This window comes from Ruegeria sp. HKCCD7181 (genome assembly GCF_057221055.1).
Genome location: NZ_JBWVBC010000002.1, coordinates 502184 through 556961, shown reverse-complemented (window position 1 = coordinate 556961; position 54778 = coordinate 502184). Strand labels below are relative to the sequence as shown.

Genomic DNA, 54778 nt, shown 5'->3' with positions numbered 1-54778 from the left:
TATGGACTGGTGCTCTATGCTAAGAACTTTGCCCCGCTGGGCGCAGTTTCGGCGCTCAGGGAAACCTCGGTTGTTTTTGCTGCTCTGATTGGCTTTGTCTTCCTGAAAGAGGGCTATTGGATGCGGCGGCTGGGTTCTGCGGTATTGATGGCAGTCGGAGTCGCTCTGATCGGTATGGCCGTCTGAAACCAGCGTCCGCAACAGGCAACCTTGCTGATCGCGCCCTTCGTCTCGCATATTAGGTGTGACTGACGAGGGAGCGCATTTCATGACCAAAGAGATTGTTCTGATCCACGGCGCTTTTGCCGGGCCGTGGTGCATGGAGCGTTACGCGGGTTTCTTCCGCAACCGGGGTTGGACGGTACACACCCCGGCGCTGCGCTATCACGACGGAGACCCAAAGGCCGAGCCTGATCCCGGTCTGACCAATACCAGCGTCCTGGACTATGCCAATGATATTGCGGATTTCGTTCAGGGACTCGACAGCAAGCCGGTCATTCTGGGCCACGCCATTGCGGGTGTGGTGGCGCAGCAGGTGGCTTCCCGTGGGTTGGCTAGCGCTATCGTTCTGATCAACCCCAACGCGCCGTGGGGCACGCTGCCGGAAACCGATGACGAGCGCGCCGTGCCGCGCGCACTGATGGAGGGCGGAGCGTTCTGGAAACAGCCCATGCGGGTCGAGTTCGATCTGATGGCCCCCTTTGCGCTCAATAAAATGCCCGAGGCGCAACAGCATGGGGTATTCGACCGTCTGGGCGCCGAAAGCGGGCGGGTGATGTTCGAGATGTTCTTTTGGATGTTCGACGACCACCACGCGATGAAGGTCGATATCGACAAGGTCGACTGCCCTGTTCTGATCGTCTCGGGGTCGGAAGATCGGGCCGTGAACCCCAACACCTGCCGCGCGCTGGCCAAGCTGTACGGAGACCGCGCGACCTTCATGGCCGCCGAAGATCACGCGCATTTCCTGTTCATGGAACCCGGCTGGGAAAAACCTGCCGGGCAGATTGCCGTTTGGCTGGACGAGAAGGTAGGCTAGGGCGCCCACCTGCCCATCCTCTCAGTTATTGGTCGAGAAGGTGCTCTGCGGTTTCCATTTCAGAGTGCCGTCGCTTTCGCGATGACAGCGCAGCAGACGTTCCTGGATCGTGCGGACCGTTTCGGTGACAGTGTTATCGCCGGTCAACAGGACAAAGGAGTCTTGTGAATAGGCCATGCCGTCGTAATAGCAGAACCGCGTCTCGGCGCCGTCCGGAATGGGAGAGGCAGTGGTCAGTGTCTGTTGCGCGGTTGCTTGGCTGGCCAGCAGGGCAAAAGCCAGCCCGAGGGTTAGTGTTTTCATGTCGTCCTCCCGTTCGAATATCTGTTCGTCTCATTGGGTCTTGGACGCTCGGAACCTCAAATTTCGTTCTTGGATGACGGGTTGAGGGTAAGTGTGAACGAGATCAACGGGTTAGGCAAGAGGTGTGTTTGCGTGCGGCTTGTAGAGATGTTCCTCACCTACTACCACAGGCGTGATGCTAGGCGTCATGCACGTGCCCCACTCGCCCCCAATAGGCTGATAGATTATTTGAATAATCCTCGAGGTTATGGTCGTTCTTCATCGCGCAGGGTCGTAATAGCAGATAAGGGGTACCCATCGAATACATCCCGAGCGGTCATATCATACCGTTCCCAAGTGGCGTTAATTACAGTGTCCAAAATAGCCTCTTGTTTCAGAACATAGTTCTGTAGCTATCCCTCGCTGAATTAGGTCTTGGGAGAGGTATTTGAGGTGCCGAGAAGCAAAGCTGGGGCCGCTAAAAGCGCACAAAATGGTTTTTGATGTATGCGAACTTCTACTGTCTCGGACGGTCAAGGCACCAACAGACACACAAGCAAGATACTTACCGACAATGTATTCCTTCAGTGGGTCGGGATTTGGATGCAGCCCCCACAGACGAAAAGCTTGCCCATCATCAAAAAAGACCTCACCGTAGGAAGATACTCCAATCACATTTTTTCGGAAATCCGGGCTTGGGAAGTACATTTCTGCAAATCCTTGAGATCCAAAACTGAAGGATAATAGCAATGAAACCATCGGTAGAAGCCCCTGTCTCGCAAGCGGTGCTTTGTATCTCATTATCTTGTGACCTCTTTTGGAAATGGAACAAGCGTACGGCAATCTTCAGGAAATCCGAGGCGAGCTCTCCAGATGGTAGGGTTTGATCTGGCAAGAACGCATGAAGTTATTCCACGCTATTAAATACGCATCCAGATCGACTCACCCTGAATCCGATCCACCAAATTCCGGCGCTGAAGACCTAGGCGGTTAAACATCCAACTCCTCAACAAACCGCGCGTTCTCCTGAATGTACTGGAACCGCAGTTCGGGTTTTTTGCCCATCAGGCGCTCGACTAGATCGCCGGTCTCGCCGGGTTCGTCCTCGTCGATGGTGACGCGGATCAGTTTGCGCGAGGCCGGGTCCATCGTGGTCTCTTTCAGGTCTTTGGCGTCCATTTCGCCCAGACCCTTGAAGCGCGAGACGTCGATCTTGCCCTTGCCGCCCAGACCTTTCTCAAGCCACTCGTCGCGCTCGGTCTCGTCCAGACAATAGACGCGCTTGGCGCCTTGGGTCAGGCGATAGAGAGGCGGGCAGGCGAGGTACAGGTGGCCCGCGTCGATCATCGGGCGCATCTGGGTAAAGAAGAACGTCATCAGCAGCGAGGCGATATGCGCCCCGTCCACATCTGCATCCGTCATGATGATGATCTTGTCATAGCGCAGGTCGTCGACGTTGAACTTGGTGCCAAGCCCTACACCCAGCGCCTGAGTCAAATCGCTGATCTCGGCATTGGTGCCCAGCTTGGAACTGGCCGCGCCCAACACGTTCAGAATCTTGCCGCGCAGGGGCAGCAGGGCCTGTGTCTTACGATTGCGACCCATTTTTGCGGAACCACCCGCAGAATCGCCCTCGACGATGAATAATTCCGTGCCGTCCCGTGTTGAACTAGAGCAGTCCACCAGCTTGCCGGGAAGACGAAGTTTCTTAGTGGCGGATTTGCGTTGTGTTTCCTTCTCGGCCCGTCTGCGCAGACGTTCCTCGGACCTCAGGATGAGGAAGTCGAGAATGGCGCCGGCGGACTTCGTGTCTGCGGCCAGCCAGTTGTCGAAATGGTCGCGGACCGAGTTTTCGACCAGCCGTTGTGCTTCGACCGTGGCAAGGCGGTCCTTGGTCTGGCCGACAAACTCGGGCTCACTGATAAAGCACGACACCAGCGCGCAGCCGCCGGTGATCAGATCTTCACGTGTAATCTGCGCGGCCTTCTTGTTGTTGATCAACTCGCCATAGGCTTTGATCCCCTTAAGGACAGCGGCCCAGAAACCTGCGACATGCGTCCCGCCTTCGGGCGTAGGGACGGTGTTACAGTAGGACTGGATGAACCCGTCGCGCGAGGGCGTCCAATTGATCGCCCATTCGACCTTGCCGGGGGTGCGGAATTTCTCCTGAAAGTCCACGGTGCCAGCGAAGGGCTGATCGGCATAGGTAGACGAGCCGTTCATCGTTTCCTTTAGGTAATCCGACAGACCGCCAGGGAAGTGGAAGCTGGCCTCGGTCGGGGTCTCACCGTCATCGATGGCGGACTTCCAGCGGATTTCCACGCCCGAGAACAGGTAGGCTTTGGAACGGATCGATTTGAACAGACGGGCCGGTTTGAACTTGTGATGACCGAAGATTTCAGCATCGGCATGGAAAGTTACGGTTGTGCCTCGCCGGTTCGGCGCTGCGCCCACTTTTTCGACCGGGCCTTGTGGAATTCCACGCGAGAACCGCTGTTCGAAAAGCAGTTTGTCGCGGGCCACCTGCACGACCATCGAATCCGACAGCGCGTTGACGACCGAGGCGCCCACGCCGTGCAGGCCGCCCGAGGTCTGATAGGCTTTGCCCGAGAACTTGCCGCCCGCGTGCAGGGTACACAGGATCACCTCAAGCGCGGATTTGTCCGGGAACTTTGGATGCGGGTCGATCGGAATACCGCGGCCGTTGTCACGCACGGTCAGGGCATAGTCTTCGTGCAATTCCACCTCGATCCGATTGGCGTGACCGGCGACGGCCTCATCCATCGAGTTATCGAGGATTTCGGCCACCATATGATGCAGTGCACGCTCATCGGTGCCGCCGATATACATGCCGGGGCGTTTGCGGACCGGTTCCAGCCCTTCAAGCACCTCAATAGAAGAGGCGTCATAGGCGGCGGTGGCGCTAGGCGTCAACAGATCGTCGGGCATGGGTGCTGCTCTTGTTTTTGAGTTTCCCCTATTATGGCAGGTGATGTGGTCCGGGGGAAGAGGGGCGCGAGGTGTTGTGGAGAACCAGCAGCGAAATGCTTTGCCGCGTGAAAGACCTTGCTGTCAAAGAGTATTTAGTCCCCCAGCTCCTTGATCAGAAGCTTCGCACCGCAGATGCCAATTATTGTACAGTGAATTTTCCGGCTCAAGCCATTCTGATTGGATTCTCAGCCTTGTGAAACAGGTCTTAAGTGATTTGGAAACGTGAGACAGCATGTACCTGGAAATTGTGCCCGTAAGTTCCAAGTATGTCGCAGGAATTCGAAAGAAAGGTCAGCCGCACAACCTAGTCAGGATGCGCGGTGAACTGGTTTAGTGCGACTCCACCGGGCCGTTGTTAACAGAGGAGGCTCGCGACCGGTCAACTGTTGGGCTAGGCTCTGTTTCCACACCGGCGTCCTGGGGTTTTTTGAACGGATACACGAGCTGCCCCACATAGTTTTCTGGAATCTCTTCGTCGACGCCGTAACGCTCTGGCATATGTTCAGGCATGTGGGCCGTTCCGAAAACGATGTCCCAAAAGGAAAGCTGACCAGCAAAATTCTTGTCATAGGCTTCGCGGTGGTTCGAGTGATGCCAGTGATGAAACTGAGGCGATGCGAAAAACCACTTCAGCGGCCCAAAATGCACCCGGATGTTGGAATGCAGCAGAAGTGCATGCCATTGGTAGATCACTCCCGAAACTATTATTGCAGCTTCCGAGAACCCAAGCACAAAGATCGGAACAAGGGATGTCCCTTTAACTATGACCTGATCGACCGGGTGAACCCGATAGGCGGCCAGCCAATCCAGTTCTTCGCTGCTGTGGTGTACGGCGTGAAACCGCCAAAGAATAGGGACCGTGTGCATAAGACGATGGGACAAATAGAATCCGAGGTCGGCGATGATAATGACCGCAGGGATTTGCACCAACAAGGGAAGACCGCGAACGGATTCCTGCCAAGAGTTGGGAAGCGCTGCGGTCCCGAACAGAAATGCGGCATAGATAACGCCAAAAAGGCCGATCCGTATTACTATGCCAGAGAAGAAGAAGTGCAGAACATCCGTGGACCAACCGCGTCTGAAGAACTTGGCCTTTTCGTGGATGGGCAGCACATGTTCCAGCGGTACGAACACCAGAAGGAACAGAAGGAATGAGCGGATATCAAACCATTCGAGGATCATGTCAGGCCTCTAGTAGATTCCAGGAAGAAGTCTGTGTCGGGCGAGTTCCGAATATGCCGGATCAGTTCCCAGGAGCCGCTCTTCGGCACGAATGCGCCAAAAGAAGAGGCCCCAGCACAGGCCAAGCACGATCGCGTTGTTGACAGTCGGCCCTGCCAGCAAAAGCCCCGCTTGTGAGATCATGTAACCCGTATACATTGGATGCCTGACTAGCTTATAAACTCCGGACGCTTTGACGCCGCGATTGGCGGCGACGACGCCGAAACTACGCCTCAGCGTTAGTTTCGCGGTGACGTGGATAGCTAGGCCAACAATCAATAGTCCTGTGACTACGGTCGGATCCACGATTGGATTGCCGCTCGTGGGGCCAAAAAGCAAGGCAAGAAACGTTCCGGCAAAACCTATCAACCAATCATCCACGCGCGTACTGATTGCTTCGGTGCTTCTTCTCAAAAGGATGAACATCATCACGATGAGTTGGTCTGCAAGGTAGAACAGCGTGACAGTAGAGCCCGTCTCGAGGTATCCGTTAACCATTCTGTAGGCAAAAAATGAGAATACGACGCACAACAGATATTTCTCAAACGTATCCAGGAACGTTGGTCGTTGACGAAGAAATTCTGTAAACATTTGTGTGCTTTCGCTCAAAAAGTGCCGTTGGCTCGTTACCTGCCGCAGAAATTTGTTCGATTTATGGCGCTGGATTATGGTGCAATTTGTTTCTCGGCATTGTTGCGATTGAAGCCCGATTTTCGTTTCGCGCCATGAAAAGAGACGTTCTGGGATGCGATTGCACAGCGCGCGAGGCGCCAATTTCCCTGCGCCGGTATCATATTGATTGACAGGGTTTAATTGTGCGAATTGGATCGTATCCAACACAGCTTCTGCAGCGACATGCCTTCGCTTCGAGGGTTCGGTAAACTCCGTCCCGGCCTGAAGCCGGTGAAGTGTTGATAGAAGCTGGAAGAAGACCCAGGTCACCTTTGACCTGACAAAAATGTCTTTCAGAGGCAAAGGAAGGAGACCCGATGAGCTGGATCAAGACCATTCCGTTTGAAGAGGCAACGGGCAAGCTAAGAAAACTCTATGACCGGGTCACAGGCCCGGGCGGCAATGTGGACAACATCATGATGGTGCATTCTCTGCGCCCACATTCGATGGAAGGCCATATGGGGATGTATAAAAACGTCTTACATCATTCTGCCAATCAGGTCCCAAAGTGGTTTCTCGAGGTTTTGGGCGTTTGGGTCAGCGCGCTGAACCGGTGCGAGTACTGTGTCGAACACCATTTCAACGGGCTGCAACGATTGCTGGGCGACAAGGAGCGCGGTAACGCCATTCGAACAGCGATTGAGCACCGTGAACCGTGCGAGGCGCCATTGGATACGGCGCAAATTGCTGCGATGGAATATGCACGAAAGTTGACAGAAGCACCGGCGGATCTGACTGAATCGGACGTTCAGGCTCTTCGTGATGCGGGTTGGGATGACGGTGAGATCCTCGAGATCAATCAAGTGTGTTCCTATTTTTCTTACGCAAACCGTACCGTGTTGGGATTGGGGTGTTCAACCAAAGGGGACATATTGGGCTTGTCTCCCAACAATTCGGATAACCCCGAAGATTGGGGGCATCGCTGAAGGCAGAAAACTGGCCGGTCGAGGCGGAAGCATGGTGTGTGACTGGTGAGCGAGTTTCCCTTCTGAAGTACGCTTGAAGCTGGATGAATGGTGCGCGCTGTTTTCGCATGGCACCGGATCGCGTGGATTGTCGGTTCGTGTTGTGAGATGGAACTCGGCATATATTGGCTCTCCGATGGCATAAGTCTCACTTTGAAATAAATCAGATCTTCTCTTGTCTCGGGCAATTGGCGGCCCTAAGGCTGGCGGGATGAACAAGGTGATGACATATCCGGCTCATTTTCGAGCCATAGCTGTGCTGGGGCTGCCGCTAATCGGTGGGCATCTCGCGCAGTTTGCGATCGGGTTGACCGATACCATCATGCTGGGTTGGTACGGTGTCGAGGCGCTGGCCGCCGTGACGCTTGCCAGCAGCTATTTCTTTGTTTTGTTTCTATTCGGCGCAGGTTTCGGATTGGCCGTCATGCCAATGGTCGCCACCTCTGCCGCGGAAGAAGATGAGACCAGCATTCGACGCTCGACACGAATGGGGCTGTGGCTGTCCTTGCTTTATGCGACTGTGATGATGCCACTGCTGTGGTGGTCCTACCCGATTCTGATCGGGTTGAAGCAAGAGCCGCAAGTTGCTGAAACTGCATCGGAATATCTGAGGATCGCCGGATGGGGGTTGTTTCCAGCATTGCTGGTGATGGTGCTGAAGTCTTATCTGGCAGCGCTGGAGCGGACGCAGATTGTCTTATGGATCACTGTGCTGGCCGCGCTGGTTAATGGGGTTACCAATTACGCTCTGATCTTTGGTAACTGGGGTGCGCCCGAATTAGGGGCCGCCGGTGCGGCTATTGCTTCAGTCGTGACGCAGGTTGTCTCGCTGATATGTGTGGTGATCTACGCGGTTCGCGCATTGCCCGAGCACAGTCTGTTCCAACGTTTCTGGCGCCCGGACTGGGAAATGTTTTTCAGCGTATTGCGGCTGGGTATTCCGATCGGTCTGACGACTTTGGCCGAAGTGTCGTTGTTCGCGACCTCCGCCGTGATGATGGGCTGGCTGGGGCAAGTGCCACTGGCAGCACACGGAATTGCGATGACCCTTGCGTCTGCGACGTTCATGGTACATCTCGGCCTTTCCAATGTGGCAACGATCCGGGCGGGCAATGCTCTGGGCCGGCGTGACCGAGCGCATCTGGAAAAAGGGGCGATCGCTGTTACAGGTATGTCTTTGGTGATGTCCTTTATGGCGATCGTGTTGTTCCTGACTTGCGCCGAGCCGCTGATTTCGCTGTTTATCGAGTCAGATAATCCACAGCGTCCACTGATCTTGGCGATCGGGACCGGCCTTCTGGCAATGGCTGCTCTGTTTCAGTTGGTAGACGGCGCACAGGTCATTGCACTGGGTCTGTTGCGCGGCCTGCAGGACGCAAAGATACCATTGGTCATGGCTGCGCTCAGCTATTGGGGCGTAGGAATTACAGCTTCTTATTTCTTTGGATTTGTCCAGGAAATGGGCGGGATCGGTGTCTGGTTGGGCCTTGTCCTTGGCCTCGCCTTTGCGGCGGTATTGCTCATGGCTCGTTTCTGGTTGAGGTCCGTTCGCGGAATTCCCGTTCCTGCGGAATAACTCGATCCCGTCTCAGTCTTTATTCAAACGATCAGCCTTTTTGCGAACCAACACAGTGCGTAGGTCGTGCATTGCCATCAACAGCCGGTCAGTGACGTCCTCCAGTTGATTGTCCGAAGCCTTGGACTGTGCCCATTGAGTTGTCCGGTTCAGGTGATCCACCGCGCGATGAATGTCATCGATGTCCCGCATTTCCAACAGGGTTCTGCGCTCGTCCATCCAACGGGCGATCTCTGCGGATTCGGCCGACGTCAGAACATGTTGTCCGTGAGGTTTGACCTCTCCATTGCGGATGTTGAGAACGGCAATCTGGTTCAATTCGATCCGCTGCTGACGGTTTTCTGTATCGACCCTGAACACGGCTGCACCATTCTCGCGCACGCGAAAGTAAAACTCAGGCAGTTCTGCAGTCATGTGTTCCTCCGTGGTCAGGTCAATTCGGCGCAAAACCGTTGGATACGGGTGCAAGCCTCTTTCAACGCCTCATCGGAAGTTGCATAGCTGACCCGGAAATTGGGCGACAGACCAAAGGCCGCGCCAAAGACTATAGCCACATCTGCCTCTTCCAGAAGTGCGTTGGCGAAGGTTTCATCCGAATCGATGATGGTTCCAGCGGGCGTCGTCTTGCCGATCAGGCCAGCGATGGAGGGATAGACATAAAAAGCGCCTTCTGGTGTAGCGCAGGTAATGCCTTCAATCCGGTTTAGCATTTCGACAACCAGGTCGCGACGGCGTTTGAAAATGTCCGCGTTGGGGGCCAGAAACGCCTGCGTGCCATTCAGCGCCTCGACCGCGGCCCATTGGCTAACCGAGCAGGGGTTCGACGTCGATTGCGACTGGATCTTGCGCATCGCCGCGATGATCTCGACCGGGCCGGCTGCATATCCAATGCGCCAGCCGGTCATGGCATATGCTTTGGACACGCCATTGCAGGTGAGCGTCCGGTCATAGAGCCGGGGTTCGACCTCGGCGGGCGTGCAGAATTCAAATCCGTCATAGGCCAGATGCTCGTACATATCATCAGACATTATCCAGACATGTGGATGACGTATCAGGACCTCGGTAAGCGCCTTCAGTTCGTCTCGGCTGTATCCGGCTCCTGTCGGGTTGGAGGGCGAATTGAAAATGAACCACTTGGTTTTGGGCGTGATCGCCGCCTCTAATTGCTCAGGTGTCAGCTTGAAATTGTTTTCCAGAGTGGTTTCAACCACGACCGGAGTCCCCCCGGCCAGCAATACCATATCTGGATAGCTGACCCAGTAGGGCGCAGGGATGACGACTTCGTCACCGTCATTCATCGTTGCCATCAGGGCATTGTACAACGTCTGCTTGCCACCCGTTCCGACGGAAATCTGGGCAGGTGTGTAATCCAACCCGTGATCACGCTTCATCTTGGCGCAAGCCGCCTGTTTCAGCTCGGGAATGCCGTCGGGTGCAGTGTACTTCGTTTTGCCAGCCGCGATTGCCGCTACGGCGGCGTCCTTGATGTTCTGGGGAGTGTCGAAATCCGGCTCACCTGCGCTCAGACCGATAACATCGCGCCCTGCCGCTTTCAACTCGGCTGCTTTCGCGGTCATGGCAATCGTCGGAGAGGGTTTGACGCGCGACAGTGTCGCAGACAGGAAGGTCATGGCGGCCTCGGTTTGTAAGTTGGTCCGGACTGTCATAGGGTGCGCCAGAAATACGATCAAGTCATACAGGCTACATGTGCAGGAGACCCCAATGAACGACGAAACGGACTGGTTCGGGCCGAACGCGGCGACATTCGGGGATCGTGTAGCGGGCGCGCGTGAGGCCACAGGAATGACGCAGACACAGTTGGCCCGTCGCCTGGGCGTCAAGAAAGCAACCGTCGTCGGATGGGAAGATGATGTGTCTGAACCCCGGGCAAACAAGCTTTCGATGATGGCCGGTATGCTCAACGTCTCGATCATGTGGTTGCTCACAGGCGAGGGTGAGGGCACGGATGCCCCGAATGCGATCAGTGACGGAAATACTGACCTGGCGCCTCTGGTTGCCGAGATGCGTTCCATTCGGGGGGAAATGCGTGCCAGCTCCGAACGGTTGGCGCGCGTTGAAAAAGCTTTACGCCAAAAACTGGAAGAAAGCGAATGACCGAGCCGCGCGAAACGCGGATTAAACGCATGAAAATGCGTTCAATGCGGCGTGGGATCAAGGAAATGGATCTGATCCTGTCTGCTTATGCCGATCGCAATCTGAACACGATGGATCTGGCCCAGTTGGATACTTACGACGCGCTGTTGCACGAAAACGATCAGGACCTTTATCAATGGGTTACAGGTCAGGCTGCTGCACCAGAGCCCTTTGCAGAGCTGATCGCTGAAATCGCGGAAACCTTTCAAAAATAGACTAAAATTCGGCTTAACCGATTTTTCGGGAATTCGCGTCATCTTGTCTGCAACGGCGCGATGAATCGGAGGATCGTATGAGTTTGGAAATGCAGGTCTCCGCGCAGGGGATAAAGGGGTACATGTCCAGCTACCTAGAGGCTTTGGCGCTGGTCGAGCGCCTGCACAGGTTGCTGCTGGACGTCATAAAGGACGAGTTCGAACGCGTTGGTGTTCTGGAAATCAACGCGGTGCAGGCTCTGCTGCTGTTCAATATCGGTGATCATGAAGTCACCGCAGGAGAGTTGAAAAGCCGCGGATACTATCAGGGCAGCAACGTCAGCTACAATCTCAAGAAGCTGGTCGAGATGGGGTACATGCACCATCAGCGTTGTGAGATCGACAGGCGTTCGGTTCGCGTCCGGCTTACACCGCGCGGGCGGGAAATCCGGGATATCGTATCCGATCTGTTTGCCCGCCACGCAGAGGGCCTGCAAAGCCGGGGCGTTCTGGGCATCGAAGGGATTGAGGATATCACTGGATCGCTGCGTCGCGTGGAAAGATATTGGACCGACCAGATCAGGTATATTTATTGAGTTTCATCGCGCCTTCGGGCTGAGTTCCGATAGGACTAGCCCTTCCAACTCTTTAATCAGCTTGCGCGTCATTGCGTCTTCATACGCTTCAAAACCCAAGGCGACCTCGACAAAGGCTCCTGGACCCAAAATGACCCATGCATTGTAATAGGCAGACAATTCACCGACCTGGACGTATCGTTTATCGCCGTGTGACGGGTCATCGGCACCGATCACCAACCCGTTGATCGTGATGCCAGATCGGTTCAAGGTCTTTTTGACGTCGCGTGGATGGGGCCCAAGATTGTGCTTGCCGTCGCCGGACAGATCCAACGTGCGCTTCCAGCAATCGGATTGTCCGGCCAAAAGCTCAGCCCCAAACACCATCGCAGAGCCAACAGCAGTGCCCTGTGGGGCTGCAGACCGCGTTACCGAGTTCAGATGTTGGGCGACCCCCTGCAACTCCGACGCAGAAACGATTTCTGTCCAGTTTACAAGGATGCGCTGATGTCCAGTTTCGCTCCACTCAAAAACTGCGAGACGAACGGGTGCGTCGGATCCAGATACGATCAATTGCTGAACCTCAGGGCGGCGTAAAGCGGCCGCTAACCCATCGAGTTGCAGGCGGTATTCCTGACTGTCGACCGATCCAGACACATCCAGTCCCAAGGCCAGTGCCTGTCGGCATTCGGCCCAAACCGGACAAACCATCAGACTGAAAAAAAGAAGGGCGAGAAACCGTATCAATTTGGATGACCTGGCGGTATTGCACTCAATTCAATCGCGTTTAGTTCCCGTTCCAGTTTCCTGCGCATGGCGCGCTCGAATTCATCGAACCCATCTGCGATTTCCAGAAACGCACCGGGGCCGCGCAACACATTGTTTTCGAAGAACGGGATCAAATACAGCTCGCCCTCAAAATCGGCAGCATTGATGACCAGGCCGTTCACGACAATGTCGTCAAATGGAAAGTGCTTGTAGGCTATGCGTGGTCCATAACCATCGTTGTTCGATCCATCCCCAGACAGATCTATGGTTTGAAAAAGGCAATTGGGTGCCTGCTGCATCAGGGTGGCGCCAAATGCCAGAGCATATCCCATTGCCGTAGCTGAACCGCTGTCCGAGCGGACGGATTGCGAAATGAGTGAAGATGCATGGATCAGGTCGTAGTCGTCGTCAATCATCTTCCAGTCGAGAATAGTCCGCTGGACTTCGCGTCCACTCCATTCATAGACCGCCAGAGCAACAGGCGACGGGGATGAAAAAAATGCCTCTCGAACCTCAGGCGCGATCAGTGCTGCCGCAAGACCCTGCCGCTGTAACATATCCTCATTAGCGTCGACCGAGGTTGAAATGTCTATTGCTAGAGCGAGAGCGAGACGACAGGTTTCAGCCTGAATAGGGCCGGCCATTACGGCCAGCCCAAAGGATGCCAGCCAGCGGATCACCAGGTGCCGGTGCTTTCCATGCTGGCCCATGGTTCGGCCGGTTCCAGGGCCGCGCCGTTTTGCAGCAGTTCGACCGAGATATTGTCCGGTGACCGGACAAAAGCCATGCGTCCGTCGCGCGGCGGGCGGTTGATGACAACACCATTGTCCTGAAGGTGCTGGCAGGTGTCGTAGATATTGTCGACGCCGTAGGCGAGGTGCCCGAAATGACGGCTGTCGCTGGGCAATTCGTCGTCACCATCCCAGTTGTATGTCAACTCGATCGGCGCATCTTCCTGACCTGGAGGGGCCAGAAACACCAGGGTAAAGCGCGCGGCCTCACTGTCGTACCGCCGGGTTTCCTTCAGGCCCAGCAGTTCGTAGAACGCTATGGATTTCTCCAGATCCTTCACGCGGACCATGGTGTGAAGATATGTCAGCCCCATCGCGACTTTCCTTGCATTGATTGTGATGTTCAGCAGCTTAGCGCGCAGGCTTGCCATGTCGAGAGGGCAGGTAGGACACAATTCGGAAATTGCGCGCTACGCCGCACATCTCGCGGTTCCGGTGGGGTGTTCAACGAGATATAGTGGCGGGCGACTCATTTCTGGAAAGGATAATTTCATGCCGCTGTCTGCCGACCAACTGGCCGAGATCGAAGCGCAACGTGCGCAGTCCAACTCGACCCGCCGTGTTGTTGCTAAAGGTATGGAAGATCACCTTTATACGGCGCATCAGGTCCTGGACCACGGCTTTGTCCGGGTGATCGACTATATGGGTGATGATGCCGCGATCTGCCAGGCGGCGCGCGTGTCTTACGGCAAGGGCACCAAGTCGGTGCAGAATGACGAAGGGTTGATCCGCTACCTGATGCGGCATTGGCATTCGACACCGTTCGAGATGTGCGAAGTCAAATTGCACGTTAAGTTGCCCGTCTTTGTGGCGCGTCAGTGGATACGCCATCGGACGGCAAATGTGAACGAATACTCGGCCCGCTATTCGATCCTGGATCGCGAATTCTATATTCCCGCGCCCGAGCATGTGGCCGCCCAGTCCGAGGTCAACAACCAAGGTCGTGGTGACGCTCTGCAGGGAGAAGAGGCGGCTCGCGTTCTCGATATTCTTAAGGCTGACAGTGCGCGGTGCTATGACAATTACGAGGCGATGATTGATCAGGACGGACAGCAGGGACTGGCCCGGGAACTGGCGCGTATGAACCTGCCGGCAAATATCTACACGCAATGGTATTGGAAAGTGGATTTGCACAACCTGTTCCACTTCCTGCGTCTGCGTGCCGACCCGCATGCCCAATATGAAATCCGGGTGTATGCCGAAACCATGTGCAAGATCGTGGCTGATTGGCTTCCCTTCGCCTATCGCGCGTTCGAAGATTACCGGCTGGGCGCAGTCAATTTGTCCGCACAAATGGTAAGCTGTATGCGTCGGATGCTGGCCGGAGAAGCGGTTACGCAAGAGACCTCTGGCCTCACCGCTCGAGAGTGGCGCGAGTTTCAGGACGTGATCCGCGAGGGCTGAATTCGCATATCAATTGTCTATACGTCCCGTCATGGATCTGTTACATTTGATGCATGACGGTGGCTGTCTATATCCGGTTTTTTGCACTGGTTCTGATGCTGGTTAATCCCGCACAGGCCAAATCTCCTATCGCTGAAGTGATCTGCGAACCTACCAGCAGAATGCATGACAAGCTGCTGCGTCAGTTTGGGTCCACGCAAGTTGCGTCAGGCATGCGCGGACCAGAGCAGATCATGGAAGTCTGGGCCAGCAAATCCGGCGATTGGACTCTGGTCATCACATACGCCACTGGCACGTCGTGCATCGTAGCCATGGGCGAAAACTGGTTTACTCACACCGAACAAACTCCGACGCGAGGATAACTTTGGATAGAGCGGTCAACGGCCGGAAATTGGCCGCTAACCTATTTTTAGATGTCCCACCTGTGGCGAGAGCAGACTTATAATGGCTTCAAATCAGACGCCATTTGACGACCGTCACGTCCATCCTGCAGCTCGTACGCGACTTTCTGATTATCGGCGAGCCCGGTCAGACCGGATCGTTCAACGGCCGAGATATGAACAAACACGTCTTTGCCGCCTTCGTCGGGGGCGATAAACCCATAGCCTTTGGTTGTATTAAACCATTTCACGGTGCCGGTAGGCATTTCCCGTGTCTCCTTCCTACTTACACGTTGTCCCACAAAATTGGTGGGGGCAGTCGTTGACTCACCCGCAACACATCACCGTTTCGCGCAAACGATATGGCCCGAATTGCGTGTTTCGTCTTTTTCAACATTGCACGGTGAAGTAAAAAATCAAGAATAACTGGGGTAAGCAATTCATTTTGCCTAACTTTGCGTCAACAACAGGAACAGCCCAATCATGCGCCTTTATGGCTTGAAAACTTGCGATACGTGCCGCAAGGCCTTGAAATTACTGCAAAATGTTGAATTTGTGGATGTCCGGGTGCAAGGAGTGCCCGACTCTGTAATGACAATGGCTTACGAACGTTTCGGCAAAGCCTTGCTCAATACGCGGTCGACAACCTGGCGTGAATTGGATGAATCTCAGCGTGATCGTCCTGCTCTGGACCTGATGGCGGAATACCCCGCCTTGATGAAGCGCCCGCTGATCGAGTCAAACGGGGAGCTGTATCTGGGCTGGACCGAAGATACGCGCCGAGGTCTTGGTGTCGCCTAAGAAACCACATATCTGACATCTGAAACTATGGAGACGGAAGAATGCGAAACGCTGCAATGATCTTGGGCGTCATCGCCGGCCTTGTTGGAATGATTGTCGGCTTCTTTGGGTATGGGTTTGTTGAACTCGTCGACCAGTTTGGTGAGATCGAAGGATTTGCTGAGCAGGTCGAGAATCCCGAACTGGTGCAGGCTGCCTCAATTCTGGCGCCGCTTCTGGCCATTGCCGGTGGCGCTATGGCTCATGCGCGTGCACTGATTGCCGGAGTTTTGCTGCTGCTTTCGGCGGCTGGCATGTATTACGCCTTTGGTTTTGGCGTGTTCACCATGTTCCCGATTGCCTTTGCCGGCGTGGCCGGAATCCTTGGGCTGGCCGCGGGAAAACCGGACGAGCCCAAGGCGCATTTCTAGATTATTTCAGGCGCAGAACCCGGTCTATCGAGATCGGGCCCGCTCCATTGATCACAATCACAAGCAGCAGGAATGTCCACATCACCCGCTGATCCATCAGTGTTATTGCGTTGTCGAACAGGCTGCCGAGTTTGACGTTGTGACCTACGACGTCAGTCAGAGTCTGAACCCAAACAAAGCCGATCATACCTAGCGCGGCGAGGCGGGTCAGCAGGCCCACAGCCAGTAAGACGGGCAGGGCAAATTCGGCCACCGTGCCAAAAAAGATGACGATGCGCTGAAAAAAGGTCATCTGGCTTACGTCATACAATACGGCCTCAGCGGCCTTGGGAAAAATCTGCCCGAATGCGCCAGCCGAGGGTGAAAAGATCGAGCCGTCAATCTTCAGCGTGGCCGAGTTCCAATAGTAGAAAAACAAGACAGCGATAAAGACCACCCGCGCCAGCGTGGGCGTCAACCAGCCCGAAGCGTGATCCACCTTTGCCATAGAGTTGTTGTACGTTGAAATTAGGGCAGTCATGTATCCAGCCTTTCGATAGTCACGGAAGTTATCGCTCCGCCCTGCAAGAGCAGTGCCAGAGTAGTCCCCAGGTCAAAGTCGGGGGTTTCTGCAGTGGTTGCCTCGAAAGCGCCGCCGACGGTTTGCCCGTTCTGTAGCTGCGCGATCCAGTCGGCACCGCCGGGCGGCAACAGATGCGGGGCAGGGTCATAGTCCGGGCGGGTAATCAGAACGTCCTGTGCGCCTGCCTCGGGTTTGGGAGCATCCGGCTGTGTGTTGAATTGCCAGATTGCATGAATCGGCCAATCCGAGCGTACAATCTGCATAGCTGGAGCCAAGGCGAGTTTCGCCTGCATCAAGTCTTCTGGCGGCACAGCCAATGCCTCCGGTTTGATCGGTTGGCTGTCGGTGGCGTGATAGGATTGCCGTATGGCAAGCTCCAGTCGGGCGACATCCGGTAAGTAACCCAGATGAGACAGTTGCTCCATCCCAGCCAGAAAATCAGGGAACTCTTCGCCGTAAAACATCATCATCGGTGAAGATGGGGGATGTCGGCGCAGGAAAATTCCCGCCAACCCATCCATGTTCTGAGACCCCAGGAGTTTGGTGATCACGGGGAAGGCTAGATGCATCGCTTCGGTCAGTGAAACGGCGACGTTATTGCGGTAAACACTGAATCGCCGTCCCGCCGGATGATCGGCGGCGTCCAGCAAACCGTCCGGAACCGGTTGGTTGGCATCCAAGAGAGCCGAGTGGAAATCGGTTTGCGATACACTCATGCCGGAACCCGGTCCAACGCCGCTTGCGCGCGTTCCGCTTCGGCCCGCAGGATCGGCCAGTCGGGAACATCGGTGTCCCATTCGATCAGAATTGGCTTGGACCCGGACCGGTCCAAAACATAGTCCAGCAGGGCCCAAACCGGATCGACGACTTCGCGCCCGTGACTGTCGATTAACAGAGGGCGGCCATGATCGTCCTCGTCCTCGTCGTGACCACCAAGGTGTATTTCGCCTACCTGCTCCAGCGGGTAGGCATCGACATAGCCTTGGGGCGAAAACTCGAGATTGGTGGCGGATACGAAAACATTGTTTACGTCCAACAACAAGCCACAGCCAGTGCGCCGTGCAATTTCTCGCAAGAAATCAGGCTCGGTCCAGGTGCTTTCCTCGAACGCCAGATAGCTCGAGGGATTTTCCAGCAGCATCTTTCGCCCGACCGCCTCTTGCACCTGATCAATGTGATTGCAGACGCGTTCCAGCGTGGAGTCGGTATAGGGCAGGGGAAGCAGATCGTTCAGGAAATGGCTGTCATGGGTAGACCAGGCCAAATGCTCGGAAAAACTGGCCGGGTTCAGCCAGCCGACCAGATGTTTCAAACGAGCCAAGTGATCTGGGTCCAGGGGAGCCTCTCCGCCGATGGACAGGCCGACACCATGAACGGAAATGGGGAACTGTTCGGACAGATGCCGAAGCTGCGCCAGCGGACGGCCACCGTCGCCCATGTAGTTCTCGGCGTGAATTTCAAGCCAGGTCACTGGCTTTGCCTGTTCAAGGATCTGAGAAAAGTGCTGCGGTTTGTATCCCACGCCTGGTGCGGCAGGCAGTCGATTTGATCGGAGTGCGTTATCCAACATCAGCGTGTTCCCTGACTACGACGAAAAGGGCGAGCGATATTGCCCGCCCCCAAAATCTTCGTTTGCGTGGCCTTATGCCGGCAGGTCACGCTCCAGCGGTTCGAGCGAACCATTGCGCGCTGCACCGTCCGCCGATTTCGGCAGTTCGATATCGGCGCAAGTACCAGCGTCAACCAGTGTCCATGCGTTGCCCTGATAATCGACGGTCGAGGTGCCCGCGCAAGTGGTGCCGGGGCCAGCGGCACAGTCGTTCTGACCGGCCAGCGAAACGCCATAGCACTTTTCTTTGGCTTGTGCGGATGCTGTTGTGGCTGCGCCAGATACAGCGGCTGCGACTGCGGTCGCGATGACCAGGGACTTAGCGGTGTTCGACATCTCGGAAATCCTCTTGATGACTGGGTATGTCTGCTTATGACAATGATAAAGGTAATGGCTTGGCGGCCAGAGTTGAATTCACGAGCCCGTGTCTCACGAGCGCGTCAAAGGTAGTCATGTCACCTTGAGCGTTAACAATTTGTTTTTAAAGTGGAAAAATGGAAATGTTTCAATCCGGCCCCAAAGCTTGGGCCGGATTCAGTGCAATTTGCTGCCGAATGTTACAACAGGTCTGGTGGGGTCGCGGCCTGGCCCAGCTCAATTGTTACAGCTTCAAGTGATTCAACCTTTGTCTGTTTCTCACCCAGTCGGCGGACGCTGACCGTGCGCTCGTCGACCTCTCGGTGACCGACGGCCAAAATGACCGGAACCTTGCCGACCGAATGCTCGCGGACTTTGTAGTTGATCTTCTCGTTTCGGACATCAGCCTCGGCGCGAACACCGGCTGCCTTGAGCGTTTCAACCACTTCCATCACGTAGTCATCTGCATCCGAGGTGATCGAAGCGACTACGACCTGACGTGGCGCCAGCCAGAAAGGCAGCTTACCCGCGTGTTCCTCGATCAGGATACCGATGAACCGTTCGAAGGAGCCAAGGCAGGCGCGGTGCAGCATGACCGGTCGGTGCTTGGCGCCGTCCGCGCCAATATAGGTGGCGTCCAGCCGTTCAGGCAGAACAAAGTCCACTTGGAATGTGCCACACTGCCAGTCCCGGCCAATTGCATCGGTCAGAACAAATTCCAGTTTCGGCCCGTAAAACGCGCCTTCGCCCGGGTTCAGCTCTGGTTCGACGCCAGCGGCCCGTGTCGATGCCAGCAGCGCTTTTTCGGCTTTGTCCCAAACCTCGTCCGATCCCGCACGTTGATCTGGTCGGTCCGAGAATTTGATCTTAAAGCTTTCAAACCCAAGGTCCTTATAGACGTCCGTCAGGAAGCCGATAAAGCGCGCGCACTCGTCGCCGATCTGATCTTCGGTCGAAAAGATGTGCGCGTCATCCTGCGCGAAACCACGGACGCGCATAATACCGTGTAACGCACCCGATGGTTCGTATCGTGCACACGATCCAAACTCGGCCATACGCAGTGGCAGATCGCGATATGACTTCAGTCCCTGCTTGAAGATTTCAACGTGGCAGGGGCAGTTCATCGGCTTAAGCGCGTTGACCGACTTCTCGCGTGCGTGTTCCTCGTCCACTTCGACGATGAACATATGCTCTTGATATTTGTCCCAGTGCCCGGACTTTTCCCACAGCTTTCGATCAACGACCTGAGGCGTGTTTACCTCAACATAACCGCCACGTTGCTGGGCACGACGCATGTAATCCTGCAATGAGGTGTAGATGGTCCAGCCATTAGGGTGCCAGAAGATCTGGCCCGGGGCCTCTTCCTGCATGTGAAACAAATCCATCTCGCGGCCCAGCTTGCGGTGGTCACGTTTGGCAGCCTCTTCCAGCATGTGCAGGTGTGCTTTGAGCTTTTCCTTGCCGGTGAAGGCAACGCCGTAGATACGTTGCAACATTGCGCGACTGCTGTCGCCGCGCCAATAGGCGCCAGCAATGCTCATCAGCTTGAAGGCGTCGCCCGGAACCTGTCCGGTGTGCTGCAGGTGCGGGCCGCGGCACAGGTCCTGCCAGTCGCCGTGCCAGTACATGCGCAGTGGCTCGTCGCCCGGAATGGCTTCGATAAGTTCAACCTTATAGGGCTCGTTATTCTGAGTGTAGAAATCGATCGCACGCTGACGGTCCCAGACTTCGGTGGTCACGGGGTCGCGCTTGTTGATGATTTCCTTCATCTTTTTCTCGATCAGGCCGAGGTCTTCGGGCGTGAAAGGCTCGGCGCGGTCAAAGTCATAGTACCAACCGTTTTCGATGACTGGGCCGATTGTGACTTTGGTGTCCGGCCAGATCTCCTGCACGGCACGCGCCATGATGTGGGCCAGGTCGTGGCGGATCAGTTCGTTCGCCTGAACTTCGTCCTTCATGGTGTGGATAGCGATGTCGGCATCCGCTTCGATGGGCCATTGCAGGTCCCAATGCTGGCCATTCACCGTGGCCGAGATGGCTTTTTTTGCCAGCGAGGTTGAGATGTCGGCAGCGATTTGCGCCGGCGTAACGCCTGCGTCAAAGGATCGAGCATTGCCATCAGGAAAGGTGAGAGAGACGGATTTTGAATCCAGGGCCATATCGGCTCTCCTCGTCGGTTTGGCGCCCACAGAACGCCCGGTTGCGGGTTATGGTGTTCGGCTCATGTGGCAGGTGCAGCATGAGCTGTCAAGAGTGGTGAAAGATCGGGTGTAACACTACCGGGGAACGGAATTCGGGAATTGCGGCCCAATGTCTGCCGTGCATGATGAGCCAAAAGCGAAAGAGAGTTTCATGGCTGCTACGAATTTTCTGGATACCGCACAGGGGCGGCAACTTGCGTATCACAAAAGTGAAGGTGAGGGGCCGACTGTTGTTTTTCTTGGCGGGCTGAAGTCGGACATGGAAGGCACCAAAGCGGTGCATCTGGAAGCCTGGGCGCAAGCGCGCGGCCAAAGCTACCTGCGGTTTGATTATTCAGGTCACGGTGAGAGCTCGGGAACGTTCACCGAAGGGTGCATTGGTGATTGGCACAAAGATACGCTGGCTGCAGTTTCGGTGCTGACAGAGGGGCCTCTGATTGTCGTTGGTTCGTCCATGGGGGGCTGGCAGGCTCTGCTGTTGGCTCGCGAAATTCCTGACCGGATCGCGGGGATGGTCACCATTGCCGCCGCGCCGGATTTTACAGAGGATGGGTACTGGGCGTCTTTCACCGAGGAGCAGAAGGCAGCACTGGACATCGTGGGGCAGGTCGAGCTGCCCTCTGACTATATGGAGCCTTACGTCATCACCAAGCGCATGATAGAGGACGGCCGCAATCACTTGGTTCTGCGCGGGCCATTGGAATTGCCGTTTCCCGTGAGATTCCTGCAAGGGACAGCGGATACAGCGGTCTCCACGGAAACTGCAGTTCGGTTGCTGGAGCACGCCACCGGGCCAGATATGCGTCTGACTCTGGTCAAGGATGCCGACCACCGGTTTTCGGACGAACTGTGTCTGGAGATGATCGAACAGGCAGTTCTGAGTGTCATGGTGAACAGCTGATGCGGCGCTTTGGACGTACCCTGGGGCGTGTCCTTCTGGCGGTTATTGCAATTGGTGCACTTGTCTATTGGTTTGGGCCCCGGGAGATGGTGAACCTGAACCCGAGTTTTGACTCGCGGAAGTTTGGCGAAGGTGTGCAGGTCTATTTTGAAAGCACGGAATCCGTATTTGATGACATCAAGCCCGGCGTCGAAAAGCGGGTGATCTGGCAGGATGGTTTCAAAGAGCAACGCACACCTGTCTCAGTTCTTTACATCCATGGGTTCTCGGCCACTTCCGAAGAAATCCGTCCTGTGCCTGACCTGGTGGCGGACGCGTTAGGGGCAAATCTGGTCTACACCCGATTGCAAGGGCATGGCCGCAGTGACGATGCAATGGCGGAAGGGACGGCTACGGGCTGGATGCAGGATTTGGCCGAGGGGCTAGCCGCAGCGCGCGCCGTCGGCGAAAATGTCGTCATCATTTCGACGTCGACGGGTGGAACGCTGGCTGCGGCAGCTGCATTGAACCCGGAACTGAGCAAGGATGTCGTCGGGATGGTGTTCGTCTCGCCGAACTTTGGCGTCAATACGATTGGGGCGTGGATACCCGGCTTGCCGTGGGCCAGAATCTGGTTGCCCATCCTGATGGGACAGGAGCGTGATGTTTCGAGCCCCGATCCCGAGAAGAACAAGTATTGGTCTTCAATTTATCCATGGGAAGCGGTTGTTCCGATGACAGTGCTGGTCGAAACGGTTTACGCGCTTGATTTCTCGGAAGTAAAAATCCCGGCCCTCTTCTGGTTCTCGGACGACGATCAGGTTGTTCGGCCTGATCTGACGCACAATGTTGCCGAGGCTTGGGGCGCAACCGCTACTGTAAATTTGGTCAAGATGGGGCCGGGGGATGATCCGTCTTCGCACGTGGTCGCGGGGCGGCTGATGTCGCCGGGACAGACAGATGCAGCCGTGGCGGGTATTCTGTCGTGGCTGAAAGAGCAGGGGATTGAGTGATGGAACAACGTGTCAGCTTAATTACGGTGGGTGTGGAAGATCCTGAAGCAGCCGCAGTGTTCTACGAAAAACTGGGCTGGCAAAGGGTCGATAGCCCGGACGGCGTGATCGCATTTGACCTGATTGGTCAGACACTTGGTCTCTACCCACTCTCGGCACTGGCTGAAGAAATCGGTGTCGATATCAGCACGCTAGGGCAAGGGGCCCTTACCCTAAGCTACAATTGTCGATCTAAGGAAGTCGTGGCAGACGTGCTGACCAAGGCTGATGAAGCGGGTGCGGAGATTCTGAAACCTGCCTCAGATGTATTCTGGGGCGGGCATCATGGCTATTTCCGCGCACCCGAAGGAACGATCTGGGAGGTGGCCTTCAACCCGTTCTCGAAACTGGGTCCGGACGGCTCCTTTCGCTGGAACGGGTACTGACCATGCGCAAGCCAGGAAGTATGTGGAGCCTCGAAACCTTGGGCCGCGTACGCTTATCCCGGCACTTCTTTATGCGCGACTTTTTGTACTCTGAGATCGGCAACTTCCATGGTATGCAGAACATTCCGGAGAACCCTGATCTGGCGATCGAAACCGGGCGGGTATTCTGCGAAACCCTGCTGGACCCGCTTGAGGAAACCTTTGGGCGCATTGCTGTGCGGTCCGGCTATCGCTCACCCTCACTGAATCAGTTCGGAAACGAGAACAAGCTGAACTGCGCACGTAACGATCATCCGCTGGAATGTCATATCTGGGACCGAGGCGAGGGCGACGAACGTATCGCCGGGGCTTCTATCGTGATTCCGTGGTTTGCGGACCGTTACGCCGAGGGGCGCGATTGGCGCGATCTTGCATGGTGGATGCATGACCATCTGGATTATTCCGAGATTTGGTTCTTTCCGAAACTCTGCGCGTTTAACCTTGTCTGGCGTCCAACCCCGATACGACGCATCGACAGCTATATCGCTCCACGCGGTTGTCTGTTGCGACCGGGCGCAACACCGGATGAAGCCCTTGTTGAAAGGCGCAAGAGATACGCGGATTTCCCGGCTTTCCGCGGACTGAATTATCCTTGAGCTTATAGCGACAGGCACGCTTTGCACCCTGTCGTAGACAGTATGCGTACATTTTTGGTCAGGATCGTTGGTGCGACGGTAGATTCACCAGTTTCCGGATTGAAGAAAAGTGAAGACTTCCAAAGGCCTGAAAGACGCGATGCCACCGAGTGTTTTAGAAGCCGAATGACCGAATATCGAAATTTTTCGTGTTTTTGTTTTCCGCTGGGTGTGGAAGCAAAACTCGCGTGTGGTTATTGGCCCCGGTGGTGTCGGGTCGGCGATGCGTTTGATGATTAAACCGCCAAATAGAATTTTCGGCGGTTGAGGGGGTGTGAAAATCAGAACGTTACAGCGCCTTGCGCAGCAGCGCATCATGCTTTTGGGGTTAAGTTGCCTTACAGCCAGTTGCTCGGAATACACCTAAGCTGCCCTGCAATTGCGACAAAAGCATACCGCGTGCATCCCGGGCGCTACGCCATTTGCGGCAAGGCTGCTTCGCATAACGCTGCGAGTGCAGGAAAGGACGAAGTCTCAGGTCACTTTCCTGCTTCTTCCCGTCAGGCAACCTTGTTTCGGTTGGCAGCTTTGGGGCGAGGCTTTCGGCTGTTTTGGTTCATGAAATCAATCACAAGCGGGCGGATGTTATCACGCCAGCTACGCCCGGCGAAGATACCGTAGTGGCCTGCGCCCGGTTCGACATGGCTGGCTTTTTTGCTGTCGGGCAGGCCGGTGCACAGATCCAGCGCGGCGATACACTGGCCCGGCGCCGAGATGTCGTCATTCGCGCCCTCGACGGATTTGACCGCCACATCAGTGATTTTGCCAATATCCACCTTGTGACCTGCTACGACAAACTCGTTGCGCGCAATCTCACGGTTTTTGAAAACCCGCTCAACCGTAGACAAATAGAATTCGGCCGTCATGTCCATGACGGCCAAGTATTCGTCATAGAACCGGTTATGTGCATCGTGATCCGATGCTTCGAAACGCATCACGCGGTGAATCTGGTCTGTGAAGGCTTTGCTGTGGCGTTCGCCATTCATTGACATGAAAGATGCCAGTTGCAAGAGGCCGGGATATACCATGCGACCCACGCCCTTATACTTGAATCCCACACGTTGGATCATCGTCTCTTCCAGCTGACCCATCGTGACACGCCGCCCGAAATCGGTGACTTCGGTTGGGGTTGCGTCCGGATCTACAGGTCCGCCGATCAGGGTCAGAGTGCTGGGTTGCGCCTTGGGCTCGACCTCGGCCAGATATGCGGTAGCGGCCAACGTCAGCGGCGCGGGCTGGCAGACAGCCACAACATGTGTATCCGGGCCCAGTTCCTTCATAAAATCGACAAGGTAGAGCGTGTAATCTTCAACATCGAATTTACCTTCGGACACAGGGATATCGCGCGCATTATGCCAGTCGGTGATATAAACTTCGCAATTGACCAGCAGGCTTTTGACGGTCGAGCGCAACAGCGTCGCATAGTGACCCGACATCGGTGCAACCAACAGCACCTTTCGGGGCTGCTCTGCACGCCCATTGATGCGGAAATGGATCAGGTCGCCGAAAGGGCGCTCGAGGACTGTGGTGATGTCGACCAGATGGTCCTTGCCGTCTTCGCAGGTAAAGGTGCGAATGCCCCAGTCGGGCTTGACGACCATGCGTTGGAAGGTGCGCTCGGTTACTTCGCCCCATGCGGCCATCCAATTGAATGCTGGGTTCGGGATCATCGAAAACTGGGGGTAAGACGCCATCGCGCTTGCGGTGGCACCAAGCCATTGATTGGTGTTGCGCATTGTTTCCATCAGGTCGTATGTCATCATGTAGCGCATGAAATGGGGCCTCCTGAGTGTCATCCTGAGAGTTCGGACCATTCGTCGCTTTGCCCCCCAGCACCCACGACGTTATTCTGCATAGCAGCGAGGTTAGGGGGGAATTGTTAAAATGACAACTAGCGAAGATCAGACGCCCGATATGACCGACGAACATATTGAACGCCTTAAAGAAAATATGGAAAAGGTCGAACATCTGTCGAAACGTTTGATCGAGGTAATGGCCAGTAAAACGCCGCATGCCTCCGCGTTGGACGGCCCGAATCAAGAGCTTTATGCACGGGCAGCAACTGCTTACTGGGCCGAAGCTTGGCAGAATCCTGCCAAGTTATTGGAACAGCAGGTTGAATACTGGAGCAAATCGGTTCTGAATTTTGCCGAGGCGCAAAAAGCGATGACGTCCGGCCAGATAGAGGACACAGGCGAAGGCAAGCCCGACCGCCGGTTTTCAAACCCCATGTGGGACACGAACCCATACTTTCGCTTTATCCGTCAGCAATATCAGACCAACGCAGAAGCCATCGAACAGGCGGTCGCTTCGGTCGAGGATCTGGAGGAAAAGGACAAACGGCGACTCAGCTATTTCTCGCGTCAGATCATCGACATGATGGCGCCGACAAATTTCCTGGCCACCAATCCCGATGCGCTGGAAAAAGCAGTTGAAACCGAAGGTCAGTCGCTGATCCAAGGGTTGGAAAACCTTGTTTCTGACCTTGAAGCGAATGATGGCGAGCTGGTGGTCAAACTGGCAGACGAAAGCGCTTTTGAGATCGGGGGCAATATCGCCACGACTCCCGGTGACATCGTCTATCGCAATCGCATGATGGAGCTGATCCAGTACAAACCGGCGACCGAAACAGTTCATGAAACGCCGATCGTGCTTTTCCCGCCTTGGATCAACAAATTCTACATCCTTGACCTGAAGGCCCAGAACAGCCTGATCAAATGGGTGACCGAACAAGGCTATACCCTGTTTGTTGTCAGCTGGGTGAACGCGGACAGCTCGCATGCCGATATCGGTATGGAGGACTATATTCAGGAAGGTTTCTTAACGGCGATCGAGGAGGCCAAGAAGATCTGCAAGGTCAAGCAGGTCAACGCAGTTGGCTATTGTATCGCTGGGACGACGCTCAGCCTGACTTTGTCATTGCTGAAGCAGCGCGGCGACAAGTCTGTCAAATCGGCCACATTCTTTACGACGCTCACGGATTTTGGCGAGCAGGGGGAATTCACACCTTTCCTGCAGAACGATTTCGTGGACGGTATCGAACAGCAGGTCGACCGGGACGGTGTTTTGAAAGCGTGGATCATCGGCCGGACCATGTCGTTCCTGCGCTCGAAGGATCTGATCTACACACCCGCCATTCGCAGCTACATGATGGGGGAAACTCCACCCGCATTTGATTTGCTGTACTGGAATGGGGATGGCGCCAACCTTCCGGGCCGGATGGCGATGCAGTATCTGCGCGGATTGTGTCAGAGCAACGATTTCGTCACGGATGGGTTTGAGTTGTTGGGGCACAAACTGCGCATATCGGACGTGGACGTGCCCCTGATGGCCATCACCTGCGAGACTGATCACATCGCGGCATGGAAGGATTGTTATCGTGGCGTCCAACAAATGGGCTCGCGATCCAAAACTTTCGTGGTGTCCGAATCCGGGCATATTGCCGGGATCGTTAATCCGCCAAGCAAGAAGAAATACGGCCACTATACTAATCCGGATCTCAAGGCGGATGCCGAGACTTGGCTAAAGGAAGCAGACTTTCACGAAGGCTCTTGGTGGCCAATGTGGGAAGCGTGGCTGAAAAAGCGTTCAGGCAAGCAAGTGCCGGCTCGTGATACTGGCGATTCGAACCATCCACGTTTGTGCCCGGCTCCGGGTACTTATGTATTGGTAAAGGCAAGTCGTTGATTTCATTTTGAAACTTAATTTTTTCTGCGATGCAGCAAGAAAATACTTGAAATGCTGCGTCGCAGAAATCATATTGCCCTCAAGCTGATGAAACCCGGGGTGGGCCCGGACAGGCTAAGAGGATTAGAACAATGGCAAAGACCCAAGACTTTACCGCAGTCATGAAAGACATGATGGGCGCATTCCCGGTTGACACAACAGCTCTGGAAGATGCATTCAAATCGACGGCTTCTCTGAACGAAAAGCTGTCGGGTGTTGCACTGGACGCTGCTACTAAGTCGGCCGAGATCTCGAACAAATGGACCAAGGAAACCCTGGCCAAACTGACCGAGATGTCGAAAGCAAAGGCAGAGCCTGCTGACTACGCCAAAGCTGCAACCGACTTCGCAAGCGCGTCGGCTGAAGTTGCTGCTGAAAACATGGCGGCTTTCGCTGAAATCGCGAAAAAAGTTCAGACTGAAACCGTTGAGCTGCTGATGGCTGCTGGCAAAGACGCTGCCGAAGACGCAACTGCTGCTGTCAAGAAAGCCACCAACGAGGTAACCGCTGCTGCCAAGAAAGCAACGACTGCCAAGTAAGTTAAGACGGCGACACGCACCCATCCCTCCCAATTGGTGCAATCGCTTTGGGCAGGTCTTTCGACCTGCCCTTTCTTTTTGTTCTGCACTCGCATAATCTCTGCTGCAACGCATCATCCTTGGGGAGGGCAAACGGTGCCGGAACAAGAAAAACCGCTTCTGATCAAACGCTACGCCAGCCGGCGGCTGTATAACACCGAGACCAGCGACTATGTCACGCTGGAAGATATCGCGGGATTTATCCGCGATGGGCGTGAAGTTCAGATCATCGATCTGAAAACGGGTGATGACCTGACCCGTCAGTATCTTCTGCAGATCATTGCCGAACATGAAAGCCGGGGTGAGAATGTTCTGCCGGTCAATGTTCTGAACGACCTGGTGCGCAGCTATATGATTCCTGGCGGGGGAATGATGCCGCAGTTTCTGCAAAGCTCATTTGAGATGTTGCGCGAAAGCCAGAGCAAGATGATGGAGAACATGAATGCCATGAACCCCATGTCTCAGATTCCGGGGTTTGACGCGATGCAGGCGCAGCAACAGGCGTTTCTAAAGGCAATGACGGGCGGTCTATCCGGAAACTGGTCGGGCCCAGATGCCGAGCAGGAAGATGCGTCCGAATCCAAGGAAGATTTGGCGGACATCAAGAAACAACTTGCTGAGCTGCAAAAGAAACTATCCAAGCTGAGCTAATCCCATCGTGCGCGTGCTGCCCTTGCTTTTAGCGTTGCTTTGGGCTGGGGACACGCTGGCGCAAGGGAAGTTCACTGAAACCTGGGAACCTGTCTGCACCATGGGCAGAGACGCCGATGCCGGGTGCGATGAAATACGCTCCCGTGAGATCGTCGACGCGTCGCAGGCGCCGTGGCGCGCCATTGGCCGGGTCAACTTTGCCAGTACTAACCAGCGATCGCACTGTACTGGCGTGCTTGTGTCGGAAACGCATGTGCTGACGGCTGCACATTGCCTTTACAACAGTGCCCGTAAGCGGTGGATTCCCGCTGAAAGCATTCGTTTTGCTGCGGGTTATCAGCGCGGAGAAGTTGCAGCATTTTCAACAGTCAAAGACTACAATCTAGCATCGCAACAGGGCTCAGAGGGGTCTTTTAACGACCGTGCTGAATTGGATTGGGCGATCTTGGAACTGTCTGATCCGATAGGTCAAACGGTTGGCTATCTGCCAGCCGTGTCGGTCGCGCAAGAGAGTTTTGTTGCGGGTTACTCTGGTCTGCGCCCGCATGTTTTGAGCCGAACTGGTACTTGCCGGCCTCGTCCTGTAGCTACAGCGCTGATGCAGGCAATCTGCCCCGTGATGATGGGCGATTCTGGCGCTCCGTTGCTTGTGCAGAGCCAAAGCGGGTTGGGGGTGGCCGGTCTCTTGTCGCGCATCGCGCCAACCCCGCAGGGGATTGACGCATTGTTTTTGTCGGTCGACTTGTTTGAACTGAATGCTGACTGAAAGTCAGGTACCGTATACGGGCACAGGACCAATCACATCCGCGACTGACGCAAGCAGAATGTCGGTGATCATGTCCAGCTCTTCCCGTGTCAGACGAACAGGCAACCGGACGTCGCAGGCCCTCATTAACATTGTACGCGTCTGGGGCAGGTCGACCTGCTCTGGCATGAATTGCCAGTTCCAGAACGCGCGGGCGTTGTCCGTACTTAACCCGAAGACCTGAACCTTGACGCCGCGGGTCTCAGCGGCCTCGGCAAATGAGCGGGTCTCAGCTTCGTCCATGCCAACCAAGTTGAACTGGATCGAATCCGGAGCGCGCCGTTCCGGCGCCAGCGGGGCAGGGACATCGATATACGGCGAGGTGTTCAGACGGCCTGCGACATAATCGTGATTGTCCAAGCCATCGCGTACACGGCGGGCCAATTCAGGAATCTGGGGCCGGATCACAGCGGCGCTCAGGTTGCTCATCCGTAGGTTATACAGAGGCAACTTGTTCTGCCAGCGGGCAAAGGCTTGTTCCAATTCGGGCGAGTTGTCGCCGTGCGGGCCTTTGTGTTTCTTCCAGTTATGCTCGTAGGCGCCGGACATTATGACGGCACGGGCAACAAGATCGGCATCGTCGGTGATCAGGATACCGCCTTCGCCCGCGTTAATCATTTTGTAAGACTGGAACGAGAAACAGCCCACCTTACCAATGGTTCCGATATTGCGGCCATGCCACGTGGTGCCCAATGAATGTGCCGCGTCCTCAATCACGGGGATTCCGCGCGCGTCGCACAGTTCCATAATTGCGTCCATGTCTGACGTATGGCCGCGCATGTGGCTGATGATCACTGCCTGCACGTCGTCCAGCTTCGCTGCGAAATCCACCATGTTGATGCGATAGTTGTCGCCGACCTCGCACAGAACCGGGATGCAGTCGGCATGCACCACCGAAGATGGTACCGCTGCAAAGGTAAAGCCCGGGATCAGCACCCGCGCGTCGCGCGGCAGATCCAGCGCCTTTAGTGACAGGAATAGAGCAGCTGAACAGGACGATACGGCCAAAGCATATTTTGTGCCCAAAAGCTCGGCAAACTCGGCCTCAAGCAGAGTGACAGGCGCGTCCTGCGGTGCCGTGTAACGAAACAGGTCGCCAGATTGCATCAAGGCATCGATGGCTTCTCTTGCTGCTGCGGGGATGGGTTCGGCATCATGAACGTTAGGTGGTAGCGTCATATTTGGTTTTCCCGAATTCTACTATTCGGAAATATAAAGTAACGAATTCAGCAAACCAAGAGCTCATTCCGTCATTAGGCGGAATTTCACCAAATTGTCGCGGTATGGGTTTTCAGATCCCCAGCCGGTCCCGGAGGGCATACCACGTCATTGCCAACACCAGCAGCGGGCTGCGCAGAGATGGGCCGCCTGGAAACGGCAAGGCGGGTACGCGTGACATTGTGTCAAAACCTTCCGATTGACCCTGAATGGCCATGGCCATCAATTGGCCCGCATGGGTGGCTGTACCGACACCGTGGCCCGAATAGCCGGAAGCGGACAGGATGTTCGGTGCCACCCGTGCAAGATAAGGCATTCGGCGCATGGTGATGGCAAGCGTGCCGCCCCAGGCATAGTCAATCCGGACATCGCGCAGATGCGGAAAGATCTCGGTCATGGGTTTGCGGACCGTTGCCGCAATATCAGTGGGGAAACGATAGCCATAGTTTTCGCCGCCTCCGAAGAGCAGCCGACCATCTGCGCTGAGCCTGAAGTAATTCACGACGAACTTCGTATCGGCCACTGCAACGTCGCGCGTCAGAACCTTTTGAGCCTCGGCTCCAAGTGGCTCAGTCGCTGCAATGAAGTTGTTGATCGGCATCACCCGCGACGCGACCTTGCGGTTCAAATCCCCTAGGTAACCGTTGCAGGCCAATATGACGTGATCCGCAGCGACTTTCCCGTTCGCCGTGTTCACGGTAGCGCGCTGGCCCTCTTCAATCTTCAGAACCTCAGTACTTTCGTGGATTCGTACCCCCGCCTTGATAGCCGCTTGGGCGAGACCCAGCGAAAAGTTCAGCGGGTGAAGGTGCGCGGCACCCATGTCCAGGTAGCCACCCTTGTACGTAGGCGAAGGGCAAACGGCGTGACCTGCATCTTCATCCAGCAGTTCGATCTGGTCATACCCATATTTAGTCGACAGATGTGCCGCATGGTTATGCAAGTCATCGCATTCGGATGCGCTCAGGCTCAAGGTGGCGATTCCAGGCTTCAGATCACAGTCGATCTGGTGTTTTGAGACCAGCGATTTGACAAGGTCTTTGGCGTCTTCAGCCAGTTGCCACAGTTTGGCAGCGTCGGAATCGCCAACCAAACGTTCCAAATCTTCCTGATCCATACGCTGAGCGCTGCCCAACTGGCCACCGTTGCGACCAGACGCACCGAAACCGACGCGATGTGCTTCGAGCAAAACCACGTCGAATCCGGCCTCGGCTAGATGCAGCGCAGCTGACAGCCCCGTGTATCCGCCCCCGACGACACAGACATCCGCTTTGGTGTCGCCAGTTAGCGCCGGTGACCGTTCCGTCGGGAGCGCCGTCGCCGTATACCAACTTGGCGGATATTCCGATTTGCGGTCGTTGGAATAGAGTAAGTTCAGGCCCATGATTCAGACGTTCATCAGCAGATGCTCGCGTTCCCATGGCGAGATCACCTGTAGAAACTCCTCGTATTCTGCGCGTTTTACGATGCTGTAGACACGTGCAAAATCCGGTCCCAGCACCTCGTGCAAGGCCTCTGCCTCATCGAATAGATCCAGCGCTTCACCCATGACCTGAGGGATATCGCCGTCCCCGTCATAGGCATCGCCATAGAACTGTCGGCGCGGGCGTTCTTGATTGACCAGCCCCAAATAACCGCAGGCCAGGGATACCGCGATGCCCAGGTATGGGTTGCAATCCATACCGGCGATACGGTTTTCCACCCGGCGGCTTTCGGCGCCGGACAAGGGCACCCGAATGCCAGTGGTTCGATTGTCGCGCGCCCATTCCAGATTGATCGGTGCTGCATGGTCTTTGACGTAGCGCCGGTAGGAATTCACATAGGGCGCCATAACGGCCAGCCCGGCGGGCAAATGGTTCTGAAGCCCCGCAATGAAATTGTAGAACGCGTCGGTTTCCCCGCCCTGAGGGCCGGAAAAGATGTTCTGACCGGTTTCCAGATCCGTGATCGAGTGATGGATGTGCATGGCCGAGCCTGGTTCATCCGCGATCGGTTTGGCCATGAAGGTGGCAAAACAGTTGTGGCGCAGGGCGGCCTCGCGGATCAGGCGTTTGAAATAGAACACCTCGTCGGCCAGCTTGACCGGGTTGCCATGACGCAGGTTGATTTCCAACTGACCGGCGCCACCTTCCTGCGTGATACCGTCGATCTCGAACCCTTGATGCTCGGCGAAATCATAGATGTCGTCGATAACCGGGCCGAACTCATCCACTGCCGTCATTGAATAGGCCTGACGTGCTGCGGCCGGGCGGCCCGATCGGCCCATCATTGGTTTGATGCCCTGCGCCGGGTCGACATTTGGGGCAACCAGAAAGAACTCCATCTCGGGCGCTACGACAGGTTTCCAACCTTTGTCGTGATAAAGCTGAACGACGCGCTTCAATACGTTGCGTGGGCTGAAGGGAATAGGTTCGCCGTCGCGGTCATAAGCGTCGTGGATGACCTGCAAAGTCCAGTCTCCAGTCCACGGGGCGGCGGAGGCGGTCGAGAAATCCGGTTTCAGGATCATATCGCGTTCGATGAACCCATCGTCCCCCGCGGCTTCGCCCCAATCGCCTGTAATGGTCTGGTAGAAAATGCTGTCAGGCAGGTGAAAGTAGGATTGCCGCGCGAATTTCGAAGCGGGAACGGCCTTGCCGCGCGCGATTCCGGGCAAGTCAGCGATAATACACTCGACTTCATCCAGCCGTTGTCCTTCGATATAGCTACGGGCCGCTTCGGGCAGTTCGTCTATCCAGTTGGCCATCAGGCCCTCACTTTCTTTAGGAATTCGGCCATGTATCGCCCGATCGCAGGGTTGTCGTTGCGTCCAGGCTGGCGGTTTACGGCATCTTGCAGCAGATCGTCTGGTACGACGCCTTTGCCGCGGGTCTGGATCAATCCTCGAATAAAGTCGTCGCCATATTCAGGATGTGCCTGCACGGTCCAGATCGTGTCACCATAGGCCAGCATTGCGTTCTTGCAGAAGTCATTGGTCCCCAGGACACGTGCGCCATCAGGTAGGCGAGTGACCTGATCCTGATGCCATGCGTTCAGCGTGACCGTTTCACCGTCAAAATCATATTCGGTGCGCCCGACAGCCCAACCGTCCTGAAATTTCTCAACCGTGCCACCAAGAGCTTGTGCGATGATCTGATGGCCAAAGCACACACCGATCAGGGGATTACCGCTGTCTCGGATCGAGCGGATCAAATCCTCCAATGGAGGGATCCACGGGTGATCCTCATACGCGCCGTGGCGCGACCCGGTGATAATCCAGCCATCAGCCTGATCAGCGTCCGTGGGGAACTGATTGTCAACGACCGCGAAGGTTTCGTATTCAAAGTTGTTTCCGTTCATCAGAGTACGAAACATGCCGTCATACTCGCCGAATTGATCATGCAATTCGTCAGGGGGATGGCCGGTCAGGAGGATACCGATTTTCATAGGTCACCAAATTTGATCAAATTTCTTTTAGCCTACAGCAGCACGTCGGGCAAGGGGGTCATACCGCCTCGAGATAGCTGAGCCAGTGTTCGTCTGACGGCTGATCCGAAAACCGAGCCATTTCCTGCCGCTTAGTCATCGCCAGATTGCGGATCAATTCGGCAGGAAAGATGCGTGCAACCACCAGGTCGGCCTCCCATGCTGCGATGGCCAAAGGCCAGTCCGATGCCAGTTGCGGGAGGCCGTCGATCTCATAGGCATTGCCATTGATTGGTGCAGGGGGTTTCAGGTTGTCTTCAACACCGACCAGAGCCGCGCCCAACACGGCGGCCAGCATCAGATAGGGGTTGATGTCCCCTCCGGCCACACGATGCTCGATCCGGCGCGCTGCCGGGGCGCCACCAGGTATTCGGATGGCAGCAGTCCGGTTTTCGTAAGCCCAGCTGGCCCCTGTCGGGGCATGAGCACCGGGCACTAGGCGGGTAAATGAATTGCCGTGCGGCGCGAAAATAAGCGTACTTCCGGACATCCCTGCAAGACAACCTGCGACGGCAGAGCGCAAGGTATCAGTACCTTCGGGTCCACCGTCATCAAAGACGTTGCGACCTTGCGCATCGACGACAGAGAAATGCACGTGCATACCGTTGCCGGCATCGTCCTTGTAAGGCTTTGCCATGAAAGTCGCAGAAAACCCGTGTTTCCGCGCCAGGCCGCGTGTCAGCGCCTTGAAAAGCCACGTATCATCAGCGCAACGCATGGCGTCCTGGTGGTTCAGGTTGATCTCGAACTGGCCGATTCCGCTTTCGGAAATGGCGGTCTGGGCCGGGATTCCCATCGCGGTGCAGCCGTCATAGAGATCAGTGAAGAACGCATCAAATGCGTCCATTTCTGCCATCGACAAAACCGATTCGTCCTTCAGGCGCCGTCCTGTAACCGGGTTTAGCGGAGGCCGAGGTTGCGCGCCGGATGCGTCCAGTAAGGTGAACTCCAATTCGGTTGCCGCGATGACAGTCCAGCCGCGTTGTGCATATCGATCCAGCACAGCGGTTAGTGCATGGCGCGGGTCACCGTCAAATGGCGTATCGTTGTCGTCATAAAGGCACATCGGCACCAGCGCGGTTGGGGAGCTCAGCCAGGGCATCGGCACCGGCCCACGTTCGGTCGGGCGCAAGACACCATCGGCATCACCGCTCTCGAAAACCAGCGGGCTGCCATCTATGTCCGCGCCCCAAAGATCGACATTGAGCGCTGAGAACGGCATTCGTACAGCGCCCTTGTCCAGCTTTGCGGCATATGAGGGCGGCACGCGCTTGCCGCGCATCTGACCATTCAGGTCACAGGCTGCGACGCGAAAAGTGTGCAGGGCGCTCAGGTCCATTTGGGGCTCCGTTTATCTTGTCCCTGAAGGTTTAAAGGACGTTCTCCGTAATGTCACTAAATTTGATCAAATTTTTGGAAGCGGGTTTGAAAACGGCAACAGGATATAGCGCAATGTTCAATTGGTGCGTCACCTGGCCCCGATTGTCTCCAATCGTGCTAGTCGATTTAGGGATGATGTGTCGCCAATTGTACCCCGCGGCGTGATCCTTATAGTGTTTGCTGATGACACTGTTGTTTACACTTATTCTTCTGGCCATTGGCATTTTGGGCTATCGCTATTGGTCGAAGAGACAAATGCGCACTACGTTGCTTTCCACACCGCTTTCCGAGCATCAACGCGGCATCGTTGAGCGTCGGGTGCCCATCGTTCAACGGTTGCCATCGGACTTGCGCGGCAAACTGGATGGCAAAGTGAACCTGTTTCTGAATCAGGTGGAGTTCTTTGGTTGCGACGGGGTGGAGGTAACTGAGGACATGGAGCTGTCCATTGCCGCGCAGGCCTGTTTGCTCGTGGTAAACAGCGACCTTTGGTACGACAACCTGACGACGGTCCTGATCTACCCAAATGCCTTCAAGTCAAAGCAACAGAAACACTCCGGCTTCGTTGTTACGGAAAAGGAAATCGTTCGCACCGGAGAAAGCTGGGATCGCGGCCCGGTCATCCTTTCATGGGCTCACAGCAACCACGGTGCGCTGGATGACCACGATGGGCACAATGTGGTGTTCCATGAATTTGCGCATCAGATTGACGATTTGTCGGGTGGCACCAACGGAGTGCCTGTCCTGAGCGAAGGCCAGAGCTTTGCCGAATGGGAACGTGTATTCCTGACGGCCTATGAGACACACGTTCACGCGGTCGAAAGCGGGCGGCACACGGTCATAGACCCCTATGGAGCGGTTGGCCACGAAGAGTTCTTTGCAGTTTCAGTCGAGGTTTTCTTTGAAAGACCTCACGCCCTGAAACGCGAGGTCCCTGATGTTTATGCTCAGCTGTCCCAACTGTTTCAACTGGACCCCGCTACTTGGCAATAGGGGGCCGGTGCGAGGCCAGCCCCTTAGCGCGCCAGATTTAACCGGAACCGCATCTTGGCTTTCCGCTCTGCGGGCAGGTGTCGGTTCAGACGTTTGTTGATCAGTCCGAAACCGCCGACGATAACCAACGTCAGCAGGATGAAATAGAACGCCAGGATCGGGTAGGGGATGAAAGGATTGAACGTCTTATCCGCGAAATAGCTAGCGTAATACAGCGCGTCGCCACGTTGCTGCCAGGCCGGGAACGCCGAGAAAAAAACCAGCGTCGTGGATTGGAACAGAAAGATGGCTTCGTTGGTATAGGCAGGCCAGGCTAGCCGCAGCGTTGTAGGCCAGATGATCCGACGGAAGCGCGACCAGCCGGACATACCGTAGGCGTCCGCCGCTTCAATATCACCTTTGGGGATCGAGCGCAGAGCGCCATAGAAGATTTCGCCCGTATACGCGGCCGTGTTCAAGAACAGAACGATCAGCGCACCCAGCCAAGCAGACGTGAGGGCGTCGAACATCGGGTAGGATTTCTTCAGCGACAGGAAGAAGAAATAGGCGAAGAAAAACTGAATAAAGAGAGGAGAACCTCGGAAGATAAAGATGAACCACTCGGCGGGTTTGCGCAGCCATTTGTTGCTGGACGCTTTGCCAAGTGCCACAGCGGTGGCCAGAAAGAACCCCGTCGCCAGTGCCATTACACCAAAATAGATGTTCCAGATCATGCCCGAGCCGATCAGAGTGAACTGTTCGCACAAGGTGAAATCGGTCCTAGGAAGCAAACGCTCACCAAGTCCAATCGAGCGCAGGCCGTAATCCTGGATGGTTTGCAAGCAGCTCATGCCGTTGTCTCCTTGCGCAGCAGCTCGCCACCGGATGTGGCCTGTCCGTGGGACAAGCGTCGCATCAGTTTCTCTAACCCGATCTCAGACACGCGGGTCATGCCGAGATAAAAGATCAGGAGAAACAGAAAGTACCACATACGCCAGTCACCGTGCGGGTATTGGGTAAATTTGGACGTCTTAGTGCCGCCGAGTTCGCGAGCCCAATAGACGATATCTTCGATCCCCAGCAGGAATAGCAAAGGTGTGGCTTTGATTAGCACCATCCACAGATTGCTGAGACCGGGCAGGGCGTAGACCCACATCTGCGGCACAAGAATGCGCCAGAAGGTTTGGCGGCGTGTCATGCCATAGGCCTCGGCAGTCTCTAGCTGGGCATGGGGTACGGCCCGCATGCCACCGAACAGAACGTTCGCAGCGAAAGCTCCGAAAACGATCGAAAAGGTGATTACGGCAAGGAGGAAGCCATAAGTCTCGTGAACCCATTCCGGGGCGGTTCTCAGTGGCAATTTGGCGGCCTGACAGACAAGGAAGTCGTTGCCCTGCCGGATCGGGTCAGTCCATTCGGGACATAGAACTTTGTGTCGCGTCCATTCAAATGCCTGATCAAGCGCGATTACAAAAAACAGGAAGAAGGCGATATCGGGCACGCCGCGAACGATGGCGATGTAACCTTTGCCCAGCCAGCTGAGCGGTGGGAAATGCGACCGCGCGGCCATCGCGCCGGTGAACCCAAAGCTAAGTGCAACTGGTGCGGTAACGGCCAGCAGAGCGAGAACCTTGACGAACGACAGGTAGAACGACCAGTGGACGCCGTTGGTCAGGTAGCAGGAAAACCAGCGGAACGTGCCCAAAATGTCGGGATCAGCGCAGTAGGAAAACATGAGGCGTCTTTCGAACGTCAGGCCCGGTGTTTGGCCGGGGGTTGGTCCGGCGCACAAACGGCGCCGGACCTTTGGACGGAGTGCTTAGTTGGTTACAACCGAACCGTCGGTGCCATAGGTGGCGGTGCCTTCACCGAACCACTTGATCAGCATCTCGTTCAGCGTGCCATCCTCTTTCATTGAGGTGATCCCAGCGTCAAACTTGCCGCGCAGGTCGCCATCGCTTTCGCGTAGGCCCATTCCGATACCACCGCCCAGCGGAACCGGGTCGCCAACAAAAACCAGCTCGCCACCCGATTCCTCGACCAGAGGAACCAGATAGTCCCGATCGGCCAGAACGGCGTCGGCTTCGCCGTTGCGGACGGCTGCAATGGTTTCTTCCGGTGTAGCGAATTCAACCAGGGTAGCGCCGGATTCAGCAACATGACCGGCCTGAATGGTCGCGGTTTGCGCCGCAACGATACCACCTGTCACATCAACGCCTTCCGTGACTGCGACGTAGGCTGACGCGGTCGGTGGGTAGTAGTCCTGAGTGAAGTCGATGACTTCGTCACGTTCGTCGGTGATCGACATACCGGCGATGATGGTGTCGTAGTTGCCCGAGACCAGGTTCGGGATGATCGAATCCCAGTCGTTCTTGACCCATTCGCATTCCAGCCCGGCGCGTTTGCACAGCTCGTCGCCCACTTCACGCTCGAACCCATCGATTTTACCCGCATCGTTGATGAAGTTATACGGAGGGTAAGCGCCCTCTGTGCCCATGCGAACGGTGTCAGCCATTGCCACACCGGCGGTCAACGCCAGTGCTGCGGTGGTCAGAATCAGGTTTTTCATTGGTTACTCCCCTTATTGGTTCTGTCCGTAGGTTATGCCGCCTGTGTGGCGGATAGAAAGCCCTGAAGCCGCTTGGATTCAGGGGTGGTGAAAATATCTTCGGGCGTGCCTTCTTCTTCGATCAGGCCCTGATGCAGGAACACAACGTGGCTCGAGATGTCAGCCGCCATTTTCATGTCATGGGTCACGATAATCATGGTGCGGCCTTCGGCTGCCAGATCCTTGATCACCTTGATCACTTCCTGTTCCAGCTCGGGATCAAGCGCCGAAGTGGGTTCGTCGAATAATAGCGCCTCGGGCTCCATGCATAGGCCGCGGGCAATCGCGGCGCGTTGTTGCTGGCCGCCGGACAATTGGGCCGGGTAGGCGTCGCATTTGTCACCGATGCCGACCTTCTCAAGGTATTTACGGGCGCTGTCTTCGGCCTCGGCCCGATCACGGCCCAAAACTGTAACCGGAGCCTCCATCACGTTTTGAAGGATGGTCAGATGGGCCCATAGGTTGAACTGCTGGAACACCATCGACAGATTGGTGCGAATACGCAGTACCTGTTTTGCGTCAGCTGGGCGGCGATGATGGTGATTGCCGGTCCAGCGCACAGGTTCGCCCTTGAACAGAATTTCGCCTTCCTGACTGTCTTCCAACAAGTTGCAGCAACGCAGAAGGGTGGATTTTCCAGAACCGGACGATCCGATCAGCGAAACGACGTCGCCACGATGTGCTGTTATGTCCACCCCTTTCAATACCTCGAGATTTCCGAAGCTTTTGTGCAGGTTCTTGATCTCGATTACGGGGGCGGTCTCTGTCACGGGCGATCCAGGCTTTGTTAGTTGTGTTGGTGCGGTACTAGGGCTGAAAAAATCGTCCAATGCAATGCGCAAATGACACGTTCCGGACCTGAAACCTCCAAATCGACCAGAGGTTTTAGTCAAATCGGTCAGGGATTGCGCAGGATGGCTTCTGGTGCGGGCGGATTGGGGACCGCCAGGTAATGCTCTGCCGGTATGTCGATCAGGCCACGCAGATGCAGCAATTCACGCTCTGCAGAACTGAGCTCAGCTATTGCCGCGCGAACGGCGTGGGCGAGGTTGCGCGCGTCTTGTCCATTTGCAGTGATGTAAGGCAGAGCAGGTGTGGGGGATGTTACGGCGACTTCGCGCAATGCCAAGCCAAGATCGGTGTGTTCCTTGAGCAATTCCCAGGTCAGTGCGTCCAAAGATGCATAATCGGCGCGCCCATCTGCCACGGCCTGCGCAGATAGTGCATGCCCCCCAGATTCGAGAAAGGATACTGGGACCTGGCTGTGCCTGCTCAGATGCACCATCGGTGCAGCCCAGCCGGATTGCGACAGGGCTTCGTTATAGGCAAAAGTTCCGTTTGCAAGCTGATCCAGATCGCGTAGATCATTCTCCCGGGCGACAAAGATCGAACGGTAGTATCCGGGCGGACAATCGGGCAGGCCGTAATCGGGAGTACCCACTAGTTGTACCTTGCCGTGCAGGTGGGTTCGGTAAGGCATGCCGCAGGTTTGGGCAAATGTCAGATTGGTATCAAGCCAGACGTCCCAAACGTCTGCATCGCGAGTCAGAGTTGCCGGACCGTGTCCAACATGTTTCCGAATCAGCGTCCAAAAGCTGTCATTGGCTGCTTGAAGGGCGGGCATGTCGTACATGCCCAGCATCGCCGTCACGGTTTTTCGGCCTTCTGCCGGGCCAGAGCCGAATCCACATCGCTGACGCCCAACAGGCTGACTACCAGTCGCAGCAACGAATCTTCCTCACCGGTGCGTTGGCCATCGGCTAAAGCGACCGACCACATCGCCTGCACCACGGCCAGGCGGTCGTCATAGGCGATAGCTTCTTTGATGGCGCGTGTGAAACGGACAGTATCGGGGGCCTCGGCCTCCAGATCCTCAGCGCGGGCGCGAAGTGCGGCGGCTTCGAATGGAGACAGCCCATAGCGTTGGGTTGATATCCGATCGATCCGGGCCATTTCGGTATCGGCATAGTCATTGTCGGATCGCGCAATGCGTACCAGCAGGGCAGTCAGGGCCAAGCGGGCGTCGTCTTCGACAAGCGGGTCGGGCTGCGGCTGAGTAAGCCGGGACAGGAAATCCTTAAACATGAGCAAGATATAGACGCTGCCTAGCTGGCTTCCAAGCGGCTTTGCACCCGTTCGCGAGAGGCTTTGCTGTCATTGAAGCTAAGGCCCATTGCCGCACGCGCCTCTTCTACGATCTTGATCTCGCCCTCGTCCGAGTTTCCATCGGCCAGAACAACCTCCCACAAAGCGTCCAGTGCAGCCAGGCGCTCCTTCAGGTCGGTGGTTTCGCGGATCAGTTTGCCGAACGTGTCGGTCTCGGGGGCGGCGGCGTGCAGTTTTTCGCAGGTGGCGCGCACTTTGGCGGCCTCGATCGCATTGTGCTGATAAAGGCGGGCAAGAATGCGGTCTATCAGGCTGATTTCTTCAAGCTTGTAGTCTCGATCCGCCTTTGCCACGCGCACCATCAGGGCACCCAGGGCCAGCTCGGCGTCCGGGTCGGGCAGGGTGGTCTGCTGAGGTGGGCGGAAGGCCTGAAAGAGCTTTTTTAACATAGGGCTACGTTATTCCATATTTTATGACCGGCCAAGCGGGGACTACCCGTCATAGCCCTGAATAATCACCAGATCGCCAGTCGATACCGGATCACGCAGAGCTTTTGCCCGTTGATAGCCGTCACTTTCATAGCAAGCCAGAGCCTGTTCGTAGCTTGGGAATTCAATCACGACCGTACGTGCGCGAGCCTTGCCCTCTTTGGAGGTGCGTTCACCACCGCGCACCAGGAACTTTGCACCGTATTCAGCGAACGGCGCGGCATTTGCGGTGATGTAGTTTTTGTATGTCTCCATGTCGTCTACGTCGACATGGGCAACCCAGTATCCTTTGGCCAAGTGGCATCCTCCAGCAATTTCAGGCAAGTTGCGGAGGAAACCGATCAAATGCAATCCCCTATTGGTGTTCAGGTTGGCGGAAGCAGGGCTTCGCGTGCCTTGTCCTGCAACCACGCAATCATCTGCCGATAGGGTACGGGGCCATAGCTGATGCGCGCTACGCCGAGATTGGCCAGGGTCGGTGTGTCCGGTGTGCCCGGCAATGCGATAATGTTCACGGGCAGTTCGGTCGCATCGCACAAGCTCGCTATCAGTGCTTCGTCTTTCAGGCCGGGGGCGAAAAAGCCGCTGGCACCAGCTTCGGCGTAGGCTTTGGCGCGCGCGACAGCATCGTCCAGCATCGCTTCGTTGTGGGTATCGGGATGCGCCTTGAGGAAAATGTCGGTTCGCGCGTTGATGAAGGCAGAGATTCCAGCTGCATCACACCCTTCACGCATTGCGCCGACTCGGGCGGCTTGGGTTTCGATGTCATAAAGCTCTTTGGTTCCAACGATTTGATCTTCGAAATTGAACCCGATTACACCAGTTTCAAGAGCACGTTGAACATTTGCCGCAATACCCAATGCGTCTTCTGCGTAAGCTCCTTCGAAATCCAACGTCACCGGCAGGTCAACTGCATCGACAATCCGGCGTGCATTGTCCAGCGCTGTTTCCAGCGGAACGTTCTGCCCGTCAGCGAACCCCTGCGCCATGGCGACCGGAGCACTACCGGTTGCGATTGCCTTGGCTCCGGCGTCGCGCACAGCGGCGGCGCTTCCGGCGTCCCAGATGTTGAAAAGGATGACAGGGGCGCCCTTCTTGTGCAGGGCGGTGAAGGCTTCCGCTTGGGTGTTCTGATCTGTCATGGCCGGTCTCCTGTCAGCTGTTTGCTGACAGTTAACCGTGTAACGGGCCGCTGCGTATAGTTATTTTGACAACAGCCGTCACGTTGCGGTGACCTTTCGGGCCGATCAGACCAGTCGCGAGGTGTCTTTCGCGGCACGTACGAACTCGCGGAACAGGGGATGTGGCTCAAAAGGTTTGGACTTCAGCTCCGGGTGGTACTGAACACCAATAAACCACGGGTGATCCGACCATTCGACGATTTCCGGCAAGCGACCATCAGGTGACATGCCCGAGAAGTTCAAGCCCGCTTTTTCCAGCTTCTCGCGGTATTTGATGTCCACCTCATAGCGGTGGCGGTGGCGCTCCTCGATCTGGGTGCCGCCATAAACCGCGGCCACCTTCGAACCTTCGGCCAAAACGGCGTTATACGCGCCCAATCGCATGGTGCCGCCTTTGTCATCACCCACCTTGCGCTCGACCTTGTGGTTGCCCTGCACCCACTCTTTCAGGTGATAAACAACTGGTTCAAAACGTTTTTTACCGGACTCGTGGTCGAATTCCTCCGATCCGGCTTCCTTGATGCCCGCTGCATTCCGGGCGGCTTCAATCACGGCCATCTGCATGCCGAGACAGATGCCCAGATAAGGCACTTTGTGCTCGCGGGCGTATTGCGCTGCTTTGATCTTACCTTCGGTGCCGCGCTCTCCAAAACCTCCAGGCACGAGGATCGCATGGAACCCTTCGAGATACGGGGCAGCGTCTTCGGTATCGAAGACCTCGGCATCGACCCATTCGATCTTGACCCGGACCCGGTTGGCCATGCCGCCGTGGGTCAGCGCCTCGGCTATGGACTTATAGGCGTCTTCCAGTTGGGTGTATTTACCGACGATAGCGACTTTCACCTCGCCTTCGGCGTTGTGGATACGGTCGCTGACATCTTCCCATTTGGTCAGATCCGGCTTGGGTGCAGGGCTGATCTGGAACGCGTCCAATACTGCCTGATCCAAACCTTCGCGGTGATAGGCCAACGGAGCGTCGTAGATGGTTGAAAGGTCCTGTGCGGCAATCACCGAATCCGGGCGCACGTTACAGAACAGCGCCAGTTTCTCACGTTCCTTGGTTGGAATCGGACCTTCTGACCGGCAGACCAGAATGTCTGGCGCCAGACCGATCGAGCGTAGTTCTTTCACTGAGTGCTGTGTCGGTTTGGTTTTCAACTCGCCCGAGGCTTTGATGTAGGGCAGCAGAGTCAGGTGCATGAACAGGCACTGACCGCGTGGTTTGTCCTGGCTGAATTGGCGGATGGCCTCGAAAAAGGGCAGGCCCTCGATATCGCCCACGGTGCCGCCGATTTCACACAGCATGAAATCGACCTCATCCTCACCAATAGCGATGAAATCCTTGATCTCGTTGGTGACGTGCGGGATCACCTGAATGGTTTTGCCCAGATAGTCGCCACGACGCTCTTTCTCGAGTACGTTGGAGTAGATCCGGCCCGAGCTGACCGAGTCAGTTTTGCGCGCTGCTACACCGGTAAATCGCTCGTAGTGACCAAGGTCCAGATCGGTCTCGGCCCCGTCATCGGTTACAAAAACTTCGCCATGTTCAAACGGCGACATCGTGCCGGGATCGACGTTCAAGTAGGGGTCCAGTTTGCGCAAGCGCACAGAGTATCCGCGGGCCTGCAACAAGGCGCCCAGAGCCGCCGAAGCCAGTCCTTTGCCCAAGGACGAAACCACACCACCAGTGATGAAAATAAAACGCGCCATGTTTTTTCGGCTGCTCCCGTGAGACGACATTATCAGCTGCCCGGCGGCTCGAAAAAACCGCTGCACCACGGGACTTCACGTATAAAGGATTCGCGCCAAATGCGCAAGAGAACCGCAAGATGCTGTTGCCGTTCTCTTTCAGGTTTCTAGGTTTTGTAGATCAGTCGGCCTGCGGAATCAGCGGCGCATTGTCGCCCTGTGCCGGCGGCAGCAGGTCATCCGTGGACGGAACCGCCGGTGTGCTTTCCTCAGTCGAGGCGGGGGCTGGAACACCCAACCGGTCGATAACCGAGCTGCCCGAAGACTTCTGGGCTGCCAGAATCGTCAGCGTAATCGATGTCACGATAAAGCACGCGGCAAGGATCCATGTCAGCTTGCCCAGAGCGGTCGCTGCTGCGCGGCCAGTCATGGCGCCACCGCCGCCACCACCCATACCCAGGCCACCGCCTTCGGACCGCTGCATCAGCACAACGGCAATCAGGCCCAGGGCCAGGAGGAGGTGGATGATGAGAACGACGTTTTCCATGGTGTTCCTGTACAGCGTGGCGTGTATCGCGTGGTACTTATGCAAGTTTGCCATCGGGGGCAAGGGAGGAGTTGGCATCATGAACGGTGATAATTCAGATCACGGCAAAGGGGCTGGACAGGTGGCCGATCGGTGACGCAGGCTACGCCCATGCCTCATGACGATCACGACCACCCGCACGCCCTGTTGCCACCTGAACCCGCGCTTCGTGTCAAAGCGCTCGAGACGATTCTGACCCGCAAGGGTTTGATCGATCCGGCGGCACTGGATGAGATCATTGACACCTATCAAAACAAGATTGGCCCGCAGAACGGCGCGCGCGTTGTCGCCAAAGCGTGGTCGGATCCTGAGTTCAAGCAGGCGTTGCTGGAAGATGCAACGCCGGTTGTGGCCGAGCTCGGCTACTACGGTCGTCAGGGTGAGCATATGGTAGTGGTCGAAAACACACCTGAGCAGCACAACATGGTCGTTTGTACGCTATGCAGCTGTTACCCGTGGCCACTGTTGGGCATACCGCCCGGTTGGTACAAGTCCGACGCCTACCGCGCCCGTGCCGTGCGCGAACCTCGTAAAGTGTTGGCAGAGTTTGGCGTAACCTTGCCCGAGGCGACCGCGGTTAGGGTTTGGGATTCGACCGCCGAAATACGCTATCTGGTCTTGCCAATGCGCCCTAAGGGGACGGATGGATTGAGTGAGGATGAACTCACCGCGTTGGTTACTCGTGACAGCATGATCGGGACGGGATTGCCCAGAGTGCCGGCATGACCCGCGTACATGACATGGGGGGTCGTTTCGGCGACGGCCCGATCTACCCCGAATCTGAAGGCGATCCGGTTTTTGCCGAGGACTGGCATGCGCGTGCACTGGCAGTAAAGTTGGCGTCTGATCCAATTGGGCGGTGGAATATTGACGAAATGCGGCACGCGCGCGAGTGCCTGTCGCCACAAGATTACACCCGATTTTCCTATTATGAGATTTGGATTGCTGCACTTGTGGATAAACTAGTCGAAAAGGGTGTCCTGACTTCGGATGACCTAAGTGGACCAGGGGCGGACGAAGCCCACCCGCTTGCAGATCGTATGCTCAAAGCCGAAGCCGTTGCGCCTGCTTTGGCCAAAGGCGGCCCTGCGGACCGTCCCTCGAAAGTCGCCACAAAATTTGAGATCGGGCAAGAAGTCCGCACAGCGCACCCTGCAGCAAATCGTCTTGTTGATGGGGGGCACACCAGGTTGCCTATTTATGCTGCCGGTGCCAGAGGGCGCATTCTTAAGCTGCACGGTACCCATGTTCTACCAGATTCCAACGCGCATGGATTGGGTGAAGCGCCAGAGCCGCTGTATGCCGTGGCTTTTTCAGCTGCAGAACTTTGGGCCGACCCGGAACACCCCAATGACGAAGTTGTGCTGGACTTGTGGCAATCATATCTGGAGCCTGCATGAGCGATTGCGTCACTTTTTCCGCGCCCGAGCCGGTCTTTGCCGAACCTTGGCACGCACAGGTTTTTGCCGTGACTGTAGCGCTGAATGAGGCCGGACGATTTGCGTGGCCGGATTGGGCGGCGCGGTTCTCCGATACTCTGAAGCGACACGGATTGAACCGTGAGTTGAACGGTGGCGACGATTATTTTTACGCTTGGCTGGAAACGCTCGAGGTATTGCTTGCCGAGCAGGGGGCGGCCTCTGCCGACGATGTAAGTGCGCTGCGCGATGCGTGGGAGGACGCGTATTTGGCGACACCACATGGCGAACCAGTGCGATTGACTGGCAAGTAAGCTCCGGAACTGGTCGGCTGCGTCGAATTACCGGTTTCCCTGCTGCTTTCCCCCCGCTATATGAGCCGGGTTTGATAACTCAGCGCAAAAGGACCGGATATGGCCAACGTGGTTGTTGTCGGCGCCCAGTGGGGTGACGAAGGAAAAGGCAAGATCGTCGACTGGCTCAGCGAACGGGCGGACGTGATCGCGCGTTTTCAGGGCGGACATAACGCCGGTCATACGCTGGTCATTGATGGAGAGGTTTACAAGCTGCACGCGCTGCCTTCGGGTGTAGTGCGCGGCGGCAAGCTGAGCGTGATCGGGAATGGTGTCGTTCTTGATCCGTGGCATCTGGTCAAAGAAATCGGGACAATTCGCGCGCAAGGTGTGGATATCACGCCTGAAACACTGATGATTGCCGAAAACACGCCTCTGATCCTGCCTTTCCACGGAGAATTGGACCGGGCGCGCGAGAATCAGAATTCGGTTGCCAAGATCGGAACGACCGGCCGTGGCATTGGCCCTTGCTACGAGGATAAAGTCGGTCGCCGAGTGATCCGAGTTGCCGATCTTGCCGATGATGCAACACTGGCTCTGCGGGTTGATCGGGCCCTTGTGCATCACAACGCTCTTCGCAATGGTCTTGGGCTGGAGCCTATTGATCGTGACGGTCTGATCGCACAGCTGAAAGAAATCGCACCGCAGATTCTGCCCTTTGCCGCGCCCGTCTGGAAAGTCCTGAACGAAAAACGCCGGGCGGGTAAACGCATTCTGTTCGAAGGCGCGCAGGGCGCATTGCTGGATATTGATTTCGGAACTTATCCATTTGTGACTTCCTCGAATGTGATCGCGGGACAGGCGTCTACCGGTGTGGGCATCGGGCCGGGGTCGATCGACTTCGTACTGGGGATCGTCAAGGCCTATACGACCCGTGTTGGTGAAGGACCGTTCCCGACAGAACTGGATGATGATGATGGTCAGCGTCTGGGGGAGCGCGGACACGAGTTTGGTACAACCACTGGCCGCAAGCGCCGTTGCGGTTGGTTCGACGCCTGCCTTGTGCGCCAGACCTGTGCGACCAGCGGCGTGAACGGTATCTCGCTGACCAAACTGGATGTGTTGGACGGGTTTGAGACGCTGAAAATCTGTACCGGCTATGAATTGGATGGCAAACGTTTGGATTATCTGCCCACTGCAGCTGATCAACAGGCTCGTTGTACTCCGATCTACGAGGAAATGCCGGGCTGGAGCGAATCCACTGAAGGCGCGCGCAGCTGGGCAGACCTGCCTGCGAACGCGATCAAATACGTGCGCCGGGTGGAAGAACTGATCGAATGCCCGGTGGCGCTGCTGTCCACCAGCCCGGAGCGGGAGGATACCATTCTGGTGACCGACCCGTTTGCCGATTAATGGGCAGTCCTGACGAAAAACCGGGTTTAAGCTACAAGGCGCGGCGGCGCTGGTCTCTGGTTCTGCTGCTGGTCGGTTTGCCGTTGTACATTGTCGCCGTCGTGACTGTATTGAATTGGCTGGATCGTCCGCCAATCTGGCTGGAGCTGCTGGTTTATGTTGCGCTTGGCATCGTGTGGGCCTTGCCGTTCAAGTTCGTGTTCCGCGGCGTAGGTAAGGAAGACCCGGATCAGGACGCGAACTGAACGTCGCAACGAACTTTGTCATCGGCAATTGACGCCACACTTTCAGTCCGAACAAAAAAATTTGGCTCAGGTGACAGTCTCTGCTGAATAACACCTGTCGCCTACGTGTTTTCAGGGATCCCGCCAAACGATTACGTGTCAGTCAATTAGGGCCAGAGAAAACCTCTGGCCCTTTCTTCGAGGGGGTAGTTCATTGTTGCTTTCGGTGTTTATCCGGCGGCGCGCTTGTCGTCGGGCCGAAAGCCAATTTCGGTCGAGGCTGAAAAACGACCGCCGCCAGCTTTTTCGATCTTGCCGTCCCGCAGCAACTGACCAAATGAGCGCAGGCTTTCTTCCCGGTTGAAATCATCCTGCTTGAGAGAGCGGACCTTGTTCATCAGCTGCGGGCGCGAAAACTGCTCCTGCCCCTCAATAAACGAAAGATAAGCGGCGGCAGCTTCCAGAAGGTCGGACAGTGATTGCGCGCCTTGTTCCTGAGCGAAACTGGCAAAGCCACCTTCTTCTGTCCCGTCATCCTGCGAGGACTGGACGCGCCGGGGCATAATTGGGCCTGTTTCTTCATCATTGTCAGCGTCAACACGCTGCTCGGCCACCAGTTTCAGCGGAGCGGGTGCGTCTGGCTGGGGGCGAATGCTTGTGACGTTGACCTCGGGCCGGCGAGGGCTGACAACCGATGCCAGATCCCCACGGTACTCTGCATCTTCGGATTCGGCGCTGCTTTTGGAAACGCGCTCGGCTTCGGTCGCGGCCACAGCGGTGCGCAGATGCGAGTAGGTTTCGCGTTGATCACTGGTAGCCGGATCGTCCATGCGGGCGTCGGCCGTATCCATCAAACGCGAGACGTCCTGATCCAAGCCACTATCTTCCGCCACTTTGTGATCCGAGCTCGCCGCAAGTTCAGCTTCGACCAGCGAGATTTCCTCGAGCAGATCGGCCTCGTCTTCAGCGCTCAGAACATTTCTAGCGCTTTCAGGTTCCGCCTCATCCACCTCGATTTCTGCCTCGTCTTCGTCCTCTTCCTCGCTGAGAATATTGAGGATGCCATCCGTTTCCGGTTCGTCTTCGGCGGTGTCTTCGGCATCGGTAAACAATACGTCGTCCGAAGTGACCTCGGGCTGCTCAGCCTCTGCCGCTTCGGTTGCTTCCGGTTCGGTCGCCTCGACGGCCTCAGCACCAGTCAGTGCCAGGATCTCATTCAGGGTTTCGGCATCCTGCTCAAACGCCGACTCGATGGAAATCTGCGCTTCTTCCAGATCTGACGGATCGATGTCTTCAGGAACAGCGATCTCAGCTTGGAACTCGGTACCTACCTGTTCGCTTGATTCTGCGGTTTCTTCAAACTCTTCCAACCGGGGCGCTTCAACCGCCTCTGTTGTATCGTCTGCTTCGGTGAGCTCGGTCCGCGGTTCGTCTTCCGACAAATCAACCGGGTTCAGTGCACCTGCTTCAAATGCGGCCGATATGGCGTCTACCTGAGGCCGCGCGGGCTCGATAAAGCCGTTTTCCTCGTCCTCGCCAAACTGCGGCGGATTTTCATTGGAATGCGAAACCACGGCGCGGATACGCTGCAATTTGGCTGCGATGCTGTCGGCGGCTGGCTCAGTAGCTGCCGCAATCGGGCTATGGTCTGGTCGTGCCACTGGTTCGGCGGGGGCTTCCGGTGCAGGAGCATCGACGACAGGTGCGGCGGCAACGGTGGGGGCTGCTTCCGTGGCGCGCAACAACAGGCCGCTGTCATTCTGGCTGGCTTCGACTTTGCGTGCGATGTCGCGCTGGGCGATGCGAGTCAGCATTTCGGCATCTGGCTGCGGAGGTTCGGATCCGAAATACCGGTCATCTGCTGCCAGATCACGGAAGTATTCGGCAATGGCTTTCATCGTTTCAAATGAATCGTCAAAGCCTTCCAAAGTGCAGGAAAAGGTTCCGTAGGATACGGTCAATACCTTGTTGTTCTGTACCATCAGACGCACGTCCTCTACAAACTACCAGGCCGAAATCCGAGCTAGTCGCACGGTATCGACTCGAAACTTTGTCCATGAGTCTATCATTTTGTGGTCTCAATATGTCCAAAAGCGGGAAAAATGGTCAATCTTAAGAAAAACGGGCCGATTGTACGGTCTGAGGAGCCAATAGCGCTGTTTGGTGGTGGACTGATCGGCCCAGAGGATACGAATCTAGCACTCACTCGCGTCAATCGTGCCGTGGCGGCAGATGGAGGGGCGGCGGCATTGATCGATTCGGGGCATTTGCCAGAAGCGGTCATCGGAGATTTCGATTCCCTCGAACCCAGATATCGTACCCGCATTCCAGAGGATCGCTTGTACCCGATCCGGGAACAGGACAGCACGGATTTCGACAAAGCATTGCGCAGCATCGAAGCGCCTTTGATTTTAGGTGTCGGCTTTTTAGGTGGGCGTGTGGATCACCAATTGGCGGTGTTCAATGCGCTGGTGCGGTTACAGGATCGACCTTGTGTACTGCTGGGCGCGCATGAAGTGATCTTTCACGCGCCGCCGAAGATTGTTCTTCCCATCGAAGCCGGAGAAACCGTGTCGTTATTTCCGCTTCGGCATGTAACCGGGTGCAGCAAAGGGTTGGAATGGCCTATCGACGGGTTGGGCCTGTCACCTGACGGGCGGGTTGGCACCTCGAACCGCGCGTTGTCTGAGGTGGAGCTGCAAATGGACGGACCCGGGCTTTTAGTCATGGTGCCCCGTGCGGCCCTGGATCAGGTCATGCAGGCGTTTCTGTCGGGCCGGACCGGGCGTTGGCCCGCTCGTGCAGGATGACATAGAGACCGGCGGCCACGGTAATTGCGATTCCTAGCGCTGCGATCCCGTCAGGCAGATCGCGAAAAATCAGCCATCCGATAAGGGTGGCAACTGGAATCTCCAGATATTGCATCGGGGCAAGCGTCGCCGACGGCGCATATCGCAGAGACCAGGTCATCAACAGGTGAGCTACTGTACCGAGAACACCAATGGCCAGCAGCAACCAGTGGATTTTGTCAGTCGGCAGGATCAAGGTCAGCTCCCAAACCCCGGCCTTTGTTCCGAAAAGCATCAGCGGCAGCAGAAAGATCGTAGCCATGGCGCCGGACACGGCCTGCAGTGACACCGGGTCAGTCTCTTTGGCAATTTGCCGCGTAACAAGCATGAACAGGGCGAAGACAACAGCTACGATCAATGGAAGCAATGCAGGCAGGCCAACCGCGGCAAAGCTGGGCTGGATAACCAGCAGCGTGCCAGTAAAGCCCACGATGCATGCGATCACGCGGCGGGGACCGACCTGTTCACCCAGTACATATTTTCCCAGTAGCAGCATGATGAAGGGCATGACAAAGGCGATAGCGACTGCATCTGCAAGCGGCAGGTACTGCAACGCGCTGAACATTGCCGCGATCCCTATGATGTGGAGAAGCGTGCGGATCACCGTCAATCGTAAGACACGCCCCTGCATTCGCCAGGTGCGACCAGTGAGGGCAACCAGCGGGATCAGGATGATGGCCTGCACCGCAAATCTGACCAGAACCAGCAGTCCAAGAGGTGTCGTTTCGCCCAACAGCTTTGCCATGGCATCGCCAAGTGGTGCGAGTATGCAAAAGCCGAGCATCAAAACGATGCCGAAGACGGGGCGATCCTGAGTCATGGCGGCGACGCTAGCGGGTTGCTGACGCCGTGGAAAGAGACGTGCCAGTTAATCGTCAGGCAGCGGTTGGTATTTCGTGTAGTCCGGGCCGACGCAGCAAGGCAGACCGTCATTCAGTTTGAGCCAGCTCAGTTTTTCCTCGTGCGCCACGTGCAGCGTCGGTTGCAACGCCTCGGGATCGTCCAGCGCGGCCACGTACAGGTGCATTACATCCGACATGGATTTTGAACGGAAAGACATCGGTGTACCGCAGGACGAACAAAAACTGCGCTCGACGCCAGGCGAGGAGTTGAACAATCGAGGCTCTTCACCCGTCCAGCGCCATTGTCCATCACGCACCCCGAAGTAAGCCGTCATCGGGGCCGAACATTGCCGCCGACAGCTTTCGCAATGGCAGGTGACACACGATAGGACAGGGGGATCAACCTCGAACCGAACCGCTCCGCATAAACAACGACCGTTCATTGGTTGCCCTTTCCTAAGACCTGTCAGCTGGACGATTGTATCAGCAGTTGGGAATGTTCACCGCCAGCCCGCCAAGCGAGGTTTCCTTGTATCTTTCGTGCATATCCTGCCCTGTCTGCCGCATGGTTTCTATAGCAGCGTCCAGCGGCACGAAATGCTGCCCGTCGCCGCGTAGCGCCAGGGACGCAGCCGAGACGGCTTTGATGGCGGCCAGACCGTTGCGCTCGATACAAGGCACCTGAACCAGGCCAGCCACGGGGTCGCACGTCATGCCCAAGTGATGCTCCAGCGCGATTTCGGCTGCGTTTTCGACTTGTTCCGGAGTGCCACCCATGACAGCGCACAGGCCCGCGGCTGCCATTGCCGAGGCGCTGCCGACCTCGGCCTGACATCCCGCTTCGGCTCCGGAAATCGAGGCGTTATACTTAACCAGACCGCCGATGGCTGCTGCGGTGAGTAGAAAATCTTCGATATGACTTTCTGATGCGCCCGGTACGTGGTCCAGGTAATAGCGCAGCACTGCAGGCATCGTACCCGCCGCGCCATTGGTCGGAGCGGTGACAACTTGCCCACCGGCCGCGTTCTCTTCGTTTACGGCCATGGCATAGACGCTCATCCAATCATTGATGGTATGGGGAGCGTTCAGGTTCATGCCACGTTCGGCAATCAGCGCATCATGAATGCCCTTGGCGCGGCGGCGCACGTTCAGACCACCGGGCAGGATACCGTCGGTGGTCAGGCCGCGTTCGATGCAGTTGTTCATGACTTCCCACAAACGGGCGGTTCCTTTGGCAAAACTGTCGGCACAACCACGCGCGATTTCATTTGCGCGCTTCATATCGGCAATGCTCTTGCCACTCGTCTTCGCCATTTCCAGCATCTCGGCCGCCGAATGAAACGGGAAGGGCACCGGAGGACCGTCGTTGGTGTCTTTGCCTTCGGCCAGTTCTTCCTCGGTCAGGACGAAACCGCCGCCGACGGAGTAATAAACCTGCCGCAGGATCACATCGCCCTGTGCGTCCGTGGCCATCAGGATCATGCCGTTGGCATGGCCCGGAAGGTTGTTGTCATAGTCGAATACTAGATCGGTATTGGGGTCGAACTTCAGCTCGGGCAATCCGTCCGGTGTTACAGTGTGCGTTTTAGCGATTTCGGCCAATGCGGCTTCGGCTTTGTTGTTGTCGTAATTGTCCGGCACAAATCCAGCCAACCCCAGGATTGTAGCCCTGTCGGTGGCGTGGCCTACACCGGTAAACGCCAGGGAACCGTGAAGGGACCCGCGCAGGCCCGCGAATTCGAACGGCGAGGCACGCATCAGGTCTAGAAAGCGTGCGGCCGCGACCATGGGGCCCATGGTGTGAGAAGAAGACGGGCCTATGCCCACTTTGAACATATCGAAGACAGAGAGGAACATGTCAGATAGCGGAGCCTTCTGGTGGGTTTGCGTAGGTGGGTGAGGTAAAGGGCGTGACGTCCAACCCTTCGGCCTTAATGGCGGCGCGTGTTGCTGGTCGTGCTTCCAACCGCATCAGTATGTTTTGAAGATAAGGCGTATCCGGCAATTGGAACCAGCTGCGGTCCGATCTGGCAGGGTACAGAGCCATCCAGCGAAGCATGCAGGCCAGATAATATGTCAGGACAGTTGGTTGCTCCGAGGTAAGCCACGAGGGTGCTTTCTTGGCTTCGGCATCCAGCAGTTTCAGGTGTTGCCGCAGGCGCGGTCGTATCCCCGCACGCAAGGTTTCGGCCTGCGTCGCGGCGATGTACTTCTCGGCGTAAAACAGGATCCGCATATCTGCATGCAAGGTGTTGGACGCGAAAAACAGCCATTTCAGGAACGCCGCCCGATCCGGGCTGCTTGCGTCGGGGGCCATTTTCCCGTGCTCGTCTGCCAGCCAC

General features: G+C 56.3%; 63 protein-coding genes (2 of these 63 cut by a window edge). 26 read left to right on the top strand and 37 right to left on the bottom strand.

The window, feature by feature from the left end; translation table 11 throughout:
* Both AC2TCY_RS06305 and AC2TCY_RS06300 read left to right on the top strand, forming a co-directional pair.
* On the top strand, positions 1-186 hold the final stretch of the coding sequence (locus AC2TCY_RS06305; protein WP_480846249.1) for an EamA family transporter. The gene continues 654 nt to the left of window position 1, outside the view; only the last 186 of its 840 coding nucleotides appear in the window; its start codon lies off the left edge, out of view; its stop codon occupies positions 184-186.
* A gap of 82 nt (positions 187-268) precedes the next feature.
* Positions 269-1039: an alpha/beta hydrolase gene (locus tag AC2TCY_RS06300; RefSeq protein WP_480846248.1), complete on the top strand. Its 771-nt coding sequence runs from the start codon at positions 269-271 to the stop codon at positions 1037-1039.
* A gap of 21 nt (positions 1040-1060) precedes the next feature.
* Here the strand turns inward: AC2TCY_RS06300 and AC2TCY_RS06295 are convergent, their stop codons facing one another.
* The 4 genes from AC2TCY_RS06295 to AC2TCY_RS06280 form a co-directional block, all read right to left on the bottom strand.
* Positions 1061-1342, bottom strand: a complete 282-nt coding sequence (locus AC2TCY_RS06295) for a hypothetical protein (RefSeq protein WP_480846247.1) — start codon at positions 1340-1342, stop codon at positions 1061-1063.
* A 969-nt stretch (positions 1343-2311) separates the two neighbouring features.
* A complete protein-coding gene (parE, locus tag AC2TCY_RS06290; protein ID WP_480846246.1) occupies positions 2312-4270 on the bottom strand; it encodes a DNA topoisomerase IV subunit B in 1959 nt (652 codons plus the stop codon).
* Positions 4271-4642: 372 nt separating this feature from the next.
* Positions 4643-5494: a sterol desaturase family protein gene (locus tag AC2TCY_RS06285; protein WP_480846244.1), complete on the bottom strand. Its 852-nt coding sequence runs from the start codon at positions 5492-5494 to the stop codon at positions 4643-4645.
* 9 nt (positions 5495-5503) lie between these two features.
* A complete protein-coding gene (locus AC2TCY_RS06280; protein WP_480846243.1) occupies positions 5504-6370 on the bottom strand; it encodes a methyltransferase family protein in 867 nt (288 codons plus the stop codon).
* A gap of 152 nt (positions 6371-6522) precedes the next feature.
* Here AC2TCY_RS06280 and AC2TCY_RS06275 point away from each other — a divergent pair, with 152 nt between their 5' ends.
* Together AC2TCY_RS06275 and AC2TCY_RS06270 are read left to right on the top strand one after the other, a co-directional pair.
* Positions 6523-7131, top strand: a complete 609-nt coding sequence (locus AC2TCY_RS06275; RefSeq protein WP_480846242.1) for a carboxymuconolactone decarboxylase family protein — start codon at positions 6523-6525, stop codon at positions 7129-7131.
* A gap of 250 nt (positions 7132-7381) precedes the next feature.
* Positions 7382-8746, top strand: coding sequence for an MATE family efflux transporter (locus AC2TCY_RS06270; protein ID WP_480846241.1), 1365 nt, complete (start codon positions 7382-7384; stop codon positions 8744-8746).
* A 12-nt stretch (positions 8747-8758) separates the two neighbouring features.
* On the opposite strand, the gene AC2TCY_RS06265 is transcribed toward AC2TCY_RS06270, so the two are convergent.
* Together AC2TCY_RS06265 and AC2TCY_RS06260 are read right to left on the bottom strand one after the other, a co-directional pair.
* Entirely contained in the window at positions 8759-9160 is a 402-nt protein-coding gene (locus AC2TCY_RS06265) for a hypothetical protein (RefSeq protein WP_480846240.1), read from the bottom strand.
* A 14-nt stretch (positions 9161-9174) separates the two neighbouring features.
* Complete coding sequence (locus tag AC2TCY_RS06260) at positions 9175-10377, bottom strand: pyridoxal phosphate-dependent aminotransferase (RefSeq protein WP_480846368.1); 1203 nt, start codon at positions 10375-10377, stop codon at positions 9175-9177.
* A 91-nt stretch (positions 10378-10468) separates the two neighbouring features.
* On the opposite strand from AC2TCY_RS06260, the gene AC2TCY_RS06255 reads away from it, so the two are divergent.
* The 3 genes from AC2TCY_RS06255 (at position 10469) to AC2TCY_RS06245 (ending at position 11690) form a co-directional block, all read left to right on the top strand.
* Entirely contained in the window at positions 10469-10861 is a 393-nt protein-coding gene (locus AC2TCY_RS06255) for a helix-turn-helix domain-containing protein (protein ID WP_480846238.1), read from the top strand.
* Complete coding sequence (locus AC2TCY_RS06250; RefSeq protein WP_480846237.1) at positions 10858-11115, top strand: succinate dehydrogenase assembly factor 2; 258 nt, start codon at positions 10858-10860, stop codon at positions 11113-11115. Before AC2TCY_RS06255 ends, AC2TCY_RS06250 begins: the two co-directional genes overlap by 4 nt.
* Positions 11116-11192: 77 nt before the next feature.
* Positions 11193-11690 carry a MarR family winged helix-turn-helix transcriptional regulator gene (locus AC2TCY_RS06245; protein WP_480846235.1) on the top strand — a complete coding sequence of 166 codons (498 nt, stop codon included), beginning with the start codon at positions 11193-11195 and terminating at the stop codon, positions 11688-11690.
* 3 nt (positions 11691-11693) lie between these two features.
* Here the strand turns inward: AC2TCY_RS06245 and AC2TCY_RS06240 are convergent, their stop codons facing one another.
* From AC2TCY_RS06240 to AC2TCY_RS06230, 3 genes are read right to left on the bottom strand one after another with little or no spacing between them, the layout of a single operon-like run.
* The gene (locus tag AC2TCY_RS06240; RefSeq protein WP_480846234.1) at positions 11694-12416 is read right to left on the bottom strand and encodes a DUF1194 domain-containing protein; all 723 of its coding nucleotides are present in this window, start codon (positions 12414-12416) and stop codon (positions 11694-11696) included.
* A complete protein-coding gene (locus tag AC2TCY_RS06235; RefSeq protein WP_480846233.1) occupies positions 12413-13147 on the bottom strand; it encodes a DUF1194 domain-containing protein in 735 nt (244 codons plus the stop codon). The genes AC2TCY_RS06240 and AC2TCY_RS06235 overlap by 4 nt, the downstream gene beginning before the upstream one ends.
* Positions 13114-13542 carry a VOC family protein gene (locus tag AC2TCY_RS06230; protein WP_480846231.1) on the bottom strand — a complete coding sequence of 143 codons (429 nt, stop codon included), beginning with the start codon at positions 13540-13542 and terminating at the stop codon, positions 13114-13116. The genes AC2TCY_RS06235 and AC2TCY_RS06230 overlap by 34 nt, the downstream gene beginning before the upstream one ends.
* Before the next feature lie 178 nt (positions 13543-13720).
* Between AC2TCY_RS06230 and thyX the strand changes: the two genes are divergently transcribed.
* Positions 13721-14632, top strand: a complete 912-nt coding sequence (gene thyX, locus AC2TCY_RS06225; RefSeq protein WP_480846230.1) for an FAD-dependent thymidylate synthase — start codon at positions 13721-13723, stop codon at positions 14630-14632.
* Between the two features lie 59 nt (positions 14633-14691).
* The gene (locus AC2TCY_RS06220; protein ID WP_480846229.1) at positions 14692-14994 is read left to right on the top strand and encodes a hypothetical protein; all 303 of its coding nucleotides are present in this window, start codon (positions 14692-14694) and stop codon (positions 14992-14994) included.
* 77 nt (positions 14995-15071) lie between these two features.
* Here the strand turns inward: AC2TCY_RS06220 and AC2TCY_RS06215 are convergent, their stop codons facing one another.
* Positions 15072-15278 carry a cold-shock protein gene (locus AC2TCY_RS06215; protein WP_085796749.1) on the bottom strand — a complete coding sequence of 69 codons (207 nt, stop codon included), beginning with the start codon at positions 15276-15278 and terminating at the stop codon, positions 15072-15074.
* Positions 15279-15495: 217 nt separating this feature from the next.
* Between AC2TCY_RS06215 and AC2TCY_RS06210 the strand changes: the two genes are divergently transcribed.
* Together AC2TCY_RS06210 and AC2TCY_RS06205 are read left to right on the top strand one after the other, a co-directional pair.
* A complete protein-coding gene (locus AC2TCY_RS06210; protein WP_480846227.1) occupies positions 15496-15813 on the top strand; it encodes an ArsC/Spx/MgsR family protein in 318 nt (105 codons plus the stop codon).
* 41 nt (positions 15814-15854) lie between these two features.
* Positions 15855-16223 carry a hypothetical protein gene (locus AC2TCY_RS06205; RefSeq protein WP_480846225.1) on the top strand — a complete coding sequence of 123 codons (369 nt, stop codon included), beginning with the start codon at positions 15855-15857 and terminating at the stop codon, positions 16221-16223.
* Position 16224: 1 nt separating this feature from the next.
* On the opposite strand, the gene AC2TCY_RS06200 is transcribed toward AC2TCY_RS06205, so the two are convergent.
* From AC2TCY_RS06200 to thrS, 5 genes are all read right to left on the bottom strand, one after another.
* Positions 16225-16743 (bottom strand): DoxX family protein, encoded by a 519-nt coding sequence (locus tag AC2TCY_RS06200; protein WP_480846223.1) that lies wholly within the window; start codon positions 16741-16743, stop codon positions 16225-16227.
* Positions 16740-17501 carry an HvfC/BufC family peptide modification chaperone gene (locus AC2TCY_RS06195; protein ID WP_480846221.1) on the bottom strand — a complete coding sequence of 254 codons (762 nt, stop codon included), beginning with the start codon at positions 17499-17501 and terminating at the stop codon, positions 16740-16742. The genes AC2TCY_RS06200 and AC2TCY_RS06195 overlap by 4 nt, the downstream gene beginning before the upstream one ends.
* Positions 17498-18355: an MNIO family bufferin maturase gene (gene bufB, locus AC2TCY_RS06190; protein ID WP_480846220.1), complete on the bottom strand. Its 858-nt coding sequence runs from the start codon at positions 18353-18355 to the stop codon at positions 17498-17500. Before bufB ends, AC2TCY_RS06195 begins: the two co-directional genes overlap by 4 nt.
* A 72-nt stretch (positions 18356-18427) precedes the next feature.
* Positions 18428-18730, bottom strand: coding sequence for a BufA1 family periplasmic bufferin-type metallophore (locus AC2TCY_RS06185; protein WP_480846218.1), 303 nt, complete (start codon positions 18728-18730; stop codon positions 18428-18430).
* A 221-nt stretch (positions 18731-18951) separates the two neighbouring features.
* Positions 18952-20910: a threonine--tRNA ligase gene (gene thrS, locus AC2TCY_RS06180; RefSeq protein WP_480846217.1), complete on the bottom strand. Its 1959-nt coding sequence runs from the start codon at positions 20908-20910 to the stop codon at positions 18952-18954.
* 193 nt (positions 20911-21103) lie between these two features.
* Here thrS and AC2TCY_RS06175 point away from each other — a divergent pair, with 193 nt between their 5' ends.
* From AC2TCY_RS06175 to AC2TCY_RS06160, 4 genes are read left to right on the top strand one after another with little or no spacing between them, the layout of a single operon-like run.
* A complete protein-coding gene (locus AC2TCY_RS06175; RefSeq protein WP_480846216.1) occupies positions 21104-21853 on the top strand; it encodes an alpha/beta fold hydrolase in 750 nt (249 codons plus the stop codon).
* Positions 21853-22845 (top strand): alpha/beta hydrolase, encoded by a 993-nt coding sequence (locus AC2TCY_RS06170; RefSeq protein WP_480846215.1) that lies wholly within the window; start codon positions 21853-21855, stop codon positions 22843-22845. The genes AC2TCY_RS06175 and AC2TCY_RS06170 overlap by 1 nt, the downstream gene beginning before the upstream one ends.
* On the top strand, positions 22845-23270 hold the full coding sequence (locus AC2TCY_RS06165; protein WP_480846214.1) for a VOC family protein: 426 nt from the start codon (positions 22845-22847) through the stop codon (positions 23268-23270). Before AC2TCY_RS06170 ends, AC2TCY_RS06165 begins: the two co-directional genes overlap by 1 nt.
* 20 nt (positions 23271-23290) lie before the next feature.
* On the top strand, positions 23291-23905 hold the full coding sequence (locus AC2TCY_RS06160) for a hypothetical protein (protein ID WP_480846367.1): 615 nt from the start codon (positions 23291-23293) through the stop codon (positions 23903-23905).
* Positions 23906-24444: 539 nt separating this feature from the next.
* Here the strand turns inward: AC2TCY_RS06160 and phaZ are convergent.
* Positions 24445-25716: a polyhydroxyalkanoate depolymerase gene (phaZ, locus tag AC2TCY_RS06155; RefSeq protein WP_480846213.1), complete on the bottom strand. Its 1272-nt coding sequence runs from the start codon at positions 25714-25716 to the stop codon at positions 24445-24447.
* Positions 25717-25828: 112 nt separating this feature from the next.
* Between phaZ and AC2TCY_RS06150 the strand changes: the two genes are divergently transcribed.
* The 4 genes from AC2TCY_RS06150 to AC2TCY_RS06135 all read left to right on the top strand — a co-directional run bounded on the left by AC2TCY_RS06150 (position 25829) and on the right by AC2TCY_RS06135 (position 29665).
* Entirely contained in the window at positions 25829-27631 is a 1803-nt protein-coding gene (locus tag AC2TCY_RS06150) for a PHA/PHB synthase family protein (RefSeq protein WP_480846212.1), read from the top strand.
* 131 nt (positions 27632-27762) lie between these two features.
* Positions 27763-28209, top strand: coding sequence for a phasin family protein (locus AC2TCY_RS06145; RefSeq protein ID WP_480846211.1), 447 nt, complete (start codon positions 27763-27765; stop codon positions 28207-28209).
* 135 nt (positions 28210-28344) lie between these two features.
* Positions 28345-28899, top strand: coding sequence for a polyhydroxyalkanoate synthesis repressor PhaR (phaR, locus tag AC2TCY_RS06140; protein ID WP_480846209.1), 555 nt, complete (start codon positions 28345-28347; stop codon positions 28897-28899).
* Positions 28900-28906: 7 nt separating this feature from the next.
* A complete protein-coding gene (locus AC2TCY_RS06135; protein WP_480846208.1) occupies positions 28907-29665 on the top strand; it encodes a trypsin-like serine peptidase in 759 nt (252 codons plus the stop codon).
* A gap of 3 nt (positions 29666-29668) precedes the next feature.
* Here AC2TCY_RS06135 and AC2TCY_RS06130 read toward each other — a convergent pair whose 3' ends face one another.
* The 5 genes from AC2TCY_RS06130 to AC2TCY_RS06110 form a co-directional block, all read right to left on the bottom strand.
* The gene (locus tag AC2TCY_RS06130) at positions 29669-30883 is read right to left on the bottom strand and encodes a DegT/DnrJ/EryC1/StrS family aminotransferase (protein ID WP_480846207.1); all 1215 of its coding nucleotides are present in this window, start codon (positions 30881-30883) and stop codon (positions 29669-29671) included.
* Positions 30884-30995: 112 nt separating this feature from the next.
* On the bottom strand, positions 30996-32306 hold the full coding sequence (locus AC2TCY_RS06125) for an NAD(P)/FAD-dependent oxidoreductase (protein ID WP_480846206.1): 1311 nt from the start codon (positions 32304-32306) through the stop codon (positions 30996-30998).
* Between the two features lie 3 nt (positions 32307-32309).
* A complete protein-coding gene (locus AC2TCY_RS06120; RefSeq protein WP_480846205.1) occupies positions 32310-33668 on the bottom strand; it encodes a glutamine synthetase family protein in 1359 nt (452 codons plus the stop codon).
* Entirely contained in the window at positions 33668-34348 is a 681-nt protein-coding gene (locus AC2TCY_RS06115; protein WP_480846204.1) for a type 1 glutamine amidotransferase, read from the bottom strand. Before AC2TCY_RS06115 ends, AC2TCY_RS06120 begins: the two co-directional genes overlap by 1 nt.
* 58 nt (positions 34349-34406) lie before the next feature.
* Positions 34407-35726 (bottom strand): glutamine synthetase family protein, encoded by a 1320-nt coding sequence (locus tag AC2TCY_RS06110; RefSeq protein WP_480846203.1) that lies wholly within the window; start codon positions 35724-35726, stop codon positions 34407-34409.
* A gap of 224 nt (positions 35727-35950) precedes the next feature.
* On the opposite strand from AC2TCY_RS06110, the gene AC2TCY_RS06105 reads away from it, so the two are divergent.
* The gene (locus AC2TCY_RS06105) at positions 35951-36760 is read left to right on the top strand and encodes a M90 family metallopeptidase (RefSeq protein ID WP_480846202.1); all 810 of its coding nucleotides are present in this window, start codon (positions 35951-35953) and stop codon (positions 36758-36760) included.
* Positions 36761-36783: 23 nt separating this feature from the next.
* On the opposite strand, the gene AC2TCY_RS06100 is transcribed toward AC2TCY_RS06105, so the two are convergent.
* From AC2TCY_RS06100 to secG, 11 genes are all read right to left on the bottom strand, one after another.
* The gene (locus AC2TCY_RS06100; RefSeq protein ID WP_480846201.1) at positions 36784-37590 is read right to left on the bottom strand and encodes an ABC transporter permease; all 807 of its coding nucleotides are present in this window, start codon (positions 37588-37590) and stop codon (positions 36784-36786) included.
* On the bottom strand, positions 37587-38474 hold the full coding sequence (locus AC2TCY_RS06095) for an ABC transporter permease (RefSeq protein ID WP_480846199.1): 888 nt from the start codon (positions 38472-38474) through the stop codon (positions 37587-37589). The genes AC2TCY_RS06100 and AC2TCY_RS06095 overlap by 4 nt, the downstream gene beginning before the upstream one ends.
* Before the next feature lie 84 nt (positions 38475-38558).
* Positions 38559-39308, bottom strand: coding sequence for a transporter substrate-binding domain-containing protein (locus tag AC2TCY_RS06090; protein WP_480846197.1), 750 nt, complete (start codon positions 39306-39308; stop codon positions 38559-38561).
* Between the two features lie 32 nt (positions 39309-39340).
* Positions 39341-40117: an ABC transporter ATP-binding protein gene (locus AC2TCY_RS06085; protein ID WP_480846196.1), complete on the bottom strand. Its 777-nt coding sequence runs from the start codon at positions 40115-40117 to the stop codon at positions 39341-39343.
* A 128-nt stretch (positions 40118-40245) separates the two neighbouring features.
* Complete coding sequence (locus AC2TCY_RS06080; RefSeq protein ID WP_480846366.1) at positions 40246-40989, bottom strand: phosphate/phosphite/phosphonate ABC transporter substrate-binding protein; 744 nt, start codon at positions 40987-40989, stop codon at positions 40246-40248.
* Positions 40990-40994: 5 nt separating this feature from the next.
* Positions 40995-41432 (bottom strand): tellurite resistance TerB family protein, encoded by a 438-nt coding sequence (locus AC2TCY_RS06075; RefSeq protein ID WP_480846195.1) that lies wholly within the window; start codon positions 41430-41432, stop codon positions 40995-40997.
* Between the two features lie 20 nt (positions 41433-41452).
* Positions 41453-41902 (bottom strand): tellurite resistance TerB family protein, encoded by a 450-nt coding sequence (locus tag AC2TCY_RS06070; protein WP_480846194.1) that lies wholly within the window; start codon positions 41900-41902, stop codon positions 41453-41455.
* 42 nt (positions 41903-41944) lie between these two features.
* A complete protein-coding gene (locus tag AC2TCY_RS06065; RefSeq protein ID WP_480846192.1) occupies positions 41945-42238 on the bottom strand; it encodes a DUF1330 domain-containing protein in 294 nt (97 codons plus the stop codon).
* A gap of 68 nt (positions 42239-42306) precedes the next feature.
* On the bottom strand, positions 42307-43083 hold the full coding sequence (locus tag AC2TCY_RS06060) for an isocitrate lyase/PEP mutase family protein (RefSeq protein WP_480846191.1): 777 nt from the start codon (positions 43081-43083) through the stop codon (positions 42307-42309).
* A gap of 105 nt (positions 43084-43188) precedes the next feature.
* A complete protein-coding gene (pyrG, locus tag AC2TCY_RS06055) occupies positions 43189-44832 on the bottom strand; it encodes a CTP synthase (RefSeq protein ID WP_480846189.1) in 1644 nt (547 codons plus the stop codon).
* Between the two features lie 160 nt (positions 44833-44992).
* Positions 44993-45358 (bottom strand): preprotein translocase subunit SecG, encoded by a 366-nt coding sequence (gene secG / locus AC2TCY_RS06050; protein WP_480846188.1) that lies wholly within the window; start codon positions 45356-45358, stop codon positions 44993-44995.
* Between the two features lie 150 nt (positions 45359-45508).
* Between secG and nthA the strand changes: the two genes are divergently transcribed.
* The 5 genes from nthA to AC2TCY_RS06025 all read left to right on the top strand — a co-directional run bounded on the left by nthA (position 45509) and on the right by AC2TCY_RS06025 (position 48766).
* Positions 45509-46123, top strand: coding sequence for a nitrile hydratase subunit alpha (gene nthA / locus AC2TCY_RS06045; protein WP_480846186.1), 615 nt, complete (start codon positions 45509-45511; stop codon positions 46121-46123).
* A complete protein-coding gene (gene nthB / locus AC2TCY_RS06040) occupies positions 46120-46797 on the top strand; it encodes a nitrile hydratase subunit beta (protein ID WP_480846185.1) in 678 nt (225 codons plus the stop codon). Before nthA ends, nthB begins: the two co-directional genes overlap by 4 nt.
* A complete protein-coding gene (locus AC2TCY_RS06035) occupies positions 46794-47129 on the top strand; it encodes a nitrile hydratase accessory protein (RefSeq protein WP_480846184.1) in 336 nt (111 codons plus the stop codon). Before nthB ends, AC2TCY_RS06035 begins: the two co-directional genes overlap by 4 nt.
* Before the next feature lie 99 nt (positions 47130-47228).
* Positions 47229-48521 carry an adenylosuccinate synthase gene (locus AC2TCY_RS06030; RefSeq protein WP_480846183.1) on the top strand — a complete coding sequence of 431 codons (1293 nt, stop codon included), beginning with the start codon at positions 47229-47231 and terminating at the stop codon, positions 48519-48521.
* On the top strand, positions 48521-48766 hold the full coding sequence (locus tag AC2TCY_RS06025) for a DUF2842 domain-containing protein (protein WP_480846181.1): 246 nt from the start codon (positions 48521-48523) through the stop codon (positions 48764-48766). The genes AC2TCY_RS06030 and AC2TCY_RS06025 overlap by 1 nt, the downstream gene beginning before the upstream one ends.
* Positions 48767-48975: 209 nt before the next feature.
* Here AC2TCY_RS06025 and AC2TCY_RS06020 read toward each other — a convergent pair whose 3' ends face one another.
* Positions 48976-50727 (bottom strand): hypothetical protein, encoded by a 1752-nt coding sequence (locus tag AC2TCY_RS06020; RefSeq protein WP_480846179.1) that lies wholly within the window; start codon positions 50725-50727, stop codon positions 48976-48978.
* 120 nt (positions 50728-50847) lie between these two features.
* Between AC2TCY_RS06020 and AC2TCY_RS06015 the strand changes: the two genes are divergently transcribed.
* Positions 50848-51555: a thiamine diphosphokinase gene (locus AC2TCY_RS06015; protein ID WP_480846178.1), complete on the top strand. Its 708-nt coding sequence runs from the start codon at positions 50848-50850 to the stop codon at positions 51553-51555.
* On the opposite strand, the gene AC2TCY_RS06010 is transcribed toward AC2TCY_RS06015, so the two are convergent.
* The 4 genes in view from AC2TCY_RS06010 to AC2TCY_RS05995 are tightly spaced (at most 48 nt apart) and all read right to left on the bottom strand, a layout consistent with a single transcriptional unit that may run on beyond the window.
* The gene (locus AC2TCY_RS06010) at positions 51500-52414 is read right to left on the bottom strand and encodes a DMT family transporter (protein WP_480846177.1); all 915 of its coding nucleotides are present in this window, start codon (positions 52412-52414) and stop codon (positions 51500-51502) included. The two genes, AC2TCY_RS06015 and AC2TCY_RS06010, sit on opposite strands and share 56 nt — an antisense overlap.
* Positions 52415-52462: 48 nt before the next feature.
* The gene (locus tag AC2TCY_RS06005) at positions 52463-52879 is read right to left on the bottom strand and encodes a GFA family protein (protein ID WP_480846175.1); all 417 of its coding nucleotides are present in this window, start codon (positions 52877-52879) and stop codon (positions 52463-52465) included.
* Between the two features lie 40 nt (positions 52880-52919).
* Positions 52920-54293, bottom strand: coding sequence for an L-serine ammonia-lyase (locus tag AC2TCY_RS06000; RefSeq protein WP_480846173.1), 1374 nt, complete (start codon positions 54291-54293; stop codon positions 52920-52922).
* A 1-nt stretch (position 54294) separates the two neighbouring features.
* A protein-coding gene (locus AC2TCY_RS05995; RefSeq protein ID WP_480846171.1) for a glutathione S-transferase family protein crosses the window boundary here: on the bottom strand, positions 54295-54778 show its 3' portion. Its footprint extends 218 nt past the window's final position; only the last 484 of its 702 coding nucleotides appear in the window; its start codon lies beyond the right edge, outside the window; the stop codon is at positions 54295-54297.

Bases quoted from the DNA above. Each gene is read 5' to 3' on its own strand.
- AC2TCY_RS06125 (WP_480846206.1), bottom strand. From the start codon at position 32,306: ATGGGCCTGAACTTACTCTATTCCAACGACCGCAAATCGGAATATCCG.
- AC2TCY_RS06300 (WP_480846248.1), top strand. From the start codon at position 269: ATGACCAAAGAGATTGTTCTGATCCACGGCGCTTTTGCCGGGCCGTGG.
- AC2TCY_RS06000 (WP_480846173.1), bottom strand. From the start codon at position 54,293: ATGTTCCTCTCTGTCTTCGATATGTTCAAAGTGGGCATAGGCCCGTCT.
- AC2TCY_RS06235 (WP_480846233.1), bottom strand. From the start codon at position 13,147: ATGGGCCAGCATGGAAAGCACCGGCACCTGGTGATCCGCTGGCTGGCA.
- AC2TCY_RS06250 (WP_480846237.1), top strand. From the start codon at position 10,858: ATGACCGAGCCGCGCGAAACGCGGATTAAACGCATGAAAATGCGTTCA.
- AC2TCY_RS06115 (WP_480846204.1), bottom strand. From the start codon at position 34,348: ATGAAAATCGGTATCCTCCTGACCGGCCATCCCCCTGACGAATTGCAT.
- AC2TCY_RS06160 (WP_480846367.1), top strand. From the start codon at position 23,291: ATGTGGAGCCTCGAAACCTTGGGCCGCGTACGCTTATCCCGGCACTTC.
- AC2TCY_RS06295 (WP_480846247.1), bottom strand. From the start codon at position 1,342: ATGAAAACACTAACCCTCGGGCTGGCTTTTGCCCTGCTGGCCAGCCAA.
- AC2TCY_RS06015 (WP_480846178.1), top strand. From the start codon at position 50,848: ATGGTCAATCTTAAGAAAAACGGGCCGATTGTACGGTCTGAGGAGCCA.
- AC2TCY_RS06150 (WP_480846212.1), top strand. From the start codon at position 25,829: ATGACAACTAGCGAAGATCAGACGCCCGATATGACCGACGAACATATT.
- AC2TCY_RS06185 (WP_480846218.1), bottom strand. From the start codon at position 18,730: ATGTCGAACACCGCTAAGTCCCTGGTCATCGCGACCGCAGTCGCAGCC.
- AC2TCY_RS06070 (WP_480846194.1), bottom strand. From the start codon at position 41,902: ATGTTAAAAAAGCTCTTTCAGGCCTTCCGCCCACCTCAGCAGACCACC.
- AC2TCY_RS06285 (WP_480846244.1), bottom strand. From the start codon at position 5,494: ATGATCCTCGAATGGTTTGATATCCGCTCATTCCTTCTGTTCCTTCTG.
- AC2TCY_RS06205 (WP_480846225.1), top strand. From the start codon at position 15,855: ATGCGAAACGCTGCAATGATCTTGGGCGTCATCGCCGGCCTTGTTGGA.
- AC2TCY_RS06020 (WP_480846179.1), bottom strand. From the start codon at position 50,727: ATGGTACAGAACAACAAGGTATTGACCGTATCCTACGGAACCTTTTCC.
- thrS (WP_480846217.1), bottom strand. From the start codon at position 20,910: ATGGCCCTGGATTCAAAATCCGTCTCTCTCACCTTTCCTGATGGCAAT.
- parE (WP_480846246.1), bottom strand. From the start codon at position 4,270: ATGCCCGACGATCTGTTGACGCCTAGCGCCACCGCCGCCTATGACGCC.
- AC2TCY_RS06175 (WP_480846216.1), top strand. From the start codon at position 21,104: ATGGCTGCTACGAATTTTCTGGATACCGCACAGGGGCGGCAACTTGCG.
- thyX (WP_480846230.1), top strand. From the start codon at position 13,721: ATGCCGCTGTCTGCCGACCAACTGGCCGAGATCGAAGCGCAACGTGCG.
- AC2TCY_RS06035 (WP_480846184.1), top strand. From the start codon at position 46,794: ATGAGCGATTGCGTCACTTTTTCCGCGCCCGAGCCGGTCTTTGCCGAA.
- AC2TCY_RS06025 (WP_480846181.1), top strand. From the start codon at position 48,521: ATGGGCAGTCCTGACGAAAAACCGGGTTTAAGCTACAAGGCGCGGCGG.
- AC2TCY_RS06270 (WP_480846241.1), top strand. From the start codon at position 7,382: ATGAACAAGGTGATGACATATCCGGCTCATTTTCGAGCCATAGCTGTG.
- pyrG (WP_480846189.1), bottom strand. From the start codon at position 44,832: ATGGCGCGTTTTATTTTCATCACTGGTGGTGTGGTTTCGTCCTTGGGC.
- AC2TCY_RS06210 (WP_480846227.1), top strand. From the start codon at position 15,496: ATGCGCCTTTATGGCTTGAAAACTTGCGATACGTGCCGCAAGGCCTTG.
- AC2TCY_RS06165 (WP_480846214.1), top strand. From the start codon at position 22,845: ATGGAACAACGTGTCAGCTTAATTACGGTGGGTGTGGAAGATCCTGAA.
- AC2TCY_RS06200 (WP_480846223.1), bottom strand. From the start codon at position 16,743: ATGACTGCCCTAATTTCAACGTACAACAACTCTATGGCAAAGGTGGAT.
- AC2TCY_RS06005 (WP_480846175.1), bottom strand. From the start codon at position 52,879: ATGAACGGTCGTTGTTTATGCGGAGCGGTTCGGTTCGAGGTTGATCCC.
- AC2TCY_RS06105 (WP_480846202.1), top strand. From the start codon at position 35,951: ATGACACTGTTGTTTACACTTATTCTTCTGGCCATTGGCATTTTGGGC.
- AC2TCY_RS06030 (WP_480846183.1), top strand. From the start codon at position 47,229: ATGGCCAACGTGGTTGTTGTCGGCGCCCAGTGGGGTGACGAAGGAAAA.
- AC2TCY_RS06265 (WP_480846240.1), bottom strand. From the start codon at position 9,160: ATGACTGCAGAACTGCCTGAGTTTTACTTTCGCGTGCGCGAGAATGGT.
- AC2TCY_RS06060 (WP_480846191.1), bottom strand. From the start codon at position 43,083: ATGACAGATCAGAACACCCAAGCGGAAGCCTTCACCGCCCTGCACAAG.
- phaZ (WP_480846213.1), bottom strand. From the start codon at position 25,716: ATGCGCTACATGATGACATACGACCTGATGGAAACAATGCGCAACACC.
- AC2TCY_RS06095 (WP_480846199.1), bottom strand. From the start codon at position 38,474: ATGTTTTCCTACTGCGCTGATCCCGACATTTTGGGCACGTTCCGCTGG.
- AC2TCY_RS06260 (WP_480846368.1), bottom strand. From the start codon at position 10,377: ATGACCTTCCTGTCTGCGACACTGTCGCGCGTCAAACCCTCTCCGACG.
- AC2TCY_RS06245 (WP_480846235.1), top strand. From the start codon at position 11,193: ATGAGTTTGGAAATGCAGGTCTCCGCGCAGGGGATAAAGGGGTACATG.
- AC2TCY_RS06230 (WP_480846231.1), bottom strand. From the start codon at position 13,542: ATGGGGCTGACATATCTTCACACCATGGTCCGCGTGAAGGATCTGGAG.
- AC2TCY_RS06120 (WP_480846205.1), bottom strand. From the start codon at position 33,668: ATGGCCAACTGGATAGACGAACTGCCCGAAGCGGCCCGTAGCTATATC.
- AC2TCY_RS06215 (WP_085796749.1), bottom strand. From the start codon at position 15,278: ATGCCTACCGGCACCGTGAAATGGTTTAATACAACCAAAGGCTATGGG.
- secG (WP_480846188.1), bottom strand. From the start codon at position 45,358: ATGGAAAACGTCGTTCTCATCATCCACCTCCTCCTGGCCCTGGGCCTG.
- AC2TCY_RS06130 (WP_480846207.1), bottom strand. From the start codon at position 30,883: ATGACGCTACCACCTAACGTTCATGATGCCGAACCCATCCCCGCAGCA.
- AC2TCY_RS06075 (WP_480846195.1), bottom strand. From the start codon at position 41,432: ATGTTTAAGGATTTCCTGTCCCGGCTTACTCAGCCGCAGCCCGACCCG.
- nthB (WP_480846185.1), top strand. From the start codon at position 46,120: ATGACCCGCGTACATGACATGGGGGGTCGTTTCGGCGACGGCCCGATC.
- AC2TCY_RS06110 (WP_480846203.1), bottom strand. From the start codon at position 35,726: ATGGACCTGAGCGCCCTGCACACTTTTCGCGTCGCAGCCTGTGACCTG.
- AC2TCY_RS06255 (WP_480846238.1), top strand. From the start codon at position 10,469: ATGAACGACGAAACGGACTGGTTCGGGCCGAACGCGGCGACATTCGGG.
- AC2TCY_RS06010 (WP_480846177.1), bottom strand. From the start codon at position 52,414: ATGACTCAGGATCGCCCCGTCTTCGGCATCGTTTTGATGCTCGGCTTT.
- AC2TCY_RS06275 (WP_480846242.1), top strand. From the start codon at position 6,523: ATGAGCTGGATCAAGACCATTCCGTTTGAAGAGGCAACGGGCAAGCTA.
- bufB (WP_480846220.1), bottom strand. From the start codon at position 18,355: ATGTTGGATAACGCACTCCGATCAAATCGACTGCCTGCCGCACCAGGC.
- AC2TCY_RS06145 (WP_480846211.1), top strand. From the start codon at position 27,763: ATGGCAAAGACCCAAGACTTTACCGCAGTCATGAAAGACATGATGGGC.
- AC2TCY_RS06090 (WP_480846197.1), bottom strand. From the start codon at position 39,308: ATGAAAAACCTGATTCTGACCACCGCAGCACTGGCGTTGACCGCCGGT.
- AC2TCY_RS06100 (WP_480846201.1), bottom strand. From the start codon at position 37,590: ATGAGCTGCTTGCAAACCATCCAGGATTACGGCCTGCGCTCGATTGGA.
- nthA (WP_480846186.1), top strand. From the start codon at position 45,509: ATGCCTCATGACGATCACGACCACCCGCACGCCCTGTTGCCACCTGAA.
- AC2TCY_RS06080 (WP_480846366.1), bottom strand. From the start codon at position 40,989: ATGCTGGGCATGTACGACATGCCCGCCCTTCAAGCAGCCAATGACAGC.
- AC2TCY_RS06195 (WP_480846221.1), bottom strand. From the start codon at position 17,501: ATGAGTGTATCGCAAACCGATTTCCACTCGGCTCTCTTGGATGCCAAC.
- AC2TCY_RS06170 (WP_480846215.1), top strand. From the start codon at position 21,853: ATGCGGCGCTTTGGACGTACCCTGGGGCGTGTCCTTCTGGCGGTTATT.